The organism is Nonomuraea sp. NPDC023979 (genome assembly GCF_040639085.1).
In the GTDB taxonomy this organism is placed as follows: Bacteria; Actinomycetota; Actinomycetes; order Streptosporangiales; family Streptosporangiaceae; genus Nonomuraea; species Nonomuraea ceibae.
The window spans coordinates 1-56770 of sequence record NZ_JBEZZG010000034.1; the positions used below are offsets into that span (position 1 = coordinate 1).

Annotated in this window: 51 protein-coding genes (1 of these 51 cut by a window edge); 29 read left to right on the plus strand and 22 right to left on the minus strand. The window is 71.0% G+C overall.

From position 1 onward, the window contains the following. Window positions 1-87: 87 nt before the first annotated feature. A complete protein-coding gene (locus tag AB0G11_RS39180) occupies window positions 88-228 on the minus strand; it encodes a hypothetical protein (RefSeq protein WP_219498993.1) in 141 nt (46 codons plus the stop codon). A gap of 316 nt (window positions 229-544) precedes the next feature. Between AB0G11_RS39180 and rho the strand changes: the two genes are divergently transcribed. From rho to AB0G11_RS39195, 3 genes are all read left to right on the plus strand, one after another. Then, window positions 545-1609 carry a transcription termination factor Rho gene (rho, locus tag AB0G11_RS39185; RefSeq protein ID WP_357591708.1) on the plus strand — a complete coding sequence of 355 codons (1065 nt, stop codon included), beginning with the start codon at window positions 545-547 and terminating at the stop codon, window positions 1607-1609. Then, entirely contained in the window at window positions 1609-2574 is a 966-nt protein-coding gene (locus tag AB0G11_RS39190; protein ID WP_357591710.1) for a putative RNA methyltransferase, read from the plus strand. The genes rho and AB0G11_RS39190 overlap by 1 nt, the downstream gene beginning before the upstream one ends. Before the next feature lie 144 nt (window positions 2575-2718). Next, window positions 2719-4485, plus strand: coding sequence for a prolyl oligopeptidase family serine peptidase (locus AB0G11_RS39195; protein WP_357591712.1), 1767 nt, complete (start codon window positions 2719-2721; stop codon window positions 4483-4485). A 204-nt stretch (window positions 4486-4689) separates the two neighbouring features. On the opposite strand, the gene AB0G11_RS39200 is transcribed toward AB0G11_RS39195, so the two are convergent. Beyond that, window positions 4690-6234, minus strand: coding sequence for a GAF domain-containing SpoIIE family protein phosphatase (locus AB0G11_RS39200; protein WP_246643607.1), 1545 nt, complete (start codon window positions 6232-6234; stop codon window positions 4690-4692). Window positions 6235-6354: 120 nt separating this feature from the next. Here AB0G11_RS39200 and AB0G11_RS39205 point away from each other — a divergent pair, with 120 nt between their 5' ends. After that, window positions 6355-10530 (plus strand): HAMP domain-containing protein, encoded by a 4176-nt coding sequence (locus tag AB0G11_RS39205; protein WP_219498985.1) that lies wholly within the window; start codon window positions 6355-6357, stop codon window positions 10528-10530. A 3-nt stretch (window positions 10531-10533) separates the two neighbouring features. Then, window positions 10534-11160 (plus strand): response regulator, encoded by a 627-nt coding sequence (locus AB0G11_RS39210; protein WP_219498983.1) that lies wholly within the window; start codon window positions 10534-10536, stop codon window positions 11158-11160. A 408-nt stretch (window positions 11161-11568) separates the two neighbouring features. Here the strand turns inward: AB0G11_RS39210 and AB0G11_RS39215 are convergent, their stop codons facing one another. Beyond that, on the minus strand, window positions 11569-11931 hold the full coding sequence (locus tag AB0G11_RS39215) for a hypothetical protein (RefSeq protein ID WP_357591714.1): 363 nt from the start codon (window positions 11929-11931) through the stop codon (window positions 11569-11571). A gap of 168 nt (window positions 11932-12099) precedes the next feature. Here AB0G11_RS39215 and AB0G11_RS39220 point away from each other — a divergent pair, with 168 nt between their 5' ends. After that, the gene (locus AB0G11_RS39220; protein WP_357591716.1) at window positions 12100-13215 is read left to right on the plus strand and encodes a helix-turn-helix domain-containing protein; all 1116 of its coding nucleotides are present in this window, start codon (window positions 12100-12102) and stop codon (window positions 13213-13215) included. 12 nt (window positions 13216-13227) lie between these two features. Beyond that, window positions 13228-13815: an HD domain-containing protein gene (locus tag AB0G11_RS39225; RefSeq protein ID WP_357591718.1), complete on the plus strand. Its 588-nt coding sequence runs from the start codon at window positions 13228-13230 to the stop codon at window positions 13813-13815. Window positions 13816-13899: 84 nt separating this feature from the next. Here AB0G11_RS39225 and AB0G11_RS39230 read toward each other — a convergent pair whose 3' ends face one another. Beyond that, on the minus strand, window positions 13900-15141 hold the full coding sequence (locus AB0G11_RS39230) for an NYN domain-containing protein (RefSeq protein ID WP_357591807.1): 1242 nt from the start codon (window positions 15139-15141) through the stop codon (window positions 13900-13902). Between the two features lie 184 nt (window positions 15142-15325). Continuing rightward, complete coding sequence (locus tag AB0G11_RS39235; protein WP_357591720.1) at window positions 15326-17674, minus strand: sigma-70 family RNA polymerase sigma factor; 2349 nt, start codon at window positions 17672-17674, stop codon at window positions 15326-15328. A 121-nt stretch (window positions 17675-17795) separates the two neighbouring features. On the opposite strand from AB0G11_RS39235, the gene pyrE reads away from it, so the two are divergent. Beyond that, on the plus strand, window positions 17796-18329 hold the full coding sequence (gene pyrE / locus AB0G11_RS39240) for an orotate phosphoribosyltransferase (RefSeq protein ID WP_219498976.1): 534 nt from the start codon (window positions 17796-17798) through the stop codon (window positions 18327-18329). 1 nt (window position 18330) lies between these two features. Here pyrE and AB0G11_RS39245 read toward each other — a convergent pair whose 3' ends face one another. Then, window positions 18331-18753 (minus strand): hypothetical protein, encoded by a 423-nt coding sequence (locus tag AB0G11_RS39245; protein ID WP_219498974.1) that lies wholly within the window; start codon window positions 18751-18753, stop codon window positions 18331-18333. A gap of 135 nt (window positions 18754-18888) precedes the next feature. On the opposite strand from AB0G11_RS39245, the gene fbaA reads away from it, so the two are divergent. The 3 genes from fbaA (at window position 18889) to AB0G11_RS39260 (ending at window position 21738) form a co-directional block, all read left to right on the plus strand. Next, complete coding sequence (fbaA, locus tag AB0G11_RS39250) at window positions 18889-19911, plus strand: class II fructose-bisphosphate aldolase (protein ID WP_219498972.1); 1023 nt, start codon at window positions 18889-18891, stop codon at window positions 19909-19911. 34 nt (window positions 19912-19945) lie between these two features. Next, window positions 19946-20356, plus strand: a complete 411-nt coding sequence (locus AB0G11_RS39255) for a DUF3151 domain-containing protein (protein WP_219498970.1) — start codon at window positions 19946-19948, stop codon at window positions 20354-20356. A gap of 98 nt (window positions 20357-20454) precedes the next feature. After that, entirely contained in the window at window positions 20455-21738 is a 1284-nt protein-coding gene (locus tag AB0G11_RS39260; RefSeq protein ID WP_219498968.1) for an adenylosuccinate synthase, read from the plus strand. Here the strand turns inward: AB0G11_RS39260 and AB0G11_RS39265 are convergent. Beyond that, on the minus strand, window positions 21719-22375 hold the full coding sequence (locus AB0G11_RS39265) for a GNAT family N-acetyltransferase (protein WP_357591722.1): 657 nt from the start codon (window positions 22373-22375) through the stop codon (window positions 21719-21721). The genes AB0G11_RS39260 and AB0G11_RS39265 overlap by 20 nt on opposite strands. Window positions 22376-22461: 86 nt before the next feature. On the opposite strand from AB0G11_RS39265, the gene AB0G11_RS39270 reads away from it, so the two are divergent. Continuing rightward, entirely contained in the window at window positions 22462-22881 is a 420-nt protein-coding gene (locus AB0G11_RS39270; RefSeq protein WP_219498966.1) for a GNAT family N-acetyltransferase, read from the plus strand. Window positions 22882-22945: 64 nt separating this feature from the next. Further along, the gene (locus AB0G11_RS39275) at window positions 22946-23851 is read left to right on the plus strand and encodes a glycerophosphodiester phosphodiesterase family protein (RefSeq protein ID WP_219498964.1); all 906 of its coding nucleotides are present in this window, start codon (window positions 22946-22948) and stop codon (window positions 23849-23851) included. On the opposite strand, the gene corA is transcribed toward AB0G11_RS39275, so the two are convergent. Further along, entirely contained in the window at window positions 23852-24871 is a 1020-nt protein-coding gene (gene corA, locus AB0G11_RS39280) for a magnesium/cobalt transporter CorA (protein WP_308125565.1), read from the minus strand. Window positions 24872-25288: 417 nt separating this feature from the next. Here corA and purD point away from each other — a divergent pair, with 417 nt between their 5' ends. The 4 genes from purD to AB0G11_RS39300 all read left to right on the plus strand — a co-directional run bounded on the left by purD (window position 25289) and on the right by AB0G11_RS39300 (window position 30174). Further along, a complete protein-coding gene (purD, locus tag AB0G11_RS39285; RefSeq protein ID WP_219498961.1) occupies window positions 25289-26506 on the plus strand; it encodes a phosphoribosylamine--glycine ligase in 1218 nt (405 codons plus the stop codon). Further along, window positions 26503-27339, plus strand: a complete 837-nt coding sequence (locus AB0G11_RS39290) for a phosphoribosylaminoimidazolesuccinocarboxamide synthase (RefSeq protein WP_219498959.1) — start codon at window positions 26503-26505, stop codon at window positions 27337-27339. Before purD ends, AB0G11_RS39290 begins: the two co-directional genes overlap by 4 nt. A gap of 78 nt (window positions 27340-27417) precedes the next feature. Beyond that, a complete protein-coding gene (gene murA, locus AB0G11_RS39295; protein ID WP_219498957.1) occupies window positions 27418-28683 on the plus strand; it encodes a UDP-N-acetylglucosamine 1-carboxyvinyltransferase in 1266 nt (421 codons plus the stop codon). Window positions 28684-28884: 201 nt separating this feature from the next. Continuing rightward, window positions 28885-30174: a GTP cyclohydrolase IIa gene (locus tag AB0G11_RS39300; RefSeq protein WP_219498955.1), complete on the plus strand. Its 1290-nt coding sequence runs from the start codon at window positions 28885-28887 to the stop codon at window positions 30172-30174. A 310-nt stretch (window positions 30175-30484) separates the two neighbouring features. Here the strand turns inward: AB0G11_RS39300 and AB0G11_RS39305 are convergent, their stop codons facing one another. Next, window positions 30485-30853, minus strand: a complete 369-nt coding sequence (locus AB0G11_RS39305; protein ID WP_357591724.1) for a rhodanese-like domain-containing protein — start codon at window positions 30851-30853, stop codon at window positions 30485-30487. Between the two features lie 163 nt (window positions 30854-31016). On the opposite strand from AB0G11_RS39305, the gene AB0G11_RS39310 reads away from it, so the two are divergent. Next, complete coding sequence (locus AB0G11_RS39310; protein ID WP_219498949.1) at window positions 31017-31955, plus strand: EamA family transporter; 939 nt, start codon at window positions 31017-31019, stop codon at window positions 31953-31955. A gap of 16 nt (window positions 31956-31971) precedes the next feature. Here AB0G11_RS39310 and hisC read toward each other — a convergent pair whose 3' ends face one another. The 6 genes from hisC to AB0G11_RS39340 form a co-directional block, all read right to left on the minus strand. After that, window positions 31972-33033, minus strand: coding sequence for a histidinol-phosphate transaminase (gene hisC / locus AB0G11_RS39315; protein ID WP_357591726.1), 1062 nt, complete (start codon window positions 33031-33033; stop codon window positions 31972-31974). 38 nt (window positions 33034-33071) lie between these two features. Then, complete coding sequence (locus AB0G11_RS39320; protein WP_219498941.1) at window positions 33072-33737, minus strand: NUDIX domain-containing protein; 666 nt, start codon at window positions 33735-33737, stop codon at window positions 33072-33074. Between the two features lie 30 nt (window positions 33738-33767). Continuing rightward, complete coding sequence (locus AB0G11_RS39325) at window positions 33768-35558, minus strand: DUF4434 domain-containing protein (RefSeq protein WP_357591728.1); 1791 nt, start codon at window positions 35556-35558, stop codon at window positions 33768-33770. Window positions 35559-35601: 43 nt separating this feature from the next. Next, on the minus strand, window positions 35602-36690 hold the full coding sequence (locus tag AB0G11_RS39330) for a glycosyltransferase (protein ID WP_219498936.1): 1089 nt from the start codon (window positions 36688-36690) through the stop codon (window positions 35602-35604). A 19-nt stretch (window positions 36691-36709) separates the two neighbouring features. Continuing rightward, window positions 36710-37957 (minus strand): nucleotide sugar dehydrogenase, encoded by a 1248-nt coding sequence (locus tag AB0G11_RS39335; RefSeq protein ID WP_281426673.1) that lies wholly within the window; start codon window positions 37955-37957, stop codon window positions 36710-36712. A gap of 133 nt (window positions 37958-38090) precedes the next feature. Beyond that, entirely contained in the window at window positions 38091-39656 is a 1566-nt protein-coding gene (locus tag AB0G11_RS39340) for a glycosyltransferase (RefSeq protein ID WP_357591730.1), read from the minus strand. A 173-nt stretch (window positions 39657-39829) separates the two neighbouring features. Between AB0G11_RS39340 and wecB the strand changes: the two genes are divergently transcribed. The 3 genes from wecB (at window position 39830) to AB0G11_RS39355 (ending at window position 43676) form a co-directional block, all read left to right on the plus strand. Then, complete coding sequence (gene wecB / locus AB0G11_RS39345) at window positions 39830-40960, plus strand: UDP-N-acetylglucosamine 2-epimerase (non-hydrolyzing) (RefSeq protein WP_357591732.1); 1131 nt, start codon at window positions 39830-39832, stop codon at window positions 40958-40960. A 66-nt stretch (window positions 40961-41026) separates the two neighbouring features. Further along, a complete protein-coding gene (locus tag AB0G11_RS39350; protein WP_219498922.1) occupies window positions 41027-43063 on the plus strand; it encodes a glycosyltransferase in 2037 nt (678 codons plus the stop codon). A gap of 43 nt (window positions 43064-43106) precedes the next feature. Then, window positions 43107-43676, plus strand: coding sequence for a TOPRIM nucleotidyl transferase/hydrolase domain-containing protein (locus AB0G11_RS39355; RefSeq protein WP_219498919.1), 570 nt, complete (start codon window positions 43107-43109; stop codon window positions 43674-43676). A gap of 26 nt (window positions 43677-43702) precedes the next feature. Here the strand turns inward: AB0G11_RS39355 and AB0G11_RS39360 are convergent, their stop codons facing one another. Beyond that, window positions 43703-44110, minus strand: coding sequence for a RidA family protein (locus AB0G11_RS39360; protein WP_219498917.1), 408 nt, complete (start codon window positions 44108-44110; stop codon window positions 43703-43705). A 62-nt stretch (window positions 44111-44172) separates the two neighbouring features. Between AB0G11_RS39360 and AB0G11_RS39365 the strand changes: the two genes are divergently transcribed. Further along, window positions 44173-44778 carry a TetR/AcrR family transcriptional regulator gene (locus AB0G11_RS39365; RefSeq protein WP_357591734.1) on the plus strand — a complete coding sequence of 202 codons (606 nt, stop codon included), beginning with the start codon at window positions 44173-44175 and terminating at the stop codon, window positions 44776-44778. A gap of 81 nt (window positions 44779-44859) precedes the next feature. Here AB0G11_RS39365 and AB0G11_RS39370 read toward each other — a convergent pair whose 3' ends face one another. Further along, window positions 44860-45516: a hypothetical protein gene (locus AB0G11_RS39370; protein ID WP_357591736.1), complete on the minus strand. Its 657-nt coding sequence runs from the start codon at window positions 45514-45516 to the stop codon at window positions 44860-44862. 255 nt (window positions 45517-45771) lie between these two features. Here AB0G11_RS39370 and AB0G11_RS39375 point away from each other — a divergent pair, with 255 nt between their 5' ends. From AB0G11_RS39375 to AB0G11_RS39395, 5 genes are all read left to right on the plus strand, one after another. Continuing rightward, on the plus strand, window positions 45772-47457 hold the full coding sequence (locus tag AB0G11_RS39375) for an FAD-dependent oxidoreductase (RefSeq protein WP_357591738.1): 1686 nt from the start codon (window positions 45772-45774) through the stop codon (window positions 47455-47457). A gap of 189 nt (window positions 47458-47646) precedes the next feature. Then, complete coding sequence (locus tag AB0G11_RS39380) at window positions 47647-49716, plus strand: ATP-binding protein (protein ID WP_357591740.1); 2070 nt, start codon at window positions 47647-47649, stop codon at window positions 49714-49716. Further along, complete coding sequence (locus AB0G11_RS39385; protein ID WP_049557807.1) at window positions 49713-50117, plus strand: roadblock/LC7 domain-containing protein; 405 nt, start codon at window positions 49713-49715, stop codon at window positions 50115-50117. The genes AB0G11_RS39380 and AB0G11_RS39385 overlap by 4 nt, the downstream gene beginning before the upstream one ends. Beyond that, window positions 50114-50476 carry a DUF742 domain-containing protein gene (locus AB0G11_RS39390; protein ID WP_219498903.1) on the plus strand — a complete coding sequence of 121 codons (363 nt, stop codon included), beginning with the start codon at window positions 50114-50116 and terminating at the stop codon, window positions 50474-50476. The genes AB0G11_RS39385 and AB0G11_RS39390 overlap by 4 nt, the downstream gene beginning before the upstream one ends. Continuing rightward, on the plus strand, window positions 50457-51029 hold the full coding sequence (locus AB0G11_RS39395; protein WP_219498900.1) for an ATP/GTP-binding protein: 573 nt from the start codon (window positions 50457-50459) through the stop codon (window positions 51027-51029). Before AB0G11_RS39390 ends, AB0G11_RS39395 begins: the two co-directional genes overlap by 20 nt. On the opposite strand, the gene AB0G11_RS39400 is transcribed toward AB0G11_RS39395, so the two are convergent. From AB0G11_RS39400 to AB0G11_RS39415, 4 genes are all read right to left on the minus strand, one after another. Further along, window positions 51026-51397 carry a DUF742 domain-containing protein gene (locus AB0G11_RS39400; RefSeq protein ID WP_219498896.1) on the minus strand — a complete coding sequence of 124 codons (372 nt, stop codon included), beginning with the start codon at window positions 51395-51397 and terminating at the stop codon, window positions 51026-51028. The genes AB0G11_RS39395 and AB0G11_RS39400 overlap by 4 nt on opposite strands. A gap of 2 nt (window positions 51398-51399) precedes the next feature. Continuing rightward, window positions 51400-53589, minus strand: coding sequence for a nitrate- and nitrite sensing domain-containing protein (locus AB0G11_RS39405; protein ID WP_357591742.1), 2190 nt, complete (start codon window positions 53587-53589; stop codon window positions 51400-51402). A 56-nt stretch (window positions 53590-53645) separates the two neighbouring features. After that, a complete protein-coding gene (locus AB0G11_RS39410) occupies window positions 53646-54311 on the minus strand; it encodes a DUF998 domain-containing protein (RefSeq protein WP_357591744.1) in 666 nt (221 codons plus the stop codon). A gap of 71 nt (window positions 54312-54382) precedes the next feature. After that, window positions 54383-55084: a TetR/AcrR family transcriptional regulator gene (locus AB0G11_RS39415; RefSeq protein WP_357591746.1), complete on the minus strand. Its 702-nt coding sequence runs from the start codon at window positions 55082-55084 to the stop codon at window positions 54383-54385. An 81-nt stretch (window positions 55085-55165) separates the two neighbouring features. Between AB0G11_RS39415 and AB0G11_RS39420 the strand changes: the two genes are divergently transcribed. Further along, a complete protein-coding gene (locus tag AB0G11_RS39420) occupies window positions 55166-56395 on the plus strand; it encodes a saccharopine dehydrogenase C-terminal domain-containing protein (protein WP_219498883.1) in 1230 nt (409 codons plus the stop codon). On the opposite strand, the gene AB0G11_RS39425 is transcribed toward AB0G11_RS39420, so the two are convergent. Then, complete coding sequence (locus tag AB0G11_RS39425; RefSeq protein ID WP_219498867.1) at window positions 56384-56572, minus strand: hypothetical protein; 189 nt, start codon at window positions 56570-56572, stop codon at window positions 56384-56386. The two genes, AB0G11_RS39420 and AB0G11_RS39425, sit on opposite strands and share 12 nt — an antisense overlap. Before the next feature lie 126 nt (window positions 56573-56698). On the opposite strand from AB0G11_RS39425, the gene AB0G11_RS39430 reads away from it, so the two are divergent. Then, window positions 56699-56770 carry the 5' end (the start) of a VOC family protein gene (locus AB0G11_RS39430; RefSeq protein ID WP_219498864.1) on the plus strand. The gene runs 438 nt beyond the window's last position, so the window shows 72 of its 510 coding nt (coding positions 1-72); its start codon is at window positions 56699-56701; its stop codon lies beyond the right edge, outside the window.

Consider the following 56770-nt stretch of genomic DNA (forward strand, 5'->3'; position numbering starts at 1 on the left):
CAGTTCTGTCGTCACAAACGGATCTTGAACGCCCTCGCTTCATGTCCGCAGCCGAACAGCTGATCTCCACCCCTTGGAATCAATCATCTAGGCGGCCACGGGCTCGCGCGGCACGTACTCGTTCTCCAGGTCGGCCGCGTAGACGGCGCGGCAGCAGGTCGCGCACCGGTACATGATCGGGCCCTCGTCGAGCTCGCTGTGGCAGCGCGGGCAGCGGGTGCTGTTCATCTCATCCCCCTAGGGTTCTCTTCTCCATGGAACCTTCGGCGCATTGCAAAGGTCCTGCAGCTCGCTTGCTCGGACGCAGAGGGAGCGGAGAAGAACATTGTTACGTTCCGCTGCCCCGAACGCGCGCCGGGACACGAGGAATCCCCCGGGAATAGCCCAACAGGACTAGGCGTTGCATGGACAGCGACGTGTGATACGTTGCCCCCAGCGTTGAGCTTCAAGCTCCGCTGATCTCACCGCCCCCTCTTCGCGGGGCCGGTCTTCTCATTTCCCGCCGGCGTTCTCCTTCGTTCGGCGCACCCTCAAGGGGTTCACCATGTCTGTTCACAAGGGCCTTCTCGACGTACGGGAAAAGGCCGCCCACATCCGCATCGACCACCTGCCCGGCCCCGGCGACCTGCGCCTGAGCCCGGCCCAGATCCAGCAGTACGGCCTGCGTCCCGGCGACCACGTCGTCGCCGAGGCGTCGGGCGGCAAGCTCGTCAGCGTCGAGACCGTCAACGGCCACGCCGACTGGCGGAACCGGCCGCGTTTCGCCGAGCTGACCCCCGTACACCCGCAGGAGCGTCTCCACCTGGAGACCGAATCGCTCAGCACCCGGGTCATCGACCTGTTCGCGCCCATCGGCAAGGGCCAGCGCGGGCTCATCGTCGCCCCGCCCAAGGCCGGCAAGACGATGGTCCTCCAGGCGCTCGCCGACGCGGTCACGCGCAACCACCCCGAGGTCCACCTCATGACGCTGCTCGTCGGTGAGCGGCCCGAGGAGGTCACCGACATGCGCGCCACGGTGCGCGGCGAGATCTTCTCCTCCACCTTCGACCACCCCGACCGCGACCACACCGCGATCGCCGAGCTCGCCATCGAACGCGCCAAGCGCCTGGTCGAGGCCGGTCAGGACGTCGTGCTGCTGCTCGACTCGCTGACCCGGCTGGCCCGCGCCTACAACAACCTGGCGCCCGGTGGCGGCAAGACCCTCACCGGCGGCCTCGACGCCGCCGCGCTCTACCCGCCCAAGCGCTTCTTCGGCGCCGCCCGCAACGTCGAGGGCGGCGGCTCGCTGACCATCCTCGCCACCACGCTCGTCGAGACCGGCTCGCGGATGGACGACAGCCTGTACGAGGAGTTCAAGGGCACCGGCAACATGGAGCTGCACCTGGCCCGCGACCTGGCCGAGCGGCGCCTCTACCCGGCCGTCAACCTGGACGCCTCCGGCACCCGCCGCGAGGAGATCCTGCTGCCCGACCGCGAGCGGCAGATCGTATGGCGGCTGCGCCGCAGCCTGAGCGGCCTGGACCGGCAGCAGGCGATGGAGATGCTCGTCGGCAAGCTGCGCGACACCCCCTCCAACGCGGCGTTCCTGACCTCGGCCACAATGGCCTGATGCTGGCTGACATCGTCGGACACCTGGCCTGCCCGGTCTGCCGGGAGCCGGTGCGGCTCGACGCCGACGCGCTGCGGTGCGCACGGGGACACTCCTTCGACGTGGCCAAGCAGGGCTACGTGAGCCTGCTGGTCGGCTCCCGCCCGCCGGGGACCGCCGACAGCGCGGAGATGGTCGCGGCGCGTTCGAGCTTCCTCGAAGCGGGGCATTACGCGCCGCTCGCCAGGGCGCTCGGTGGGAGCGTTCTCAGTCATACCGAATCGTTCTCACACTTGCCTGACGGAGAGGCCGCGAAGGCGTACGGTAGTGCCGAAATGGGTTCCGGCCCGGCACCGCAAGCGCTTGCGGACCGGCCGGTGATCGTTGACGCCGGTGCGGGGACCGGCTATTACCTTTCGGCGGTGCTCACGGCTGCGGGGCGTGGCGTTGGGATGGCCTTCGATGTGTCCAAACATGCTGTACGGCGAGCCGCGCGGGCGCATCCCCGGGCGGGGGCGTTCGTGGCGGACGTCTGGCGCACGCTGCCCATCCGCGACGGAGCCGCCGATGTGGTGATCAACGTGTTCGCGCCGCGCAACGGGCCGGAGTTCCGCCGGATCCTGCGGCCGGGCGGGGCGGTCGTGGTCGTGACGCCGACGGGCGGCCACCTGAGCCCGCTGGTCGAGGAGCTGGGGCTGCTCTCCGTCGACGCCGACAAGGAGCGGCGGGTGGCCCGGAGCCTGGAGGGGTTCACCGAGACCGCGCGGCAGGAGGTCGCGTTCGAGATGGAGCTGGGGCCGGCCGACGTGCTCCAGGTCGTGGGGATGGGGCCGAGCGCGTGGCACACGGGGACGGCGGAGCTGGAGGAGAGAATTTCGAGCTATTTCTCCCCCAGAGTCACGAAAAAGCGGGGAAAAGTAGTCGTGAACGCGGCGTTTTCTCTATCTACCTTCGAAGTGACACCTTACGCAAGACCCGTTCCTTGACGGATGAGTGGGACAGGTGTTACTGATGGGGCATTTAGTCCGAAATTCCCCCATATTCCCGGAGTATTTCCGCGACACAGGCGTAATACTGGACGGCAACCCGCGCCGGGACGGCACGGGCCACAGAGGGAGGGGGCTCGCCGGATGAAGGCGGAGGAACGCTGGCAGGCCAGGTTCCGCGCGTCGCGCATGTCGCTGCCCACCTGGGCCCGACGAGCGCCGAGCCGCTCCATCTACCGCTCCAACGTCACCGGCACCTGGGAGGTCTACGCCTGGGACCGGGCGACCGGCGCCACCCGCCAGGTCACCGAACGCCCCGGCGGCACCTCCTACGCCGCCATCGACCCCAACGGCCAATGGGTCTACTGGTTCGCCGACACCGACGGCGACGAATTCGGCCGATGGTTCCGCCAGCCGTTCTCCGGCGGCCCCGCCGAGCCCGTCGCCCCCGACCTGCCGCCCGGCCAGCCCGGCGGCATCGCGCTGTCCACCACCGGTCTCGTCGCGCTCACCCTCGCCAGCGAAGGCGCCTTCCGCATCCACCTGGCCCGCGCCGGCGAGCCCAGCCGCCTGCTGTACGAGCACCCCGACGCCGCCTGGGTGACCGACATGTCGCTCGACGGCGAACTCATCGCCATCAACCACGGCGAATACGGCGGCTTCCGCCACCCCGCGCTCCGCGTCATCCGCCAGAACGGCGCCACCGTGAGCGAGCTCTACGACGGCCCCGGCAAAGGCATCCACGGCCTCACCTTCGCCCCCGTGCCCGGCGACCGCCGCCTGCTCGCCCTCCACGAACGCCGCAACCGCCACGAACCCCTCGTCTGGGACCCCGTCACCGGCGAACAGCGCGAGATCTGGCTGAAGGACTCCGGCGACCTCACCGCCGACTGGTACCACGACGGCCGCGGCCTGCTCATCCTGCGCGGCGACCGCGCCCGCAGCCACCTGCACCGCTACGACCTCGCCGGCGGCGGCCTCACCCTCATCGACACACCCCACGGCGTCATCGACGACGCCATCCCCCGCCCCGGCGGGCACGTCGAATACTCCTGGTCCAGCGCCTCCCGGCCGCCCGTCATCCGCTCCAGCACCGGCCAGGTCGTGATGAACGCCGGCGGCCCCGCCGCCCCGCCCAGCGTCCCCGTCGAAGACCTCGACGTCGACGGCCCCGGCGGACGCATCCACGCCCTCGTCAACCGGCCCGAGACCGGCTCCGCGCCGTTCCCCGCCGTCTTCATGCTCCACGGCGGGCCCGCCGAACACGACCAGGACTCCTTCTCCCCCGAGGTCGCCGCCTGGGTCGACGCCGGCTTCGCCGTCATCCGCGTCAACTACCGCGGCTCCACCGGCTACGGCTCCGCCTGGCGCGACGCCCTCCGCCTCGACGTCGGCCACATCGAACTCGCCGACGTCGCCGCCGTCCGCCAGTACGTCGCCGCCCGCGGCATCGCCGACCCCGACCGCATCCTCCTGTCGGGCACCGGCTGGGGCGGCTACCTCACGCTCCTCGGCCTCGGCACCCAGCCCGGCCTCTGGGCCGCCGGCATCGCCGCCCTGCCCATCGCCTGCCACCAGACGGCCTACGAGGACGAGGGCGAGAGCCTGCGCGCCTACCACCGCGCGCTGCTCGGCGGCTCCCCCGACGAACAGCCGGAGCGCTACGCCGCCAGCTCGCCCATCACGTACGTCGACCAGGTCAAGAGCCCGGTGCTCATCCTCGCCTGCGAGGACGACATGCGCAGCCCGCTCCGGCAGGTGCGCATGTACGTCGACCAGCTCGCCGAACGCGGCTGCGAGCACGAGCTGTACACGTACAGCTCCGTCCGCGGCACCCTCGTCGTCGCCGAGCGCATCACCCAGATGGCCCTGCAGCTCGACTTCGCCCGCAAACACCTCCACGTCCCCTGACGGAAGCGGGCGCCCTCTTGGGAAGGGAGCTCCCTGGGGCGCCTTCGGGACAGAGCGCCCCCAGGCCGAATGCCCCTGAGGCGGGACATCCCGTCTGTCCGCTTCCCAGGAGCGTCCCCTCGGGTGGGTGGGGAGCCAACACGGTGGGAGCGGCCCTCCCCTTAAGGGTGGGGCGCTCCGGAGTGGGGCTCCCTGGAAGGTGCGTCAGCGGGCGCGGAGGACGAGGATGGCGAGGTCGTCCGCGCTGGGCCCGGCGGCGAAGTCGGCGGCGCCGCGGCGGATGCGTTCGGCGACGGCGCGGGCCGACAGGCCGGCGCATTCGGCGAGCATCTTGGCCAGGCCGCCGTCGTCGTCGAGGAGCCGCCCGCCGGAGCGTCGTTCGGTGACGCCGTCGGTGACGGCGAGCAGGACGTCGCCCGGGTCGAGGTGGATGGTGTCGGCCTCGAAGACGACCTCGGGGAAGACGCCGAGCAGCGACTGTGGCGTGGTCACGCCCTCGACGACGCCGTTGGGCTTGAGGCGCAGCGCCTCGGGGTGCCCGGCGGAGACCAGCCGCACCTCCAGCCCCTTGTCGGCGGGCGAGATGTCGCCGTGCAGCAGCGTCAGGAACCGGGCCCGTTCGCCCTCTTCGAGGATGGCCTGGTTGAGCCGCCCGAGCACGGCGGCGACGCCGTAGCCTTCGCGGGCCAGCAGCCGGAGGGTGTGGCGGGCCAGGCCGGTGACGGCGGCGGCCTCGGGCCCGGTGCCGCAGACGTCGCCGATCGCGAACCGCCAGGAGTCGTCGCCGGCCTTGAACAGGTCGTAGAAGTCGCCGCCGACCTCGTTGACCTCGCCGGCGGGCTCGTACACGACGCCGTAGTCGAGGCCGGGCACCTCGGGCTCGTTGGGCGGGAGGAGGCTGCGCTGCAGGGCGCGGTTGGCGGCGGCCTGCTGGGCGTAGACGCGCGCGTTGTCCATGGCGAGCGCGGCCCGCCTGCCGATGTCCTCGGCGAGCTGGATGACCTCGTCGGGGAAGCGGTCGGCGCGGCCGAGGCACATGACGCCGAGGCTGCGCCCGCGGGCGGTCAGCGGGACGGCGAGCACGTTGGCGTCGGGCAGGTGGAAGGTGGAGGTGGCGCGGGAGCCGACGGCGGTGACGTCCATCTCGTCGAGCTGTTCGCGCAGGGCGTCGATGCGGGCCTCGTCGGCGTGCCACAGGTAGACCAGGCGCTGCGGCCCGGCCTCGCTCTCGGCGGTGTAGACGCCGCACCAGCTGCTCAGGCGCGGCACCACGATCTGGGCGATGATGGCGGGCACCATGTCGGGGTCGAGGGTGCCGGCGAGCAGGTCGCTCGCGTCGGCGAGGAAGCCGAGCCAGTGGGGGCCGCGGGAGGTCTGCTCCAGCCATTCGGAGGACTCTGCGCCCTTTGCGCCGGGTAGCGTGAGCCTAGCCCAATGGACACGGGAATCGCCCGCGAAGGTGATCCCCCACTCTTCGACGGTGACGGAGGGAGCTTTCGGATCGCCCGATGATGTGCTTCGCTGCTTCAACTCGACCTGGACAGCGCCGCCCAGGTGCTTCCAGATAACCTCGAACGGTTCGTCGACCACCTGCTCGGCGAGATCGCCCGCGACCTGCTCGGCGATGTGGAGCATGCCTCCGGTGGCCCACGCGGTCATCACCTCGCGCGTGAACCTCATCGCGTCCGTCACGGCCGTCTCGCCTGGTGCGAAGGTCGCGGCGAGCACCGCATGGGGAGAAGCAGTCATCCGTACGTGCCTACCACACTTCCCGCTGACTTGGGGTAAATCCAAGGACAGGACTACGAGCTACTCATCGTGACAGACTTGAATCACTCGCCGGAGTCACCGGTGGGTGAAGGAGGCCCCATGACAACGGCCAAGGCCGCGCCAAGTCCTGAGGAGAGGACCTATACCGAGTCGGATCTCGTGCCGATCCTGGAGACGTTGTTCTCCTGGCGTGACGGCGACTTCCGGCGGCGGGTCCCGTACGCGCCCCCGGGGATCCTCAGCGAGGTGCGGTTGCTGCTCAACGAGGTCGCGGACCGTCGCGAGCACCTCGCCAACGAGCTGGTCCGGGTGCGCAAGGAAGTTGTCAAGGAGGGCCGGTTCGGCGAGCGGCTGACGCCCGGGCCGGGCGTGGGGGCCTGGGCGGAGAGCGTCGAGTCGGTCAACATGCTGATCGACGCGCTGGTGAGCCCGGTGAGCGGGGCGGCCGACGTCATCGACGCGGTGGCCAAGGGTGACCTGTCGCGCCGGATCGATCTCGACCGGTCGGCCCGGGGCGAGGTGCGCCGCCTGGGCAAGGCGATCAACGGCATGGTCGACCAGCTCGCGTTGTTCAACTCCGAGGTGACGAGGGTCGCGCGGGAGGCCGGCACCGAGGGCCGGCTGGGCGGCAGCGCCAATCTGCGCGGCATGTCCGGGAGCTGGCGTGACCTCACCGAGGCGGTCAACACGATGTCGTCCCGCGTGGCCGCGCAGGTGCGTGACATCGCGGTGGTGACGACGGCGGTGGCCAAGGGCGACCTGAGCCGCAAGGTCACGGTCGACGCCGTGGGCGAGATGTTCGAGTTGAAGAACACCGTCAACACGATGGTCGACCAGCTTTCGGGCTTCGCCGAGGAGGTGACCCGGGTGGCCCGCGAGGTGGGCACCGAGGGGCAGCTAGGCGGTCAGGCGCAGGTGACGGGCGTGTCCGGGGTCTGGAAGGACCTGACGGAGAACGTCAACTCGATGGCCAACAACCTCACCTACCAGGTGCGCAGCATCGCGACCGTGGCGACGGCGGTGGCGCAGGGCAACCTGTCGAAGAAGATCACCGTTGACGCGCAGGGCGAGATCCTGCAGCTCAAGGACACCCTCAACACGATGGTCGACCAGCTCTCGTCGTTCGCCGACGAGGTGACCCGGGTGGCCCGCGAGGTGGGCACCGAGGGCAAGCTGGGCGGGCGCGCCGAGGTGAAGGGCGTGTCGGGCGTCTGGAAGGACCTCACCGACAACGTCAACTCGATGGCCAACAACCTCACCTACCAGGTGCGTAACATCGCCCAGGTGACGACGGCCGTGGCCAACGGCGACCTCACCCGCAAGATCGACGTCGACGCCCAGGGCGAGATCCTGGAGCTCAAGTCGACCATGAACACGATGGTCGACCAGCTGTCCTCGTTCGCCTCCGAGGTGACCCGCGTGGCGCGCGAGGTCGGCACGGAGGGCCAGCTCGGCGGCCAGGCGCAGGTGCGCGGCGTGTCGGGCGTGTGGAAGGACCTCACCGACAACGTCAACTCGATGGCCAACAACCTGACCTCTCAGGTGCGGCAGATCGCGGCGGTGTCGTCGGCGGTGGCGCAGGGCAACCTGTCGAAGAAGATCACCGTCGATGCGCAGGGCGAGATCCTGCAGCTCAAGGACACCCTCAACACGATGGTCGACCAGCTCTCGTCGTTCGCCGACGAGGTGACCCGGGTGGCCCGCGAGGTCGGCACCCAGGGACAGCTCGGCGGCCAGGCGCGGGTGGGCGGCGTGTCGGGCGTCTGGAAGGACCTCACCGACAACGTCAACTTCATGGCCAACAACCTGACCTCGCAGGTGCGTAACATCGCCGAGGTCACCACCGCGGTCGCCAACGGCGACCTCACCCGCAAGATCGACGTCGACGCCCAGGGCGAGATCCTGGCCCTGAAGACCACCATCAACCGGATGGTCGACCAGCTCTCGTCGTTCGCCTCCGAGGTGACCCGGGTGGCCCGCGAGGTGGGCTCGGAGGGGCAGCTCGGCGGCCAGGCCCGGGTCGAGGGCGTCGAGGGCACCTGGAAGCGGCTCACCGAGAGCGTCAACGAGCTGGCGGGCAACCTCACCACGCAGGTGCGCGCCATCGCCACCGTCACCAGCGCCGTGGCGCGCGGCGACCTGACCCGGTCGATCGCCGTCGAGGCGCAGGGCGAGCTGGCGGAGCTGAAGGACAACATCAACTCGATGGTGGCCAACCTCCGCGAGACCACCCAGGCCAACCAGGAGCAGGACTGGCTCAAGTCCAACCTGGCCCGCATCTCCCGGCTCATGCAGGGCCACCGTGACCTGTTCGAGGTGGCCAAGCTGACGATGAGCGAGCTGACGCCGCTGGTGTCGGCCCGCTACGGCGCCTTCTACGGCGTCGACCCCGAGGGCGAGCACGAGCTGCTGCTGATCGGCGGCTACGGGGTGCGGCCGGATCGTGGTCCGCGCCAGCGGTTCGCGTTCGGCGAGGGCATCGTCGGGCAGGCCGCCGCCGAAGGGCGCCACATCATCCTCGACGACGTGCCGCCGAAGTTCATCACGATCGACAGCGGGCTCAGTCAGTCGACGCCGGCGCAGATCGTGGTGCTGCCGGTCCTGTTCGAGAGCCGCGTGCTCGGTGTGCTGGAGCTGGCCTCGTTCACGCCGTTCGGCGAGGTGCACCTCGACTTCCTGACGCAGCTCGTGGAGACGATCGGCGTCACGATGAACACCATCATCGCCAACTCGCGCACCGAGGACCTGCTGACCGAGTCGCAGCGGCTGACGCGCGAGCTGCAGGAACGCTCCGACGAGCTGCAGCGCCAGCAGGAGGAGCTGCGCCGGTCCAACGCCGAGCTGGAGGACAAGGCGGCGCTGCTGGCCAAGCAGAACCGCGCCATCGAGATCCAGAACTTCCAGATCGAGCAGGCCCGCCGCACCCTGGAGGAGCGCGCCGAGCAGCTCGCGGTGTCCTCGCGCTACAAGAACGAGTTCCTCGCCAACATGTCGCACGAGCTGCGCACGCCGCTCAACAGCCTGCTCGTGCTGGCCAAGCTGCTGACGGAGAACGCCGAGGGCAACCTGACGTCGCAGCAGGTCGAGTTCGCCCGGACGATCCACGGCGCCGGGTCGGCGCTGCTCCAGCTCATCAACGACATGCTCGACCTGTCCAAGGTCGAGGCGGGCCGGATGGACATCCACCCGATACAGGTGTCGCTGCCGAAGATGGTCGACCTGCTGGAGGCCGCGTTCGCGCCGCTGGCGGCCGACAAGGGGCTGGCGTTCGCCGTCGACGTCGACCCGGACGTGCCGCAGGAGCTGCGCGCCGACGAGCAGCGCCTGCAGCAGGTGCTGCGCAACCTGCTGTCCAACGCGGTCAAGTTCACCCCGAAGGGCGAGGTCAAGCTGCGGGTGGCGCCCGCGCCGACCGACGTCGACTTCGACGACGAGACCCTGCACGCCGCGCCCGACCTGCTCGCCTTCCAGGTGATCGACACCGGCATCGGCATCGCGCCCGACAAGCGCGAGGTCATCTTCGAGGCGTTCCGGCAGGCCGACGGCACCACCAGCCGCAAGTACGGCGGCACCGGCCTGGGCCTGGCCATCTGCCGCGACATCGCCCGCCTGCTGGGCGGCGAGATCCACGTCGACAGCGAGCTCGGCAAGGGCAGCACGTTCACCCTCTACCTGCCGGCCTCCTACACGGGCCCGCTGGCCGCGACCGACGGCGGCGCCCCGCGCAGGCAGCTCATGACCGCCTCGATCGAGGAGCCCGAGTCGACCTCGCCAGAGCCGCCGCTGCCGCTCGACCTGCCGCTGCCCGAGCTGGTGGAGGCCCCGGTCGAGACCAGCCAGTGGCAGGGCGAGGACCCGCTGAACGGCGCCAAGATCCTCATCGTCGACGACGACATCCGCAACGTGTTCGCGCTGACCAGCGTGCTCGAACGGCACGGCTCCACGGTCGTCTACGCTGAAAACGGTCGTGAGGGGATCGAGCAGCTCGAACGGAACGAGGACGTCGCACTCGTGCTGATGGACATCATGATGCCGGAAATGGACGGGTGGGCCACCACCTCGGCCATCCGGCGCATGCCGCAGTTCGCCGACCTGCCGATCATCGCGCTCACGGCCAAGGTCATGCGCGGCGACCGGGAGAAGAGCATCGCCTCCGGCGCCTCCGACTACGTGCCCAAGCCGGTCGACGTCGACCGCCTGCTCGAACGGCTGCGCGGCTGGCTGAGCCGCGGCCGCGCCGCCGCACCCGAATCCTCCTCCCCGGAAGGGTCGTGATCCATGGCGGATCGGGCCAAGATCCTGCTGGTCGACGACCGCGAGGAGAACCTCATCGCGCTCGAGGCCATCCTCAGCTCGCTCGACCTGGTGCCGGTACGCGCCAGGTCGGGTGAGGAGGCGCTCAAGGCGCTGCTCAACACCGAGTTCGCGCTCATCCTGCTCGACGTGCGGATGCCCGGCATGGACGGGTTCGAGACCGCCGCGCACATCAAGCGGCGGGAGCGCACCCGTAACATCCCGATCATCTTCCTGACGGTGGTCGACAGCGCGCCCGATTACGCCTTCCGCAGCTACGCGGCGGGCGCGGTCGACTATCTGACCAAGCCGTTCGACCCGTGGGTGCTGCGGGCCAAGGTGTCGGTGTTCGCCGAGCTGTACAACATGCACAAGCGACTGGCCGAGCAGGCGTCGATGCTGCGTGAGCGGCTGGCCGGCGAGCTGCCGCCGGACACCCCCGACGGGAGCGTCCTGCCGGAGCTCTCCCGCCGCCTGACGGCCGTCGAGGACGAGCTGGCCCGGGTGCGGGAGCTGGCCCGCAAGGCCCAGGACCCCACGCTGGCCGGGCCGCTGAGCGACCTCGCCGAGCGCGTCCTCCACCTGCGCGCCGGCTTCGACGCCCTGTCCTGACCCACCCGACCTGCCCGTCGCGGCCCGTACGCCTGCCCGATCGGGCCGTACGGGCCGGACGGCGGCGTGCTGGTCGTCAGCTTCCCCTGGACGCCGCAGACGTGAGACCTCCACGCCCGTCCTACCGGGCTCTTCCCGACAGCAACGCCGCCCAGATCACCCGAGCTTCGTTGGCCGGCCAGCGCGGAGTCTCGTGGATCTCCGGTGTGCCATCGAGTTGCACGGTCCTCCGGATGAACGCCTGTCCCCCGCCCGGGCACAGCTCGTAGACCGTGGCCCGGCACACGCACGTCCAAGCCATCGGTCGTATCCGTTCCAGCGTCCGGTACGGCGTCCGCCAGTCGAGTCGGATGTGGCCCCGCTGGGCCATGGCCACGTGCGGGCTGAGGCACTCACCCTCCAGCGCGATCACGAAGGGCTCTCCACGACCGGCTGCACCAGCCGGCGGGTTTCCTGGAGTTCGGTGCAGCGCAGTGCGACGGCCCGCGCCACTGTGTCCGGGTTGCCGGTGCCGTAGACCCGGTAGAGGCGCCGACCGGTCTTCTCCGAGTTCTGCCCGGTCCACCACCGATACCAGTGGCCATCAGTCCATACGATGAGGTCCGCCCACACCGACACCAGTGCGATGCCCTCCCCATCGTGGACATCGCCGGCGACGCCGAGATCACGCAGGGCCGACGCCAACCGCTCAGCAGAAGCCGTCCAGGGCGGAAGACAGACGGAGCCGTCGACCGCGCCTCTGACGATCGGTGTTCCGGGTGGCGATTCCATTGCTCCCACCTGATCAGTCGGCCTCCCCAAGCCCCTGCGGGATAGCCTGGATGGGCTTGTCCGTGCTGGTAGCAACGCTAGGAACCATGCGGATGCCGCAGAACTGACCGGAAGTACGAGTACCGACGGCGGTGACCACCTGTGATGACCTCTCGTGGAGCGACAACCATGACCGGGGGTCGGGGTAATGGCGACCATGCCCGCGAAGGCCGCATCTCCGGCTACGCACTCAAGATCATTCGCGAGTCGGCAGGACTCACTCAGGAGCGGTTCGCCGAGCGTATGGCCGTCGACATCACGACGATTCAGGGGTGGGAGTCCGGACGCCGCCCGCTGATGGCGATCTCCACAGGTGCTTACCTGTCGCTACGGCATGCACTGTTGCGGCTCGGCGCACAATTCCGGTTGCTGATGCAACTCGACATGGCCCTTGAGGCGGACCGGTTCGTCGGTTACGTGCTCAGCGCCAAGGCCGACAAGCCCTCAGCCGTAGACCATCCGCTCGCATCATGGGTGATCACGCGTCCGTTCACCGATCTCGTGGCATGGCCGTTCACGGCAACCGTCCCATCCGGCCTGGCCGGAGCGGCACGAATGACCGGCCGCCGCGGGCCGGTCGCCACAGCCCCCTCTCTGCTGCCGGATGAGCGTGCGCACTTCTTCACGCATCTGCGAGCCGCAACCGAGAATGCCGACGCCGACAGGGTGGACGGCATGCTGCTCCGCCGCCAGGCGCATTACGTGGCCGGGTTCGACGACGGCGATGACACCCCTGACTGGCTCGCGACCATGCAGCGCGCCGAGGAACGCCGGACGCGCCGAGCTGACCAGTGGACGCCGTCATGGGCGGTCCTACGGTCCGGAGCCCATTCCCTGGCACGCTTCGGCGACCGCGAAGCCTTGCAGCACTTCATCCGGACGCGCCTGGCCGAGGAGGTCTGTGAGATCGCCAATCTCAACTACTGGGCCTACTGGCTCGGCGAGGTCAGCGAGCCGCAGTCAGCGGACACCTTCATGGTCGAGCTGGACCCGCACGCCTGGCGCGGGACCGAGCTGCTGCGGCACCTGGTCGGCAAGCTGTACTCCACCAACCCTTACGTCGACGTGGTCGCGCACACGCTGTGGGCGCTGGTCATGTTGCGCCCGTCGACACTGGACCCGCACACCGCCGACGATCTCAGGCAGGCCGCTACGCGCACGCTGGAGGAGGACACCGTGTCGGTGCAGTCGCAGCGGGAACTTGAGGCGATCATCTACGCTCTGCGCATGATCCACCGAGGATGAGAAGGGACTTCCATGGCGGAGGAACTGGCCAGGGTGACCGGTCTGCTGTACGAGATCGGCCTGCTCAAGCGGTACAAGCGCACCGGATGGCTGGTCGCGGGTGTCCAGGCCCCCGAGAGCATCGCCGACCACTCCTTCCGTACCGCGATCATCGCTGCCGTGATCACTGCCATGGAGGGCGGCAACCCTGAACGCGCGGCGTTCATGAGCCTGTTCCACGACACCCAGGAGACGCGCGTCACCGACATCCCCTACATCGGCAAGCGCTACCTGAAGGCCGTCTCGAACGAGCAGGTCACCTCCGACCAGATGCGCGGTGTCCCCGAGGCCGTGGCCCGGGTGGTCAGCGGCGCGGTCGGCGAGTATGAGGACAGGACCAGCCTGGAGGCCATCTGCGCCCGGGACGCCGACAAGCTGGAGTGCCTGATCCAGGCGATCGAGTATCGCGAGCAGGGGCATCAGAACGTACAACCGTGGATCGACAGCTCCCTTGCCGCCCTCACGACCGCATCCGCCAAGTGCCTGGCCGACGAGGCTCTCCGCACCGGCTCCCTGGAATGGATGGTGCGCGTCCTCGGCGAGGACCAAGACGCCCGATAACTCCTGGGGCATCGCAGGCCCGGGAGTCGGTCGGCTTTGATGCCCCCGCCAGAACTTCCGACGTGGGCAGGCTGGGGTTGTGGGTCAGTGGCGGGCGCGTTCGAGGGCGTCCCAGAAGCCGCGGCGCAGGGCGTGGCGGACCTCGTCGTGCAGGAGGAAGTCGATGGGCAGCGACGAGCCCTGCAGCAGCCGGGCCTCCAGGTCGGAGGGCATACGCGGTTTGCGGGCGAGGACGGCTTCGAGCCAGAGGGCCGGGGCGTCGCGGGCGACCGACTCGCCGAAGTCGTGGCCCTCGCGGTGGGCGGACTTGACCGCGTCGGCGAGCGTCGTGGCTCCGGCCGTGGCGGCCGACGGGGGTGACACCGGGGCGGCCTGGGGGCCGGTGTAGGAGGTGCCGAGCTGCGACGGGTAGGTGCCGGCGCTGGACGGCGAGGAGAACTGGCCGGTCGTCGGCGACTGCTGCTGCGGTTGCTGTTGCTGCTGGGGGACGGGGCCGGTGGCCGGGGCGGGTGACGGCGACGCCGGGGCCGGGTCGGCCTGGAAGGTGTAGGTGGGCAGCGCGGGCGGCGGCTGGGCGCGGCCCGGCGACGACCCCGAGGACGGCTGGGGCGACGGCTGGGCGGGCGGTGGGGTGCTCGGGCCGGGCTGCGGGACGGCGTGGCTGCCGGTGCTGGTGGGGGCCGACGGCAGCGACGGCGGCAGCGCGGCGGCCGGGAGCGAGTGGGCGCCCTGGCCGTTGCCGAGCGGCTGGTGGTGGTGGCCGTTGGACGCCTCGGTCGCGCCGGTGACGAGCGTGACGTACGGGCGCAGGTGGGCGCCGCCGAGCTCGATGAGGTCGTCGCTCTCCTGCCGGAGCGTGCGCGAGACGGCCCAGCTCGCGGAGCTGGCCTCGGCGGCGATGTTGACGACGGTGACGCGGATGCCGAGGTCCTGGGCGTCGCACACGACCTGGGTCAGGTCCTCGTCGCCGCTGACCACGACCGCGTCGCAGATGGCGTTGTTGCGGGCCAGGGTCATCAGGTCGCGGTGCACCTGGGCGTCGACGCCCTCGCGGCGGCCCGGCCGGATGCGCGACAGTCTGAGCTTGAGGCCGGGGATGTCGGCGAGCGCGTCGTGCTCGGGGGTGTGCCGGCCCTCGACCGTCGCCTCGTACCAGTAGCAGCGCAGCAGCGGCAGGCCGGTGCGTTCGCGCGACAGGCTCGACATGAGCTGCAACAGCCCCGGATAGTCCCAGGAGACGGCTTCGCGATGGCGAGTCCCATGCACGGCCATCGCCCCGTCAGCCAGCAGATAGCCGGCGTCCACGAACAGCGCGCAGCGATCCACTGACACGGCCCCTTTCCTGGTGGTCCGACTTGCTGGCTCCGCACCGTGAGAGCCGGACTCGGCGGCCCTGTCCCAGGGTAATGAAAGCAAGTGATCGCGCGAGGGTTAATCCCGACGATTCGCCCCGCCGCCGACGTTATGCCTGACCAACAAGCCGCACGGTACCATTTTGTCCCGTTATTGGTCACGGCTCTGCGCGCACGCTCACGGCCGCGACCCCGAACATCACCGCGTCCCGCTCCGAGGCGATCGACACCCACGGCCGCGACCCGAGCCGCCCGGTGATCGTGTCCACGTCGACCCCGAACGTCATCCCGCCGGCCCCGCCGGACGAGCCGTCGAAGACGTTGTCCCGGTCGCGGTCGCCGCCCGACGGCGTGAGCGGACCCGTGCCGAGCGACACCTTGTCCCCCTTCAGGTCGGCGTCGCCCTCCCAGACGACGACCTGCGCCCTGGCGTCGGCGGCCCCGCGTCCCAGCCCGCCGAGCGGCATCCGTACGAGATCGTGCTCGCCGCCGACCACGGCGGCGCTGTCGAGGACGACGGCCCTGCTGTACGGGACGTCCGGGGCGGAGACGACGACCACCAGGCTCCAGCCGGCATGCCCGGGCAGGTCCGCGCGCGGGGCGGCGGCCCACCACGTGCCGGACCTGTTGACGGCGTTGACGAGGCTGGTGACCTCGGCGAACGCCTGGTAGGCGGGGCCTGACGGCAGCTCCGCCCAGTCGACGTGGGTCGGCCGGATCTCCACGTAACGCTTGCGGCCCGGGGCCCTGAGCCTGACGGGCGCGACCTCCTGGGGTTCGCCGGCCTCCGGGGCGCCCGCCGACCAGTAGAGGCCCGCCCAGACGGCGCGGGCGCCCTTGGGCAGGGCGAGCCGGGCCGCGCTGGAGACGGGCGTGTCAGGCTCGTCGTCCTGGTCCTGCGGGCGCATCGGCCACAGGTCGTTGTCGCGCTGGTCGCCGTGGCGTCGCCGGGCCATCGCGCAGTCGTCGTGGCCGTCCGGGCAGTCGACGAACGAGTTGCCCGTGGCCCGTACGGCGACCTTGCCGTCCGCGGCGAACCTGGCGGGGGCCCCGGAGGCGCGTACGCCCGCAGCCGACTCGGCGCGCGCTCGGAGCGGGCCCGCCTCGACCCTGAGCGTGGGCCCCTCGCCGCCGGGGGCGGCGGAGGCGACCTGGACGCGCAGGAACACCGCCGTGGCCTCGCCCGCCCCGAGGGGTCGCCTGGCGCACCGGACGCCGCGCCCAGCCAGCCGGCAGGACCAGCCGTCGACCGCGCCGACGGGGGCGGCCCGGCCGTGCGTGGCGGGGGACGTGCGCGTCGAGGAGGTGACGCCGGAGGGCCGGGCGCCCGGGGGCACGGGGGTGACGCCCGGCGGGAGGTCGATGGCGGCGTAGACCGGGGCGGTCGCCTTCTTGCCGGTGTTGCGCAGGCGCATGGCGACGATGCCGGGGCGGTCGCGGACCAGGGCGCCCATGGCGCTGATCGTGGCCGTCAGGCGGGCCTTGGCGGGGGTTCCGGCAGGCGGGCCGGCGGATTCGCGGGCGGGGACGCGCGACGGCGGGGCCGGGACGCGCGACGGCGGGGCGGGGCGCGGCCGGGACGACGGCGGCTCGGCGTGCGACGGCTCGATGGGCAGCGGCTGGGAGACCGGCGCGGTATCGGGCCGGTCGGCGGAGACGAGGGCGAAGGCGGCGGCGACGGCCATGACGGTGAGCGCCCCGGTGGCGACCACGACGTGCTGGCGGCCGGGCAGGGCGCGGACCCAGGCGAGGGTGCGGCGGACGCGGAGCCTGACGGGCGAGGACATGGCGGCGACGTAGCCGCCGGCGGCGGGGCCGAGCAGGAGCGGCGCGACGACGGTGCGCAGGGCGCGGCGCACGTCGGTCAGCTCGGCGAGGACGGTCCGGCAGGCGTCGCAGCCGCGTACGTGCTCGTCGACGGGCTTGGACTCGCGCCTGGTCAGCCCGCCCTTGACGTACGCGCCGAGCTTTCCTAGCACCGGGCGGCACTCCAGGGGCGGCGAGGCGGTGAGCCGGGTCTGCAGGTAGGCCTGGCGCAGGCCCTCGCGGGCGCGGTAGGCGAGCGCGGCCGCGCCGTTGGCCGACAGCCCGAGCAGCGGCGCGACCTCGGCGGGCCGGGCGCCCTCGACCTCGACGTGCCACAGGACGGCCCGCCAGCGCTCGGGCAGCGACTGGTAGGCGACGGCGGCCGGGGCGCGCACGGGCTCGTCGTCCGCCGTCTCGGGGCCGGTGGACAGGCGGGTGCGGTGGTCGGCGGTGCGCCGGACGACGGTGAGGAGGTGGGTGCGGAAGGCGGCCTCGGGGCCGTCGCCTCGGCCCATCACGTCGAGAACGCGGGTGAACGCCTCGGCCACCACGTCCTCGGCCTCGTCGTCGGGCACCAGCCGGCGGGCCAGGACGCGGGCGGCGGCGACGTGGCGTTCGTAGAGCCGGCCGTATGCGGTGGCGTCGCCTCCTCGGACGGCTTGGATGAGTTCTGCGTCGCTCTGGGATGTTTCGGCACTCATAGTGACCTCACGGTTACGAACCGTTGCCCTGGGAGTCATTCCGCACCCACCCCCGTGGTTAAACCGATCGCGTGTCTTTGCCTGCGTCAGGCTCCCGGAGCGGTGGTCCTAAGCTGGGGACATGAGTGACCGCGACAGCCTGCTGGCCGAGATCAAGAAGAAGGCCGTCGTGCACGGCCGGGTGGTGCTCTCCTCCGGGCGGGAGGCCGACTTCTACCTCGACCTGCGCCGCATCACGCTCGACGGGGTCGCCGCGCCGCTGGTCGGCAGGGTGATGCTGGAGCTGACGGCCGACCTGGAGTTCGACGCCGTGGGCGGGCTGACGCTGGGCGCCGACCCGGTGGCGACCGCCATGCTGCACGCGGCGGCGGCGCAGGGGCGCTCACTCGACGCGTTCGTGGTGCGCAAGGCGCAGAAGGCCCACGGCATGCAGCGCCGGATCGAGGGCCCGGAGGTCAAGGGCCGCCGGGTGCTGGCGGTGGAGGACACCTCGACGACGGGCTCGTCGCCGCTGACCGCCGTGGAGGCGCTGCGCGAGGCGGGCGCCGAGGTGGTGGCCGTGGCGACGATCGTCGACCGGGGCGCCGCCGCGCGGATGGCCGAGGAGGGCCTCGACTACCGCACCGCCTTCACGCTCGCCGACCTGGGGCTCTGACTCACTCGCCGGGGCCGGTGACGGTGAACTCCTCCTGCTCGCCCGCGTCGCCGCGGGGCCTGGTGCTGCCGTTCTCGGTGACCCGTACGGTGCCGGCGTCGGTCAGCACCACGTCGAGCTCCGGCTCGTAGTAGCTGACCTCCTCGCCGCGGGTCATGTCGCGGTGCTGGAGCACGTCGCCGCCGGGAACCCGGACGGTGACCATCGGGCAGGTGTCGGCCAGGCATTCGATGCGCACGGTGGGCACCCGGCCGCCGCTCGACGGCGTGCCCGAGGTGTGGGCGCGGCCGGGCGGCGCCGTGGTGTCGAGCGAGCTGAGCAGTGCCCGCACGCCGATGACCAGCAGCGCCACCACGGCGATGACCGCCAGCACGGCGAGTGCCATGCGGGCGAGGCCCATCGGATCCGACCTGTGGCGTCCCACAGTGGGGAGAGTACCCGGTGGTAACGCTCCGTTCCGGATGGTCGCGAAAGATCGCGCGGGCGTTGTCTCTACCACGGCGGGTAACAGACCGGGATACTGGCTGCGCGAAGCCGTTACTTCTCAGGGAGATGACTCATGCCTATCGCGACTCCAGAGGTCTACGCCGAGATGCTCGACCGTGCCAAGGCCGGCGGGTTCGCCTATCCGGCGATCAACGTGACCTCGTCCCAGACCCTTAACGCGGCGCTGCGCGGCTTCGCGGAGGCGGAGAGCGACGGCATCGTCCAGGTGTCCACCGGTGGCGCCGAGTTCCTGTCCGGGGCCACGGTCAAGGACATGGTGACGGGCGCGACCGCGCTGGCCGAGTACGCCAGGGTGGTGGCCGCCAAGTATCCGGTCACGGTGGCGCTGCACACCGACCACTGCCCCAAGGACAAGCTCGACGGCTTCATGCGGCCGCTGATCGACATCTCGCTGGAGCGGGTGTCGAAGGGCCTCGACCCGCTGTTCCAGTCCCACATGTGGGACGGCTCGGCCGTGGAGCTGGAGGAGAACCTGGAGATCGCCAAGGAGCTCCTCGACAAGTGCGCCCGCGCCAACATCATCATGGAGATGGAGATCGGCGTCGTCGGCGGCGAGGAGGACGGCGTCGTCGGCGAGATGAACGAGAAGCTCTACACGACCGCCGGTGACGCGCTGGCCACGGCCGAGGCCGTCGGCCTGGGCGAGAAGGGCCGCTACATGCTGGCGGCCACGTTCGGCAACGTGCACGGCGTCTACAAGCCGGGCCACGTCAAGCTGCGGCCGAGCGTGCTGAAGGAGATCCAGGACGCGGTGGGCGCCAAGTACGGCAAGGACAAGCCGTTCGACCTGGTCTTCCACGGCGGCTCCGGCTCGCTGCTGGAGGAGATCCACGAGGCGATCTCGTACGGCGTCGTCAAGATGAACGTCGACACCGACACGCAGTACGCGTTCACCCGGCCGGTGGCCGACCACATGTTCCGCAACTACGACGGCGTGCTCAAGGTCGACGGCGACGTGGGCAACAAGAAGGCGTACGACCCGCGCTCCTACGGCAAGGCGGCCGAGGCGGGCATGGCGGCCCGGGTGGCCGAGGCGTGCGAGCACCTGAAGTCCAGTGGGACGAAGATCTCCTAGCCACGTACGCGGCCCGGCGGGTATGACTTGTCCTATGGATAACCTTCTCGCCGGGCCACCCCCGACTCACCTGCCGGACCTGCCCGAGGCTCGGGAGGCCCTGGAATCCGGCGCCAAGGCCTCGGACGTGGCCGCCCGCTTCCCCGCTTTCCCGGCGGCCTGGGCCGCGCTCGCAGAGGAATACTTCGCGCAGGGTCACGCCGTCACCTCTTACGCGTTCGCCCGCACCGGCTATCACCGGGGCCTCGACCAGTTGCGCCGCAGCGGCTGGAAGGGACACGGGCCGATCCCGTGGGAGCACGAGCCGAACCGGGGGTTCCTGCGCTGCCTGTACGCGCTGTCGCGGGCGGCTCAGGCGATCGGCGAGAAGGACGAGGCCGAGCGGTGCGCGCAGTTCCTCAGGGACAGCACCCAGACGGGTTACGACGCGCTGACCAAGGGCTAGCCCTTGGGACGAATGCGCACGTTCGGGTAGTCTCTCTACGCAAGAGCCCCTGTCGCGCTTGCGCCAGGGGTTTCGTTTTGTGCTCGGGAGACTGAACAATGCCGGCTGCCGTTCTCGTGGGCGCCCAGTGGGGCGATGAGGGCAAGGGCAAGGCCACCGATCTGCTCGGTGGCGACGTCGACTACGTCGTCCGTTACCAGGGTGGCAACAACGCGGGTCACACCGTGGTCATCGGTGACCAGAAATACGCGCTTCACCTGCTGCCTACGGGCATCCTGTCGCCGGAGGTGGTCCCGGTGATCGGCAACGGCGTCGTCATCGACCCCGGCGTGCTGCTGGGGGAGATCGACGGCCTGGCCGAGCGGGGCATCTCCGCGGAGCGGCTGCTCATCTCCGCCAACGCGCACCTGATCATGCCGCACCACAAGGCGCTGGACAAGGTCACGGAGCGCTATCTGGGCAAGGCCAAGATCGGCACCACCGGCCGGGGCATCGGCCCTGCCTACGGCGACAAGATCTACCGCGTGGGCATCCGGGTCCAGGACCTGCTCGACCCGGGCATCCTGGCCAAGAAGATCGAGGTCGCGCTGGGCGAGAAGAACCAGGTGCTGACCAAGCTCTACAACCGGCGGGGCCTGGAGCCCGAGGCCGTCCTGGAGGAGTACCTCGGCTACGCCGAGCGGCTCAAGCCGCACATCGCCGACACCTCGCTGGTGCTGAGCAAGGCGCTGGACGAGGGCAAGTTCGTGCTGCTGGAGGGCGGGCAGGGCACGCTGCTCGACATCGACCACGGCACCTACCCGTTCGTCACGTCGTCCTCGCCCACCTCGGGCGGAGCCTGCGCCGGCTCGGGCATCCCGCCGACGCGGCTGACGCGGGTGATCGGCATCCTCAAGGCCTACACGACCCGCGTCGGCTCCGGCCCGTTCCCCACGGAGCTGGAGGACGAGATGGGCGAGTGGCTGCGCCAGACGGGCGGCGAGTACGGCGTCACGACCGGCCGCAACCGCCGCTGCGGCTGGTTCGACGCGGTCATCGCCCGGTACGCGACCCGCATCAACGGCGTCACGGACTTCTTCCTCACCAAGCTCGACGTGCTGTCGGGCCTGGAGCGCATCCCGGTGTGCGTCGCGTACGACGTGGACGGCACGCGGCATGACGAGATCCCGATGACGCAGACGGACTTCCACCACGCCAAGCCGATCTACGAGGAGTTCCCCGGCTGGCAGGAGGACATCACGGGCGCCAAGACGTTCGAGGACCTGCCGCCGAACGCCCAGGCGTACGTGCGCACGCTGGAGGAGATGAGCGGCGCGCCGATCTCGGCGATCGGCGTCGGCCCGGGCCGTGACCAGACGCTGGTCATCCGCTCGCTGATCTGAGCACGGCCGCCGTCATCGGCGAGTGCAGCCGCCAGCCGAGGCGTTCGTAGAGCGCCCGGCCCTCGGGGGTGGCCACCAGCACGCCGCCGGTGGCGCCCGCCGCGTGGGCGGCGGCTGTCAGCGTGCGCATGACGACGCTGCCGAGGCCGCGCCGCCGGTGGCCGGGGGCGGTCTCGACCCGGTCGACGACGGCGGTGCGGCCGGCGACGGCCAGTTGGCCGCGTGCGGCCATCTCGCCCGCCGTCGTGAGGAGGCGGGCGACGGTGACGCCGGAGCGGGTGGTGACGGCCGTCGTGTAGCCGGCGGGCGCCTTGACGGGCTCGGGGCGCAGCGCGGCGGTCATCATGAACTCGGGCGGCTCGATGTCCCAGCCGGCGGGCAGCCAGGGCGCGATCAGGTCGGCCGGGGCGCAGAGCTTGAGCCAGGTGCCGGGGGCGGTGATCGTACCGGTCAGGTGCTGGATGAGGGCCGGTGTCGGGGCGGGCAGGACGTGGCGGACGAGGTGGCCGGGCAGGCCGACGTCCACGCGGTAGCCCCAGGGTTCGGGCACGGGGGGCGGGGTGTCGCGGGAGATCACCCACCCGTCGACCCATGCCCTGACCGTGTCTATTTGGGTAGTTTTGAGAGCCCCCGTCATGGTTGTGCATCTTATTGCAAGACTGTTGCATTTATCGCGTTAAATTCGGGTGCGATCATCGGGATGAGCTGCCTACTCTCCCCCTCATGGACATCCGACGCGTCACCCGCTCCGAGGCCGTCGAGGCGGCCGGCCGGCTCTTCGACGCGGCGCCCGAGCGCGAGGCCACCGAGAGGTTCCTCGCCGACGACAGGCACCACCTGCTCGTCGCCTACGTGGACGACGTCCCCGCGGGCATGGTCACCGGGGTCGAGATGACCCACCCCGACAAGGGCACCGAGATGTTCCTGTACGAGCTCGGCGTCGACGAGGCGTACCGCGGCCAGGGCATCGCCAGGGCGCTGGTGCTGGCGCTCGGCAGGCTGGCGCGCGAGCGGGGCTGCTACGGGCTGTGGACGGCCACCGGCGAGGACAACGAACCGGCCCAGGCCACGTACGAAAGCGCGGGCGGTTCGCCGGAATGGGACCAGGTCGTCTACTCATGGACCTACGAACAAAGCCCGTAACCGTACAAAATGGGCACGGCGTGGCGGCGCGTGAAGGCACGCCGGGCCAGGTAGGGTCCCCGGTGTGCGCGTTGAGATACATGGTCATCGGGGTGCGAGAGGCCTCTGGCCCGAAAACACGCTGCCCGGCATGAGCCGCACGATGGAGCTCGGCGTCCACGCGCTGGAGCTCGACGTGGCGCTCACCGCCGACCGGCGCCTCGTGCTGACGCACGACCTCACGGTCTCGGCCGTGACCAGCACCGACACCCGCCCGGTCACGCCCGGCGACCCCGCCTTCCCGTACGTCGGCAAGCCGATCAACGCGCTGACGCTCGCGCAACTGCGCACGCTCGACGTGGGCGTGCGCCTGCCGCGCCACCCCGACGACCCGTTCGCGCTCACCCAGGTCGCGATGCCCGAGACCCGGATGCCCACGCTCGGCGCCGTGCTCGGCCTGGTCAACGCCTACGCGGCCGAGAGCGTACGGGTGCACGTCGAGCTCAAGTCCGACCCCACCAGGCCCGCGCTCACGCCCGACCCCGAGCTCTACACCGAGATGGTGGTCGACGAGCTCGACCGACACAACAGGCTGCGCAACGCCGCGATTCTCAGCTTCGACTGGCGCATCATCGGCTACGCCGCCAAGCTCGCGCCCGACACGCGCCGCTTCGCGCTCGTCGAACGCGCCACGCTCGGCTGGAACGGCCCGCTCGGCGACGACATCCCCGCCGCCGCCCGCGACGCCGGGGCGACCACGCTCTCCCCCGAGCACGTGATGGTCGACGAGAAGCTGATGGCGCAGGCGTCGCGCGCCGGGCTCGACGTGGCCGTGTGGACCGTCAACGACGCCGCGCTCGCCGCCCGCATGCTCGACCTCGGCGCGGCCGGGATCGTCACCGACTATCCCGACCGCATGCGCGCCGTGTGGGCCGAACGGGGCCTGGAGCTGCCCGACCCCGTCGAGCCGCTCAAGCCCGTCGGCGTCTAGTCAGAGCCAGCCGTTGCGGCGGAAACCGCGGTGCAGCAGCACACAGGCGGTGATCATCACCGCGAGGACCGCCGGATAGCCCCACACCTGCTTGGTCTCCGGCATGAAGTCGAAGTTCATGCCGTAGATGCCGGCGATCATCGTCGGTACCGCCAGAATCGCCACCCACGACGAGATCTTGCGCATGTCCTCGTTGGCCAGCGCGTTCGAGCGGGCCAGCGCCGCCTGGAGGATCGAGCTGCACAGCTCGTTCGACGAGTCGACCTGCTCGCACACCCTCGACAGGTGGTCGCCCACGTCACGGAAGTATTCGCGCATCTCCGACGGGATCACCCGCCGCTGGGGCAGCGCCGCCAGCGGCGCCTGGAGCGGCGTCACCGCCCGCTTGAGCTCCAGCATCTCCCGCTTGAGCTGGTAGATCCGGTTGATGTCGCGGGAGCTCACGTCGGCGAACACCGTCGCCTCGACCTCCTCCAGCTCCAGCTGCATCAGGTCGGCCACCTGGAGGTAGCGGTCGACCACGTGGTCGGAGATCGCGTGCAGCACGCCCGCCGGGCCGCGCTCCAGCAGCTCCGGCTTGGTCTCGATCCGCTCGCGCACCTCAGCCAGCGGGCAGTGCTCGCCGTGACGCACCGTCACCACGAAGTCGACGCCGAGGAACACCATGATCTCGCCCGCGCCGATGATCTCGCTCGTGGCGGTCAGCTCGTCGTGGTCCAGGTACGCGATCGTCTTGAGGACCATGAACAGCGAGTCGCCGTAGCGCTCGACCTTGGGGCGCTGGTGGGCCTTGACCGCGTCCTCCACGGCCAGCGGGTGCAGGCCGAACACCTCGGCGAGCCACTCGACCTCGGGCGCGGCTGGCTCGTGCAGCCCGACCCAGACGAACGCCCGGGGCCCGGCCGAGGCCACGCGGTTGTGGGCGCGGACCAGCTCGACGGACTCGGCTATGCCGGTGGCGGGAGCCTTCTTGCCGTCGATGTACGCGCCGTACTCGACGATGGAGTCAACAGGGGGCACGCAGGCTTCACGCACCGGCTGCGGGCGCTGACGCGGGGCGTGCGGCTGCACAGGGTGACGGTTGATGCGACGGAAAAGCGTGGACGAGCGCATGGCAGTCCCTTTCCGCCCGACCTGGCACGCTCCACGCGCGACGAAAAGTCACCTCAATCAACACGCATGCGTGGAGGCACGATCAGGCTGCCGGATTGGAGTGGTCGGGGGTATTCGGGGAGTACGTGGGTGAGCACGTACTGCTGGGATCACCAGGATTCATCCCGGACCACCTCCAATCGCGTGGGGACGCCAGAAAGCCGCCCTAACTTACCACAGGAGCGCCAGTCAAGCGCCGCGTACACGCCGACGAGCTCCGCACCGGTTCCGGCGGCTTCCCGGGGGCGGGGCCGGTTCGGGGCGGTGGGCTGCGAGAATGGGCGGGTGCGCGTTCTAGTCATTGGATCCGGTGGGCGTGAGCACGCCCTGTGCCGTTCGCTCCGCCTCGACCCGCAGGTCGGCGAGCTTCATTGTGCCCCCGGCAACCCGGGGATCGGGGAGGTCGCGACCCTGCACCGCGTCGATCCGCTCGACCCGCAGGAGGTCGCGGGGCTGGCCGGGCGGCTGGGGGTGGATCTGGTCGTCGTCGGGCCGGAGGCGCCGCTGGTGGCCGGCGTGGCCGACGCGGTCCGCGAGGCGGGCATCGCGTGCTTCGGGCCGTCCCGGGAGGCGGCGATGATCGAGGGCTCCAAGGCGTTCGCCAAGGAGATCATGCGCGCGGCCGACGTGCCGACGGCGCGGTCCCGGGTGTGCGTGACGCCGGAGGAGGCCGCGGCGGCGCTCGACGAGTTCGGCACCCCGTACGTGGTCAAGGACGACGGGCTGGCGGCGGGCAAGGGCGTCGTGGTGACCGGCGACCGCGACGCGGCGCTGGAGCACGCGCGGGCGTGCGGCCGGGTGGTGATCGAGGAGTTCCTCGACGGGCCCGAGGTGTCGCTGTTCGCGCTGTGCGACGGCAGCACGGCGGTGGCCCTGCAGCCGGCGCAGGACTTCAAGCGGGCCCACGACGGCGACGCCGGGCCCAACACCGGCGGGATGGGCGCCTACACGCCGCTGCCGTGGGCTCCCGAGGGCCTGACCGACCAGGTGATGCGCGAGGTCGTGCACCCGACGATCGGGGAGCTGAGCCGGCGCGGGCTGCCTTTCCAGGGCGTGCTGTACGTGGGGCTGGCCCTGACGTCGAAGGGCCCGAAGGTGATCGAGTTCAACGCTCGTTTCGGCGACCCGGAGACGCAGGTGGTGCTCGACCGGCTGGAGACGCCGCTGGGCGGGCTGCTGATGGCGTGCGCGACCGGTGAGCTGGGGCCCGACCCGGTGTTCCGCGACGGCGCGGCGGTAGCGGTGGTGATCGCGTCGGAGGGCTACCCGGAGGCGCCGGTCAAGGGTGACGTGATCGGCGGGCTGGAGCCGACGCCCGGCGCGTACGTGCTCCACGCGGGCACGGCGAGCGACGGCGACGGCGGGATCGTGTCGGCCGGCGGGCGGGTGCTGACCGTCGTGGGCACCGGTCCCGACCAGGACAGCGCCCGGCGCAACGCCTACGAGCTGGTCTCGCGCGTCGAGCTGCGCGGCTCCCACTACCGGACGGACATCGCCCGATGAAGCACCTGCATTCCGGCAAGGTTCGCGATCTCTACCAGACGGACGACGGGCTGCTGCTGATGGTGGCCTCCGACCGGATCTCGGCGTTCGACTACGTGCTGGAGCCCGACATCCCCGACAAGGGGGCGATCCTCACGCAGATGTCGCTGTGGTGGTTCGAGCAGTTGCGTGACGTGGTGCCCAACCACGTGGTGGCGCGGGGGGCCGAGCCGCGTGGTGTGCTGGTGCGCCCGCTGGAGATGGTCCAGGTGGAGTGCGTGGCCCGGGGCTATCTGACGGGCGGCGGGCTGGCCGAATACCGGGAGACCGGCACGGTGTCGGGAGTGGCGCTGCCGGCCGGGCTGGAGGACGGCTCGCGGCTGCCTGAGCCGATCTTCACGCCGTCGACGAAGGCGCCGATGGGGCAGCACGACGAGCCGATCGCCTTCGAGCGGGTGGTGGCCGAGGTCGGCGCGGAGACGGCCGAGGAGCTGCGCCGGATCACGCTGGCCGTCTACGCGCGGGGCGCCGAGATCGCCCGCGAGCGCGGCATCATCGTGGCCGACACGAAGATCGAGCTCGGCTGGGACTCCGACGGGGTGCTGACGCTGGGGGACGAGGTGCTCACGCCCGACTCCTCGCGCTTCTGGCCGGCCGACGAGTGGCAGCCGGGGCGTTCTCAGCCGTCATTCGACAAGCAGTATGTCCGGGATTGGCTAACGTCGCCCGAATCCGGATGGGACAAAAACTCCGGAAACCCCCCACCGCGCCTTCCTGACCACGTGGTCGAGCGCACCCGGCAGCGCTATCTCGACGCCTACGAGCGCCTTACGGGCACTTCCTTTACCGGATGATTCGGCCGGGTCACGTGGTGATAGCGGCTACTGTTGGCCGGATCTAGCCCCACCGATAATTTGCAAGGAGCCGCAGGAATGGTCCGTTACCGCGTGCGCGGTGGCAACGCACTGCGTGGAACCGCCTTCATCCAGGGCGCGAAGAACGCCGTGCTGCCGATGATCGGCGCGGCCCTGCTGGCCGCCAAGGGCCGCACCGTCCTGCGCAACGTGCCGATCATCGAGGACGTGCGCCGCGCCGTCGAGCTGGCCGAGTGCGTCGGCGCCTACGTCGAGCTGCACGAGTCCGAGCGCACGCTGGTGATCGACGCCTCCCGCCTGAACAGGCCGGTGCTGCCCGCCGAGATCGCCCGGCGCTTCCGCGGCTCCGTGCTGTTCACGCCCGCCCTGCTGCACCGGCTGGGCGAGGCCATCGTCGAGGGCGTCGGCGGCTGCAACCTCGGCAGCCGCAACCTCGACTTCCACTACCTGGGCTACAAGCGGCTGGGCGCCGTGGTGGACGAGGGCGAGACCGTCATCCACGTCAAGGCGTCCGGCCTGACCGGCGCCACGCTCTACCTCGACACCCCGTCCCACACCGGCACCGAGAACCTGATCATGGCCGCCGCCTTGGCCAAGGGCACCACCGTGATCGAGAACGCGGCGCTGGAGCCCGAGGTGCTCGACGTCATCGACATGCTCACCAAGATGGGCGCCCGGATCAGCGGCGGCGGCACCGGCTTCATCACCGTCGAGGGCGTCGAGGAGCTGCACGCCGTCGAGCACACGGTGATGCCCGACCGGCTCGACGCCGGGGTGTTCGCGATGGCCGCGGCCATCACGCAGGGCGAGCTCAGCCTCGTCGGCACCGGCCTCGACCTGGGCGTCGTCCGCTACAAGCTGGAGCAGATGGGCGTCGACTTCGCCCGCCAGGGCGCGGTGCTGCACGTGCGCTGCGACCGGCCGCTGCGGCCGATCAACATCATCACCGACACCTACCCGGGCTTCGCCACCGACCTGCAGTCGCCGATGATGACGGTGGCCGCGCTGGCCGACGGCACCAGCTACATCCACGAGCGGATCTTCGACGGGCGTTTCGCCCTGGCCGGCGAGCTGAACAAGATGGGCGCCAACGTGGAGGTCGACGGCAGCCGGGCGATCGTGCGCGGCGCCACGCCTCTCGCCGGCGCCCGAGTAACCGCCCATGATCTGCGCTCCGGTATTGCCCTGGTTCTCGCCGGACTGGCGGCCAAAGGCGAGACCGTCATCGACTCGGGTTACCTGATCGATCGCGGCCACGCAGATCTCGCCGTGCGAATGCGGGCACTCGGCGCGGACATTACACGAGAGATTTCCGAAGACTGAAAAGAGCCTGGAAAACCTCGTTGAGCTGCTAAAACACCTTGACGGACGGTCAACCAGAACGTCTTTCCGGAAAAGTCGGGCGTGACATTACGGCCCCCGCGAGCGATCGTTCCAAAAGAGAGCACTGCATCGGATCGCAGGATGGGACGAACATTGGTCGAGAGGGCCGAAGAAACACCCCGAGTGTCACGCCCGGGCGCCATGACACCGGACCTCACTATTGGCGTGGTCGGGCCCCATGATCTGGTCGAGCGGGTCATGCTCATGGGGCACGCGGCGGCACCGCTGCCGTGCCGTCTCGTGGCGGCCGCCTACCGTGACGAGCAGGAGGCGCCCGACAAGGTGACCCGGCTCGGCCCGGGCGTCGACGCGTGTCTGTTCGCCAGCCCGGTCCCGTACGACCTGGCGAGGCGTTCCGGCGTGCTGACGATGCCCGCCACGTACGTCCAGCTGGGCGGGGCGGCACTGGTGGCGGCACTGGCCAAGGCGGCGCTGGATCCGCGCGTCGACCCGCAACGGGTCAGCGTGGACGTGGTCAGCCGGGCCGACGTCGAGGAGGCGTATACCGATCTCGGGATTCCGGCGGCGGACGTGCACAGCCGTGACGAGCCCGGCGCGACCGGGACGATCGCCGCCTTCCACGAGCGGCTGTCGCGCCAGGGCGCCACGACGGGGGCGCTGACGTGCCTGCCGGCGGTGGCGGAGCGGTTGCAGGCGGCGGGCGTGCCGGTCATCCGGGTGCGGCCGACGTCGGCGGCGGTGCGCACCGCGCTGCACACGGCCGCGCTGCTGGGCGCGCATCACCGGCTTGAGGAGTCACAGCTCACGGTCGTGCTGGTGGAGGTGCCGACGCTGCGCGAGCCGGTACGGCGCGCGGCTCCCCGCTACTGGCGGGACGAGCTGCGGCTGTCGCTGCACCGGCTGCTCGTCCAGGAGGCCAACCGGATCAACGCCACGGTGTGGCCGATCGACGACCACAGCTACCTGGTCACCGCGACCCGGGGCTCGATCGCCTCGGCCACCGACGGGTTCCGGGTGCTGCCGTTCGCGGCCAGGATCCGCGACGAGCTGGGGCTGGCGGTCGAGGTGGGCGTGGGCATGGGCCGCACGACGCACGACGCCGAGTCGCACGCACGGGCCGCGCTGGCGCGCACGCAGGCGGGCAAGCAGGCCCAGGGGTTCGCGGTGGACCGGGAGGGGCGGGCGCTCATCCCCGCGCCCCGGATGCCGCCGACGGGGTCCACGGCGCTCAAGCCGAAGGGGGTCGAGGTGCTGGCCCGGCTGGCCGCCAAGCTGGAGGGCGGCGACACCGTGGTGGACGCCGAGGGCGCCGGGAAGATGCTGGGGGTGACGCCGCGTACGGCTCGGCGGTTGCTGCGCACGCTGGTTGACGAGGGACTCGCGTGGCCGCTGCCGCCGAACCGCACGCCGCAGCCCGGGCGCCCGCGCCAGCTCTACCGGCTCATCGTGGAGAAGCTCGGCCCGCGCTGACGCTTCTCCTCCAGGTACGGGCCCGCCGTCATCCCTTCCCCCTCTGACGGCGGCGGGCCTCTTCACCGGGTGCGGGGTGTACGGCAGCGGACCTCTTCACCGAGTGAGGGGTGGGTCGTCTTCACTCTGGGTGAGATTCAGGGGTTGGCCGCGCCGGAACACGGGTATGAATGGCGACGCCCCCGATCGACAGGATTCGGACGGGGGCACCAAAAGCCTCCGCCGCTCCCCGTCAGCAGGCGCACGTGAGCGGGTCCACCGGGCGACCGGCGGGCCCGTCGATCGAGTCGACGGCCAGCCCCTCACGGGCCTAGTATTCGAAGCCGCCGATCATCTCCTTGACCTTGTAGCCCAGCTTGGCGAACTCCAGCGCGGCCCGGGTGGAGCCGTTGCAGCCGGGCCCCCAGCAGTAGGTCACGACGGTGGCGTCCGGCGGCACGAGGCCGGGGGCGCGGGCGGCGATCTCGGCGGTGGGCAGGTGGAGCGCGCCGGGGATGTGGCCCTGGTCCCAGCTCCTCTCGTCGCGCGAGTCGACGACGACCAGGCCCGTGACCCCGGCGGCCAGGTCGGCGGCCACGTCGGAGACGTCGGTCTCGAAGGCCAGGCGGGCGGCGAAGTGGGCGAGCGCGGCCGGGGTGTCGGCGGCGGGCACGGCGGTCACGACGGACGCAACGGGCATGGTTTCTCTCGTTTCCTCGCAGGTCGGGGACGGGTTCGATGCTGTCAGCCCGCGCGCCGGCGGAGAAGTGGCACGAATGCCGACTATCGATAAGATCTCGCCAGATTTCCTCGTCCGGTACCCGCCGGGAAGCTGTCGGAGCCGGGGTCTATTGTCATGAGTCATGACACGTGACACCACTGACCGGCGATCCTCGCTCCTCGTGTGGGGAGCGCTGGCCATCGTCTACGTGGTCTGGGGCTCCACCTACCTCGGCATCGCCATCGTCATCGAGACGATGCCGCCCATGCTCAGCGGGGCGCTGCGCTTCATCACCGCCTCGGTGCTGCTCGGCGGGATCCTGCTGGTGCGCAAGGGCACGGCGGCGTTCCGGATGACGCGCCGGCAGTTCGGCGGCGCCGCGCTCGTCGGCCTGCTGCTGCTGACCGGCGGCAACGGCATGGTCGCGGTGGCCGAGCAGCACATATCCAGCGGCCTGGCCGCCCTGCTCGTCGCCTCGGTGCCGCTGTGGCTGGTGGTCTTCCGCATCGCGGCCAGGGACCGGCCCGGCGTGCTCACCCTCGCCGGGGTGCTCGTCGGCTTCGCCGGGGTCGCCGCGGTGTCGCTGAGCGGCGGCGCGACCGGCGACACGGCCGGCGTCGTGGTGATCCTGGTGGCGTCCGCGTCCTGGTCGATCGGCTCGTTCCTGTCGGGCCGCATCCAGATGCCCGCCAACCCGTTCGCCGCCAGCACGATCGAGATGGTGGTCGGCGGCGCCGGCATGATCGCCGTGGGCCTGACGGCCGGCGAGCGGCTCGACCTCGCCGCGGTCTCCGGCCGTTCGTGGGCGGCGCTGGCCTACCTGGTGCTCGTGGGCTCGCTGATCGGCTTCACCGCCTACAGCTGGCTGCTCGGCAACGCGCCCATCTCGCTCGTGTCGACGTACGCCTACGTCAACCCGGTCGTGGCGGTGCTCCTCGGCATGCTCGTGCTCGACGAGCAGGTGACCGGTCAGATCGTACTGGGCGGTCTGGTCATCCTGGTGGGCGTCGCCCTCGTGGTGTCCACCGAGCGACGCTCCAGAGCGTCCAGGAAGGCCGAAGGGGAGGCGGTGAAGGTCTGACCCCTCGGGACAGGCCCTAGCCCTTCAGGAACGCGCCCGCGGCCTTCAGGAAGGCGTCGTTGGCCTCCGGGTCGCCGATCGAGACCCGGGCGCCCTCGCCCTCGAACGGCCGCACCGCCACGCCCTCCACCGCGCAGGCGGCGGCGAAGTCCATCGTGCGCTCGCCGGTGCGCAGCCAGACGAAGTTCGCCTCCGTGGGCGGCACCGCCCAGCCCTGGGCGATGAGCGTCTCGCGCACCCGGGTGCGCTCCTTGACCACCGCGTCGACCCGTTCGAGCAGCTCGTCCTCGGCCTTCAGCGAGGCGATCGCGGCGATCTGCGCCAGGTGGTTGACCGCGAACGGGATGATCGTCTTGCGCACCGCCGTCGCCACCGGCTCGTGCCCGACCAGATAGCCGACCCGCAGCCCCGCCAGCCCGTACGCCTTGGAGAACGTGCGCAGCACGCACACGTTGGGCCGGTCGCGGTAGAGGGTCAGGCCGTCGGGCACCGACTCGTCGCGCACGTACTCCCGGTAGGCCTCGTCCAGCACCACCAGCACGTCCTGCGGCACCCGGTCGAGGAACGCCACCAGCTCGCGCTCGCGGACCGCCGTGCCGGTCGGGTTGTTCGGGTTGCACACGAACACCATGCGGGTCTCGGGCGTGATCGCCTCCGCCATGGCGTCGAGGTCGTGCTGCTCGTCGGACAGCGGCACCCGTACGGACGTGGTGCCGGACAGGTCGGCCAGCAGCGGGTACGCCTCGAACGACCGCCACGCGTAGACGACCTCCGCGCCCGGCTCGCCCACGGTCTCGAACAGCTGCTGCGCCACCGTCACGGACCCGGCGCCCAGCGCGATGTGCTCGAACGGCACCCCGAACCGCTCCGCGATCGCCTCGGTCAGCTTGATCGCGCCGGGGTCGGGATAGCGGTTGACCTGCCGTGCCCCCTCGGCGATCGCCTCCACCACCGAAGGCAGCGGGTCGTAGGGCGACTCGTTGGAGGACAGCTTGTACGACCGGCCGTCGGGGGTGGTGACGGCCTTGCCCGGCTTGTAGGCGGGCATCGTGTCCAGAATCGTGCGGAAACGAGGCATGGCCTTACCTTATGGCAGCCGGTCGGGGGCCTTCCCGGTCACTCCTTGAGGGAGCGCAGCATCGGGGGATGCAGCAGCTCGGCGGGGCCGCGGCGGTAGAGCTTGGCCGGGCGGCCGCCGTCGCGGGTGGTGGTGGCGCCGGTCTCGACGAGGAAGCCCTCGGCCTTGGTGACCTTGCGGTGGAAGTTGCGCGGGTCGAGCGTCCGGCCCCAGACGATCTCGTACACGCGGCGCAGGTCGGCGACCGTGAACTCCGGCGGGCAGAAGGCGGCGCCGAGCGCGGTGTATTCGAGCTTGCTGCGGGCCCGCTCGACGCCGTCGAGCATGATGCGGCGGTGGTCGAAGGCCATGACGGTCAGCGTGTCGACCGGCTGCCAGCTCATGTGGGCCTTCTCCGAGGCGGGCAGGTCGGGGGCCAGGCCGAGGTAGGCGACGCTGAGGACGCGCTGGCGGGGGTCGCGGTCGGGGTAGCCGTAGGTCTGGAGCTGCTCCAGGTGGACGGGGGCGCCCGGGAGGCCGGCGCGCTCGGCGAGGATGCGGTGGGCCGCGGCCGGCAGGTCCTCGTCGAGCTGGATGAACCCGCCCGAAAGCGACCAGCGGCGCAGGAACGGCGGGTTGTCGCGCCGCCACACGAGCGCGCTCAACGCCTGGTGTCGCACGGTGAGCACGACCAGGTCGACGCTGACCGGGATGCTCGGAACCATGCCAGGCACGTTACACGGCCCCGGCGCCGGTCAGGCCGCGATGCGGACGTGCAGCGGCTCGGTGGTCTCCTGGCCCGCCGCGGTCCTGACGCGGATCCTGACCCATTCCCCGGCCGGGACCAGCGTCCAGTCGAACGGCACCCAGGCCGTGACCATGTGCTCGGGCAGCTCCTCCAGCGGGTCGAGGTCCAGCCAGCCGGCCTCGGCGACGACGATCTCCCTGGAGCCGCCGGACCATTCGATGCTGACGGTGCCGTCCTTGAGGTTGTAGCCGCGCACCTCGACGCCGTCCTGGGGGGCGCGGGCGCGCCTGATGGCGTCGACGGCGATGGGCCGCTGCCAGTCCTTCTTGAGCTCGCTCTCCAGCGACGGCGTGCCGCAGGTCATGTAGTCGCTCCACATGTACGAGACGATCTTCTGCACGTAGCGGCCGGCCATGGTGACGGCCTGGTCGAGGCGCTTCTTGTCGGTCTTGCCCCGGGTGCCCTGGGGGGCGCACGGCTTGTCGCCGGACGGCTCGAACGCCTCCACGTTCGCCCAGAGCTGCACGTTGAAGCCGGCCTCCAGCATCTCCTCGCGGGCGGTCGCCATCTCGCGGTAGTAGTCGCGGGTGGAGCCGTGGTAGGCGATGCCGTACGTGGTCTCGCCGACGATGGAGCGCAGCCGCTCGTCCACCTCCTCGTCGCGCTGGTCGGGCCAGAACAGGCCCACCTTGCCGGTGCCGCGGCTGTCCTGCGGGGCGATGATGCCGACCCCGGTCCTGGTCAGCGCCTTGAACGCGGCGGCGACCTGGGCGGGCGTCTGGCCGAAGGCGACCCGCTTGCGCGCGTCGAGGTAGGGGCTGATCAGGATGGGCTTCTCCGGCAGCTCCTGCTGGACGATCTTGTGCTGGTCGGCGTACACCTGGAGGGTCGGGTGCTCGTCGGTCAGCGACTCGCTCATCTGCACCTCGAACGGCTGGTAGACGCCGCCGAGCGACCCGCGGTCGGCGAAGCGCGCGCCGTAGTCCTGGAGGATGCGCCGGGTGAGCGTGGTCAGCGTGCCCAGATGCTCCGGGTTGGCCCTGATCTGCACCTTCGGGTCGCGCGGCGCCAGCGGCAACGCCGGGAACACCCGCACGCCGAACCGGTCACCCAGGTCGAGCAGCTCGGTCAGGCTGTCCTCGGGCGCGCCCGCGATCAGGATCAGGTCGTACGTCCTGGCCCGGCTGAAGTCGCAGGTCGGGTCGTCGGAGCCGTCCATCGGGGCCAGGACGCGGAAGTAGAGGTGCTTGCCGCCCCGGATCGTGCGCTCCATCGGCGCGCACCTGAACAGGCCGGGGCCGAACGACTCGTCGGTGCGGTAGACGTACGTGCGCCCGATGCGGTTGTCCGGGTTGGCCGCCTCCAGGTCGCGCACGGCGGCGGCGTGGCAGGACAGGCCGTCCTCGACGCAGTCCTCGTAGCGGGCGTCGACGGTGCCGTCCTTGGCCTGGACGAAGCCGTCGTCGTCGACCGTGCGGTACTGCAGGCCGTAGCCGATCCTGATGACGGTGTCGCCGCCGACCTGGTGGATCTCCTGGAACTGGCGGCGCCAGGTGCACGGGTTGGACCGGGGGGTCACCCAGTAGCCGGTGACGGCGTACGGGGCCTTCTCGCCGGTGTCGAACGTTCCGCACGGGTCGGTGAAGCCGGGGACCGACGGGGTCCGCTCGGTCTCGCTCGGCGTCGGGCGCGCGGTGCGGGTGGCGGTCCTGACGGGTTCGTCGTCGGGCAGCACCACGATCACGGCCCCCACCGCGGCCAGGATCGCTGCCCCCAGGAGTACGAAGAGCCAGCGCACGTTCAGGAACCTACCGCCCTCATGATCTGCCCGGGATAAACGCTTATCGCTTGACGCCGGCCCAGGCTTCGAGCTGCGAGACGAACCGCTTGGCGGAGTTGGGCCAGTGGTGGTTCGCGCGTGCCGCCGCGTAGCCGCGCGCGCCCTGCGCCCGGCGCTCGCGCACGTCGTCCCTCAAGGTCAGCACCGCCTGGGCCACGGCCTTCGGGTCCTCCCAGGGCACCACGACGCCGCTCTCGTAGCGCTCCACGAGCTCGACCGCGCGCGGGGACGGCGTGGTGATCACCGGGATGCCGTGCGCCATGTACTCCACGATCTTCGTGGGCATCGAGTGGCGGTAGTTCGGCTCGTCGTGCAGCAGCGACAGGCCGGCCAGCGCGCCGTCGAGCCGCTTGAGCGCCTCGTCGTTCGGCATGAAGTCGCGCCACTCCAGCAGCCCGTCGGCGACCGCCTGGTTGAGCAGCGGCCGGCTCTGCGGGTCGGCGTAGCCGATCAGCTCGACCGTCACCCGGTACGGCTGGAGCAGCTTGGCGACCTCGATCGACTCCATCACCCCGCGCGCCCTGGACAGCCAGCCGAGGTAGACCACCCGGTCGTCGCCCGGCGGCGTCACCGAGTCGGGCACCCACGTCTCGTTCGGCACGATCAGGTGGGCGTGCTTGAACCGCCCCGCGTAGGCCGTCTCGGCCAGCAGCAGGTGCAGGTTGCTCTCGGCGGCGCCCTCCAGCATGCGGGCCAGGAAGCGCGCCGGCGGGCGCAGCGGCGCGGGCAGCCACGGCTTGAGCGACAGCGTCGCCGGGGTGTCCTCGTGCACGTCCCACACGACCGGCGGCCTGTTGCGCACGCCCCAGACGGCGAACAGCAGCTCAGGGTCGTGGATCAGCACCAGGTCGACCTTGCCGCGCATCCGCTTGAACAGCCTGCGGGCCTGCCAGGTGGCCGACAGCCTCTTGCGCTGGACGGCCCTCGGGAGGTCGGCGCCGTTCACCCACGGCCTCGGCACCACGCCGTGGGCGGTGAAGGGGGCGGCGTACGTGACCTCATGACCGGCATCCACGAGTGCGCGGATCTGCCTATGCAGAATTCTCGCGTCCTCGGGGTTATGCACCACCGTCATGACGAGCACGTGCACTGCGCGCAGCCTTCCGTCGCTACAGCCGCTCGACGCGTTCACCCTCGGTGAGAACACCGCGGGTGTCGAGCACGAGCCGGGCCTTAGCCTCGACCATGCCGAGGTCGAACGCGGCGTGCTGCTGCAACAGCAGCGTCACGTCGGCGTCGGCCACGGCCTGGGCCAGATCTTCCTCACGCCCGACGGGCGTGCCGTCTACCGACCACTCCTTGACGTACGGGTCCGCGAACGTGAGCTCGGCCCCCAGCTCCAGCAGCGCACGCGCCACGGGCAGGGCCGGGGTTTCACGCTCGTCGGCGATGTCCGGCTTGTAGGTTACGCCGAGCAGGACCACCCTGGCGCCGTTGACTGCCTTCTTGTGCCTGTTGAGCAGGCGCTGCACGCGGGCCACCACGTACGACGGCATCCGCTCGTTGATCTCCTGGGCCAGCTCGACGAACCGGAACGGGTAGCCGAGCTTGCGGACCGTGTAGGACAGGTAGGACGGGTCGACGGGGATGCAGTGCCCGCCGACGCCCGGCCCCGGCAGGAACTTGTGGAACCCGAACGGCTTGGTCGCCGCCGCCTCGATCGCTTCCCACAGGTCGACGCCGAGCTCGTCGCAGAAGATCGCCATCTCGTTGACGAGCGCGATGTTGACGTGCCGGTAGGTGTTCTCCAGCAGCTTGGCCATCTCGGCCTCGCGGGTGCCGCTGACCGGGACGACCTGCTCGATGAACTGGCCGTAGAAGGCCGTGGCCCGGTCGCGGCAGGTCAGCGTGTAGCCGCCGACGACCTTGGGGGTGTTGCGCAGGCCGTACTTGGGGTTGCCCGGGTCGATGCGCTCGGGCGAGAAGGCCAGGTGGAAGTCCTCGCCGGCGACGAGGCCGGAGGCTTCGAGCAGCGGGCGGGCCACCTCGTCGGTGGTGCCGGGCCAGGTGGTGGACTCCAGGACGACGAGCGTGTCCTTGGTGAGGTTGCGCGCGACGGTCTGGGTGGCGCCCTCGACCGCGGACAGGTCGGGGCGGTGGTCCTCATCCAGCGGCGTCGGCACGCAGATGACGATCGTGTTGCTCCGGGCCAGTACGGACTCGTCGAGCGTGGCGCGGAAACCGTTGGCCAGCATGTGCTCGAGGTCGGCGTCGGTCAGGTCATCGATGTAGGACTGCCCGGCGTTGAGCGCGTCGATCTTCCGGGGGTCGACGTCCACGCCGACGACCCGCAGCCCGGCGGCCACAGCCTCTTTGGCGAGAGGCATGCCGACGTAGCCCAGACCGATGACAGCCAAGTCGATTTCTGTCACAGCAGTGCCTTGGAGAGCCGGAAACAACACTTCATGGTCGCAAAGGTTATCTCAAGTCCACCTAGCTCACGCCTAATGCGACCGAACCCGTCACAACAGACAGCCAATCCGTAGGTCATCATTCGGCAAGCGATCGGTAGAGAGCCTGATATGTCTCGGCAACGCGGCTCCACGTGCGCTTCGCCGCGACTTCCGCCCGTCCGGCCTCGCCCATCTCGGCGCGCTTGGCCGGGTCCTGGGCGAGCCCCGCCAGCGCCTTGGCCAGCGCCTCCGGGTCGCCGGGCGCCACCAGCATGCCCGCCCCGTCGGAGCCGACGAGCTCGGACAGCGCCGGCAGGTCGCTGAGCACCACGGGCTTGCCCAGCGCCATCGCCTCGACCGGCTTGAGCGGCGTGACGAGCCGGGTGACCCGCAGGTCCTCGCGGGGGCAGACGAAGATGTCGATGGCGTCCTGGGCCTGCAGCGCCTCGTCGGGGCCGACCCGGCCGGGCAGGATCGCCGTGGTCAGGCCCAGCTCCTCGACGAGCTCCAGCAGGTTGGCCCGCTCGGTGCCGTCGCCGACGAGCAGCACCCGCACCGGGGCGCCCTCGTCGCGCAGCAGCGCCGCCGCGCGCAGCAGTGTGGCGAATCCCTCGTAGGCGACGATGCTGGACACCGAGCCGACGACGATCTCCTTGTCGCCGATGCCCATCTCGCGGCGGAACGACGCCCCGTCGTAGTGGGCGGTCAGCAGCGCGTCGTCGACCGCGTTGGGGGCCAGGTGGATGCGCTCGCGGGGCACGCCCCGCTCGACGATCTCCGCCGCCATCGTCTCGGCCAGCGTGACGACCGCGTCGGCCTCGTTCATCAGGAACGCCTCGCGCTCGCGCTGGAGCACGTGGCGCTGGCTGCCGATGCGGACCGGGTCACGCGAGGCCCAGGTCTCCTCCAGGAACCCGCGCACCTCGTACACGAACGGCGTGCCGGTGCGCTCGCGCACCGCGTGGGCCACCGAGCCGTTGCGGTGGTCGGTGGCGGCGTGCAGCACCTGCGGCCGGAGCTGGGCGACCAGCGTGGTGACGGAGTCGGCGCCCCTCACCATGCGGCCGTGCATCTCGAACGGCACCTCGCCGTGCCCGTCGGGCATGTGGCGGTAGTAGGGGATGCCGTCGATCTCCTCGTACGGGGAGGCGTCGGCGTGGCCCTGGAGCATGGGCCAGCCCCAGCTCGTCACCACGTGCGGGTCGAGGCCCGCGGCCTTCTGCGCGGTGACGATGCGGTGGGTGCGAACCGTGTAGCCGGCCTGCGTGTAGGGCAGCGCGTTGGTGACCAGGTGGACCACCCGCCCGGCCACCCGCTCCAGGATCGCCACCTTGGGGCCCGGCGGGATCGGGTCGGGACTGATCGCCGCCAGCTCGCCCCGGTAGTACTGGTAGCGGCGCTTGACGAACGGGTACTTGACGAACGGCTCCAGCACGTCACCGGCCTGGCTGACGCGGCCGGTGTTCCAGTGCTCCTTGGCCTCGTCCCAGGGCGCGCGGACCATGCGCATGCCGAGCTTGCGGGCGATGTGCCGGGCCTTGCGCGCGGCGGGCCAGGCGACGCTGCCCACGACCGGACGCAGGCGCGGCGGCATGGCGTCTGCCGCCGCCTGGGCGGCCCTGACCGGATCGGCCCGCACCTTCGTCACGACGACGCGGGTCACGATGATCGGATGCTGGATGAAGCCCTTCAGAAGTCCACCGACGCCGGCACGGGCAGACTTCGCGGAAACCCCAGCGGAAACTTTTGAGGAGTCTTGACGACTGGCGTCGGATGCCACGCGGTGACCGTACCATAGGCAGCGTTTTTTCCCTTCCGCTATGAAAGGCGAGGTCAATGAGGGAGAACCCCCTGGTCCTGCACGTTCTGGGCGCTCGTCCCAATTTCGTGAAAGCGGCCCCGGTGGTGCGAGCACTCGGCGAGCTCGGCGTGCGGCAGGGCATCATCCACACCGGTCAGCACTACGACGCCCTGATGTCGGACGTGTTCTTCGCCGACCTGGGCCTGCCCGAGCCGGTGGCCAACCTGGGCGTCGGCTCCGGCAGCCACGCCAAGCAGACCGCCGCGCTGCTCGTCGGCCTGGAGGAGACGTTCGAGCAACAGCAGCCCGACCTGGTGGTCGTCTACGGCGACGTGAACTCGACGCTGGCCGCCATCCTCGTCTGCGCCAAGCTCGGCATCCGCACCGCGCACGTCGAGGCGGGGCTGCGCTCGTTCGACCGCGGCATGCCGGAAGAGGTCAACAGGATCGTCACCGACTCCCTGTCCGACCTGCTGTTCGCCACCTCCCCTGACGCGCTGTCGCACCTCGCGGCCGAGGGCGTGCCCGCTTCCAAGGTGCACCTGGTCGGCAACCCGATGATCGACAGCCTGTTCTCGGCGCTGCCGTCGCTGGACCCGGCTCCGGTCGTCGAGCGGCTGGGCCTGACCGGCCGCTACGCCGTGGCGACGCTGCACCGCCCGGCCAACGTCGACACCCCCGAGGCGGCCCGTGAGCTGGTCTCGGCCGTGCTGGAGGTGTCGCGGCAGATCCAGATCGTGGTGCCGATCCACCCGCGCGGCCGCACCCGGCTGGCCGAGGCGGGGCTCGTGGACGGCCCGTCGATCAAGGTGGTCGACCCGCTGGGCTATGTGGACTTTCTCTCACTCGTACGGGGCGCCGCGCTGGTCGTCACCGACTCCGGCGGCGTGCAGGAGGAGACGACCATGCTGGGCGTGCCCTGCCTGACCGTGCGGCCCAACACCGAGCGCCCGGTCACGATCACGCACGGCACCAACCGGCTGGTCACCCCGGCCCTGCTGCCGGCCGCCGCCGAGAAGGCGCTGGCCGACGGGGCGGTCACGCCCTCGGGCGAGCTGCCGCCGCTGTGGGACGGCGCCGCCGGGCCGCGCATCGCCCGGGTGATCTCGGCCTGGCTGAAGGGGGACAACCTCTCGCCCGCCGCCCAGGGGACCCGATCCGAGTAAAACCCCCATTTCGTACGGTGTCCGCCGTACTATGACAATCCTCCGCAGAGCGATAGGCGATACCTCATGGCCGAAACCCCAGAAGAGCCCGCGTTCCAGCGGCTCGGTCCCGTCAACTGGCTGCCTGAGGAGCGCAAGGTCGTCGAGCGCTACGAGGCGGAGGTCGTGGAGCTGCGCAGGCGGCTGGAGATCGCCGAGGCCAAGGCCGCCTACGCCACCTGGAAGCTGGAGGCCACCCAGGCCAAGCGGACGTTCAAGCTCGGCGAGGCGATCGGGTCCAAGAGCCCCGGCAGGGTGCTCGACGCCGTCCGCTCCCGCGAGCGCGCCCCCAAGCCGCCCGTCCCGGTCACCGAGGTCGTCGAGGCCGCCGGGAAGCGGCCGCCCCGGGTCGAGATCCCGCCGGTCAAGTGGCCGCTCGGCCCGGTCAACCGGCCGGACCTGAAGGTGGCCGTGATCCTGGACGACTTCTCCAGGATGGCGTTCCGCTACGAATGGGACCAGATCGAGTTCGGGCTCAAGGACTGGCCGGAGATCTTCGCCGAGCGGCGGCCCGACCTGCTGTTCTGCGAGTCGGCCTGGCACGGCAACCAGGGGCGCTGGCGCTACCAGATGACCGGGACCAACGCGCCCAAGGAGCCGTTGCGGGAGCTGGTCGCCTGGTGCAAGGCGGAGGGCATTCCCACGGTCTTCTGGAACAAGGAAGATCCGCCCAACTTCGACTTCTTCATCGACACGGCCAAGCTGTTCGACTACGTGTTCACGTGCGACGGCGACATGGTGCCGAAATATCGCGAAATATTGGGACATGATCGGGTTGATGTGTTGCAGTTCGCGGCGCAGCCGCGCGTGCACAACCCGATCCAGCAGAAGCAGGGCCGCCTGCACGACGTCGTCTTCGGCGGCATGTACTTCCGCGACAAGCACCCCGAGCGCCGCGAGCAGATGGAGATCGTCCTCGACCCCGTCCGCGAGCTCGGCCTGCACATCTTCGCCCGCAACGGCGAGGTGGACGAGAAGTACGCCTGGCCGGAGAAGTACCGCCCGCACATCGTCGGCGAGCTCCCCTACGACCAGATGCTCGCCGCGTACCGGATGTACAAGGTCTTCCTCAACGTCAACTCGGTGCTGGACTCGCCCACCATGTGCGCGCGGCGCGTCTTCGAGCTGTCGGCCTGCGCCACCCCGGTCGTCTCCGGCTGGTCCCGGGCCATCGAGGAGACGTTCGGCGACCTCGTCCCCATCGCCCGCGAGCCGATCGAGTCGTACAACCAGGTCCTGCACCTGATCAACAGCCCCGAGCTGCGCGCCCGGATGGGGCACCTGGCGATGCGCGAGGTGTTCGACAAGCACCTGTTCTCGCACCGGGTGGACCAGATCCTCCAGCTTCTCGGCCGCCCCGTCACGCCGCGCACCCGGTCGATCTCCGTCGTGCTGCCCACCAACCGCGCCTCGCAGATCGAGCACGCGATCTCCTCGGTGGCCAAGCAGATCCACCGGCCGCTCCAGCTCGTCATGGTGCTGCACGGCCTCGACATCGACCCCGTCGTGGTGGCCGACAAGGCCCGCATGGCCGGCATCACCGACGTCGTCGTCCTGCCCGCCGCCCCCGAGCTTTCGCTCGGCGCCTGCATGAACCTGGGCATCGACGCCGCCGAGGGCGAGCTGATCGCCAAGATGGACGACGACAACCTGTACGGCGAGCACTACCTGTCGGACCTGGCCCGCTCCTTCGACTACACCGACGCCGAGCTGACCGGCAAGGGCGCCCACTACTCCTACTTCGAGGGCACCAACACCACGATGCTCCGCCTGCCCGGCCTGGAGCACCGCTACTCGTTCCTGGTGCAGGGCGGCTCGTTCCTCGGCAAGGCCGACATGTTCCGCTCCTACCAGTTCCCCGACCTGACGCGGGGCGAGGACACCCACCTGGTCCGCCGCCTCAAGGAGGACGGGGTCAAGATCTACTCGGCCGACCGGTTCAACTTCGTCTACTGGCGCAGCGCCGACGCCTCCATGCACACCTGGCAGGCGGACCACATCAAGCTGACCCGCAACGCCCAGTTCTCCTTCGTCGGGCGGCCGGACGACCACGTGCTCATCTGATAAAGGGGATGAATCCCTCCGGGTCCGGTGCGAGGCTGGGCCCGTGAGCAACACGCGTACCGTGATCCTTCTTGAGGGCGAGAGCGACAGGGCGGCGGTCGAGGCGCTGGCCCGGCGCCACGGCCTCGACCTGGCCGCCGAGGGCGTCTCCCCGGTGGCGATGGGCGGCGCCACGAACATCGGCGCCTACGTCGGCAAGTACGGCCCCGCCGGGCTCGGCCTCCGCCTGGCCGGTCTGTGCGACGCCGGGGAGGAAGGCGACTTCCGCAAGGCCCTGGAGCGCGCCGGGCTCGGCGCCGACCTCGGCCGCGACGGCCTGGAGGCGCTCGGGTTCTTCGTCTGCGTCGCCGACCTGGAGGACGAGCTCATCCGCGCGCTCGGGACCGACGCCGTCGAGCGGGTCATCGACGCCGAGGGCGACCTCGGCTCGTTCCGCACGCTCCAGCGGCAGCCCGCCTGGCGCGCGGGCAACACACACGACCAGCTCCGCCGGTTCATGGGGTCGGGCAGCGGCCGCAAGATCCGCTACTCCAGCCTGCTCGTCGACGCCCTGGACCTCGACCGCGTGCCGCGCCCCCTGGCCCTGCTCCTGGCCCACATCCGGCAGTCCTAGCACGTCCTGGTACGCCTGTTTACGTCCTAGTCGAGGACGGCGGTGGCCTCCACCTCCACCAGCAGGTCGGGCTCGCCCAGCGCCGCCACGCCCAGCAGCGTGATCGGCTTGACCGGGTCGACGCCCAGCCTGGCCGCCGCCCTGGCGACGCCCTCACCCAGCAGCGGCATCTTGTCGGGAGTCCAGTCGACGACGTAGACGGTCAGCTTGGCCACGTCGTCGAAGGACCCGCCGATCGCGGCCATCGCCGTGCCGATGTTGAGGTACGCCTGCTCGACCTGGGCCGCCAGGTCCCCCGCGCCCACCGGCGTCCCGTCGGCGTCACGCGCCACCTGCCCGGCCAGGAACACCAGCCTCGACCCGCTGGCGATCGACAACTGGCGGTAGACCTCCGGCTTCGGCAACCCGTCCGGGTTGACCAGCGTCACGCTCATCCCTGCTCCTTCGCTCGTCGGGCATCCGCTCATAACATAGCAGCGCTATGTATTGTGGGGACATGGCGCGAACGAAGGACCCGGCGATCCGCTCCCTGCTCATCGACCGGGCGGCCCAGATGCTCGCCGCCCGGGAGCCCGTCACGCTCCGCTCCCTGGTCGCCGGCACCGGCGTGTCGACCATGGCCGTCTACACGTACTTCGACGGCATGGACGGCCTGTGGACCGCGATGCGCCAGGAAGGCTTCACCCGGCTCGCCGCCCGCCTCGCCGCCGTCACCCCCACGGACGACCCCGTACGCGACCTCGCGGCACTCGGCGCGGCCTACCTCTCGAACGCCCTGGCCTGCCCCGACCTGTATCGCGTGATGTTCGACGCCCGCTTCGAGCTGGCGGACGCAGCCGCCGCGGACGACACCCTGCACTGCCTCGTCACCGGCGTCGACCGCGCCCGGGCGGCCGGCCGCTTCCGCGCCGGCGTCGACCCGCTGGAGCTGGCCACGCAGAGCTGGATGATCGGACACGGCCTGGTGTCACTGGTCGCCACCGGCCCCCTGCCGCCGCAGACCCTTGCGCACGGCGTCCCCCTGCTGACCGCCCTCTTCGTCAGCGCCGGCGACACCCCCGACCGCTGCCGCCGATCGGTCGAACAGGGCTGGCACCCCTGACCCGCCCGGCCCTCACCCTCCGATCGGACCTCACCCCACCCGGTCCTCACCCCGCCCGGCCCTCACCCCGTTCGGGTCTGGTCAGGCGGTGGCGCGGGAGAGGTTGTGGTCGGCGAGGCGGCCGAGCTCCATGAGGCCGGCGCGCTTGACCTTCTGGCCGACGACCATGAGGCTCATCACGACGTTGCCCCGGCGGATGACGACCGAGCCGATCTGGGCGTTGCGGTCGCCGCCGGTGGCGGTGGTCAGGTAGGCGCGCGACTCGTCGCCCTGGCGCGGCATGGCGAGGTGCTGGGTGCGGTAGGTGACCTTGGTGCCCTGCACGTCGGCGTGGTAGGCGGTGCACTGCTTGGGGAGGGCGACCGGGAAGGCGCCGCGCGGGAGCTCGACGACGGCCTGGGTGATGGAGCCGCGCGGCGAGGCGAAGGCGATGACGGCGGCCGGGGCGCCGGCGATCTCGGGCTTGGCCGGGTCGAGCTGGGTGGCGCCGGCGCATTCGGGGCGGTCGAGCTTGGTCTGGCGGACGGCGGCCAGGCCCTCCTTGACGGACTTCAGGCTGCCGAAGGTGCCGATCTCGGGCCCGTACGCGACGCGCATGCCCTTGGGGGCGGGGAGCAGGGCGGTGCGGAGCTTGCCTGCCTGGGGCGCGGTGGAGGCGGCGGGCGGGGCGGCCTCGGGCTTGCTCTGGGCGGGGGGCTCGTCGGCGGAACAGCCGGTCATGGCGGTCATGGCGGTCATGGTGAGACATATTGCGGAAAGGGCCCTGAGCATGGTCGCTCCATTCGTCGGCACGGCATTGGATAAACGCTAAGGGAAGTCCGAGTGCCGGAGCCGGGCAACGCGAAATTGTGAGGCTTTGTCGCGTAAGCCCTGGTCAGTGAGCCCTTTGCGGCGCGGCAAAGGGGAATTTCCGGTACCAGGTCCTGCAAAATGTTGCCCGGCCTTCTGCGCGGCATGACGCGGCATTCGTACCGGAGTTTCGATGATCGCGGGATGAGTGACTTCACCGGACCGTCCATTTCGCGCCGCGACTTCTTCGACGGCGTCGCCGTGACGGCGGGCGCCGCGATGCTGGCGTCACCGGACGCGGCCCTCGCCGCCGGCGGCCCGGCGGACCTGACCGGACCGGCCGGGCTCACCGGGCTCACCGGGCCGGCCGGCGGCCTGCGGGGCGACACCGCGCAGGCGCTCAGCGTGCCGCACGCGCTGCGTGACGGCCGGTTCTGGCAGTACGCGGACCCCGGCGCCCCCACCGGCGAGGAGTACGACCTGGTGGTGGTCGGCGGCGGCGTCAGCGGCGTCAGCGCGGCCTACGCGTGGCTGCGCCGCGAGCCCGGGGCGCGGGTGCTCGTGCTGGACAACCACGACGAGCTCGGCGGCCACACGCGCGGCGAGGAGCTGCGGCCGGGCGGCTGGCCCGGGGCCGTGATCCGCACGCCCGAGGCCAGGGCGCTCGTCGAGGAGCTCGGCGTCCCCGCCGAGTCCACCGGGACGACGGTCAGGACGCGGGCGTACGACAGCGTGATGTGCGACCGGGAGAGCTTCGGGTCCGACGTGCTGGTCGGGCAGGACGGCGACGTCGAGGCGTGGGCCGGGCGGCTGCCGATCGCCGGGCAGGCCAGGCGGGACCTGGTGCGGCTGCACCGGGACCCGCCGGACTGGTTCCCCGGGCTGTCGCAGGAGGAGAAGGAGGAGCGGCTGGCGGGCCTGACGTACTCGGCGTTCCTGCTGGAGGTGTGCCGGGCGCATCCGGACGTGGAGCGGTTCTGCCGGACGATGTCCAGCGCGGCCTGGGGCTACGGGACGCGGGCCTTCGGCGCGATCGACGCCTGGGCGAGCGCGTACCCGGGGTTCGGCGGGCTCGGACTGGACCGGGGCAAGCCGTCGCGGTTCAACTCGCCCACGGTCAAGCAGGAGTGGGAGCGGCCCGCGTACCGGCTGACCGGGGGTGTGCGGTCGCTGGTGGCGCGGATGGCCGGGCGCATGCCGGGGGCGCGGTTCCGGCTGTCGAGCCCGGTGGTGTCGGTGCGCGACGACGGGGCCGGGGTGGTCGTGGGCTACTTCGACGGGCACGCCGTCAGGACCGTGCGCGCCGGGGCGGCGATCCTGGCCTGCTGGCACATGGTCATCCCGTACCTGGTGCCGGACCTGCCGGACGATCAGCGCGCGGCGTTGCGGCAGGCGGTCAAGATGCCGCTGGTGGAGGCCGTGGTACGGCTGCGCCGCCCGCAGGAGTGGCGGGGCCGGGCCCGCTGGACGGGGGCGTACTGGACGGCGACGGAGGTGGACGGCACGCGGGCGCACCTGGTGGCGGCGCCGTGCCGCTCGGAGCTCGGCCCGGCGGAGGGGGCCGCGGCGGGGCGGCGGGAGCTCTTCAGGACGTCCTACGCGGCGCTGGAGCAGGGCGTGCGCGACCAGCTCGGGCGGCTGCTCGGGAGCGGGTTCGACCCGGCGGGGGACGTCGAGGCGATCACCGTCTACCGGTGGGGGCACGGGTTCGCGCCGGAGTACTGCCGGCCGTGGCACCCGTTCCATCCGGACGGGCCGTCGCCGGCGGAGGCCGCGCGGCGGCGGTTCGGCCGGATCGCGATCGCCGGATCCGACGCCGTGCCGGGCGCGCGGGCCGACGCGGCCATCAGCGCGGCACACCGCGCCGTGACGGAACTCCTCGCCGGGTAATCGCGTTGAACATCCCCTTGCTCCCCCTGCGCCAGACGCATAATCGGTGCTAGTCTCCTGTGCGATCTTCCGGAGGTGTATTTACACGAAGGTGTGAAATGCCCTCGACTCCGAGGTTGGGACATGGGCTCGCAAAACCGGTCAATTCGGTTCAAGATCTTTTTATTGTTACTGCTACCCCTCCTGTCCTTGAGCGCGCTCTGGGGTTTCGTGCTCAACCTCACCGTGAGCGACGGCCAGGCCCTCCTCCGCGGCGACACCCTCTACCAGACGATCGGCATCGCCTCCACCGACCTGGGGCTTCAGCTTCAGGCCGAACGGGAGCGGTCCATGGTCGCGGTCACCACCCGTAAGCTCACCGAGGACCTCGGCGCCCAGCGCGCCCAGACCGACCAGGCGCTCGGCGAGTTCCGCCAGGCCGTCACCGAGGCCGGCGGCGCGGTCAGCGCCGAGCTGCGCGGCCAGATCGACGCCCTCGACGCCGAGCTGCGCCGGCTGGGCCCCATCCGCGACGGCATCGACGACGGCTACAGCTCGCGGCTGACCGGGCTCACCGAGTACAACCGGGTGCTCGACGCGGTGTTCCGGTTCTACGACCACCTGACCCCGGTCCCCGACCTGACGATCTACCAGCAGGCCTCCGCCCTGCAGACGATGGGCAACGCCCGCGAGTTCCTGTCCAGGGAGCGGGCGCTGATCAAGGCGGCCCTCCTCGACCGGCAGCTCACCGAGCCGGAGGCGGCGGCCTTCACCGAGTACGTGTCCTCGCGCAAGTTCCTGCACGCGCGCGGCCAGGCCGGGCTCGACGTCCAGTTCCGCGCCCCGTACGAGGAGCTGTTCAAGAGCCAGACGTTCCAGTCGTTCGCCACGATGGAGGCGCGGATCATCCGCACCGGCGCGCCGCCCCCCGACGCGCCGTCCTGGGCGGCGGCGGCCGACAGGCTGATGGCCGAGCTGGACCGGATCGGCTCGGAGTCGGCGCTCACGCTGGCCTCGCGGGCGGCCTCCGGGGCGACCACTACCAAGATCGAGATCGGCGTGGCCGGCGGCGTCGGACTGCTCGCGGTGCTCGCCTCCATCATCATCTCCGTGCGCTTCGGCCGGCGGCTCGGCGCCGAGCTGGCCGGGCTGCGCTCGGCGGCCGTCGAGCTGTCGGAGCGGCGCCTGCCCGGCCTGGTCGAGCGGCTGCGCACCGGCGAGGAGGTCAACGTCAAGAAGGAGGCCAAGCCGATCAAGGTCAGCGGCTCGGCCGAGATCACCGACGTGGCCAGGGCGTTCGGCTCGGTGCAGCGCACGGCCGTGCACGCCGCCGTCGGCCAGGCGGCGCTGCGGCGCGGCGTCGGCCAGGTCTTCCTCAACCTCGCCCGGCGCAAGCAGGGGCTGCTGCACCGCCAGCTCTCGCTGCTCGACAGCATGCAGCGCCGCACCCACGACCCGGACCGGCTGGAGGAGCTCTTCCGCCTGGACCACCTGACCACCCGCATGCGGCGGCACGCCGAGAGCCTGATCATCCTGTCCGGGGCCGCGCCCGGCCGGGCCTGGCGCAAGCCGGTGCCGGTGGTCGACATCGTGCGCGCCGCCGTCGCCGAGGTCGAGGACTACACCCGCGTCACGGTCGCCACCATGCCCCCGGGCGCGATCGACGGCGCGGCCGCCGCCGACCTCACCCACCTGGTCGCCGAGCTGGTCGAGAACGCCACCATCTACTCCCCGCCCGACACCGCCGTCGAAGTCCGCGGCGACCGGGTGAGCAACGGCTACTCGATCGAGGTCGAGGACCGCGGGCTGGGGCTGTCGGCCGACGAGTACGCCGCGTACAACGCGTTGCTGGTCGACCCACCCGAGTTCGACCTGGCCGACAGCGACAGGCTCGGCCTGTTCGTGGTCGCCAGGCTCGCGGAGCGGCACGGCATCAAGGTTGTGCTGCGCCGCTCCCCCTTCGGCGGCACCACCGCCATCCTGCTGGTGCCGCGCCCGCTCGTCACCGACCAGGAGGAGCTGACCGCCTCCGGTGACGAACTGCCCGCCCTGCCCAGCCGTACCCGGAAGAAGGCCCTCGCCGTCGTGAGCGGCGGCACGCACGCGGGGTTGCCAAGGCGGGTCAGGCAGGCCAACCTTTCATCCCGGCTCCAGCGGTCCGAGCCGGGACCTGAGCGGAAGAACGAACGCTCTCCCGACGAGGTACGCGACCTGTTCTCCGCGTTCCAGCGGGGAACCCAACGTGCCCGAGAAGATGTGAACGAGGAGGGGGAGGCATGAGTGTGCCGACGACCAACACCGGTGAGCTGAACTGGCTGCTTGACGACCTGACGACCAGGGTGGGCGCGGTCAGGCAGGCCGTCATCCTGTCGACCGACGGCCTGGCCGTCGGCCATTCCAAGGGCCTGAGCCGGGAGGACGCCGAACACCTGTCAGCCGTGGCGGCCGGTTTCCAGAGCCTGGCGCGCGGCACCGGGCGGCATTTCGGCGGCGGCGACGTGCGCCAGACCATCGTGGAGATGGAGTCGGCGTTCCTGTTCGTGACGGCGGCCGGGCAGGGCACCTGCCTGGCGGTGCTGGCCGACGCCAACGTGGACGTCGGGCACATCGCCTACGAGATGGCGATGCTGGTCAAGCGGGTGGGCCAGCACATCACCACCAATCCGCGAGCAACACCGTGAGCGAGACCCCGCGGTGGCTGGACGAGGACGCGGGGCCGGTCGTCCGGCCCTACGCCCTCATCCGCGGCCGCACGAGGTCCTCGGGGGACAATCTCGATCTCATCGCCACCGTGAGCGCCGTCGGGGAACCTCCCGCAGACCTCGGCCCCGAACAGGCGCTCATCCTGCGTGTCGCACGTCATCCGATCTCGGTGGCCGACGTGGCCGTCGAGCTCGACCTGCCTGTCGGCGTCGTCCGGGTGATGCTCGGCGACCTGCGTGACCACGGCCTCATCTCTGTGTCGGCCCCCGCAGCGGCTGGGTCGCGCCCGAATGAGGGCATTCTCAAGGAAGTGATCAATGGACTCCGTGCTCTCTGAGGACCCCGTCGCGTTGAAGATCCTCATCGCCGGGGGGTTCGGCGTGGGCAAGACCACGCTGGTCGGCTCGATCAGCGAGATCAAACCGCTGCGCACGGAGGAGGTGCTCTCCGACCGCGGGATCGGCGTGGACGATCTCGACGGCGTGGAGGCCAAGACCACCACGACCGTCGCGATGGACTTCGGCCGCATCACGATCCGCGAGGGGCTGGTCGTCTACCTGTTCGGCACGCCCGGCCAGGAGCGGTTCTGGTTCATGTGGGACGAGCTGTCCTACGGGGCGCTGGGCGCCGTCGTCATCGCCGACACCCGGCGGCTGACCGACTGCTTCCCGTCGGTCGACTACTTCGAGCAGCGCGGGACCCCGTTCGTGGTGGCGGTCAACTGCTTCGACGGCGCCGACCAGCACAGCGTCGACGACGTGCGGATCGCGCTCGACCTCGACGACGGGGTGCCCGTGATGCTGTGCGACGTGCGGCGGCGCGCCTCGGCCAAGGAAGTCATGATCACCCTGGTCGAGCACTCGCTGCGGACGCTGACCGCCGCCGGCTAGAGCGCCCGCAGGCCGTTGATCACCTCTCTGAGGAGGCTCTCCGTCGGGGAGGACCCCTTGGAGATCGGCGCGCGCACCGCCACCAGGCCGTAGCCGAGCAGGTCGCCGAGGAGCACCCGGGCGACCTGCACGGGCAGGTTGAGCTCGGAGGCCACCTCCGCGACCGGCCGCGCCTGGGCGGCCACGCAGGCGAGCAGCCGCCGGTGCTGCGTGCCGAGATCGGCGTGCGCGGGCGCCTGCTGCCCCGTCGGGGCCACGGTCGCCAGCAGGTCGAGCGATGCGGTGGCCTTGGTGCGCCCCCGCGCCACCGCGTACGGCCGGACCACGGGCCCGGCCTCGTCGTCAACCCACTCGTGCTCGCGGCTCACGATCACGCTCCCCCATCCTGGTCGGTATCCTGACGCCCGCGCTGCCAGCCCGACTGGAGCGAGGAGAGCAGGGCCCTGGCCTCCTCTGGTGAGCGCTCCTCGACGGGCTCGGCGGGTTCCTGCGGTTGCCTGAGCTGCTGCGGCAGGTTGGCCTGCCGGACGCGCCTGGGCAGCCCCGCCTCCTGCCGCGGCTCGATGCTCCGCCTGTTGGTACGGACGCGGCGGGGCAGCTCTCCCGGCCCGGTGTCGTTGCTCACGACCGAGACCGAGACGGATTCGAGCTGCTGCATCGGCTGGGGCGACGGCATCGGCTGCACCAGGGAGCCCGGCACGAGCACGATGGCCGTGGTGCCCCCGTACGGGGAGGGCTTGAGCGTCACGCTGATGCCGTGGCGGGCGGCGAGCATGCCGACGACGGCGAAGCCGAGTCGTTCGGTCTGCGCCGGGTCGAAGTCGGGCGGGCTGGACAGGCGGCGGTTGACGGCGTCGCGGTCGGCGTCCGACATGCCGAGCCCGCGGTCCTCCACCTCGACGGCGAACCCCTTGCCGACCAGCTCGCCGCGGACGGACACCTCGTTGCCCGGGGAGGAGAACGTGGCGGCGTTCTCGATCAGCTCGGCGAACAGGTGCATGAGGTCGGCCACGGCCGCGCCGGCGATGCCGCACTCGGGCATCGGGTAGACGCGGACCCGGGTGTAGTCCTCGACCTGGCCGGCTGCGCCGCTGAGCACGTCCTCGACCGGGATGACGCCGCGCCACCTGCGCCCGGCGCTGCCGCCGGAGAGCAGCACCAGGCCCTCGGCGTGGCGGCGCATGCGGGTGGTCAGGTGGTCGAGCTTGAACAGCCGCTCCAGCGCCTCGGGCTCCTCGGTCTGGCGCTGCATCTCGTCGAGCAGCTTGAGCTGCCTCTGCACCAGCGACTGGCTGCGCCGGGCCAGGTTGCGCAGCGCCTCGGCGACGCCCTCGCGGAGCCTGGCCTGCTCGACGGCGGCGTCCACGGCGGTGTGCTGGACGCTGTCGAAGGCGGTGGCCAGGTCGGCGACCTCGCTGGTCGCGCCCTCGGCCACGGTGAGGGGCGGCGCCTCGGCGGCGATGTCCACCTGCTCGCCGGAGCGCAGCTTGGCGACGACCTCGGGCAGCCGGATCTCGGCGAGGTCGAGCGCGGTGTGGCGGAGCTCGGCCAGCTCGCGGGAGACGCGCCGGCCGACGCGGATCGAGACGAACACGGAGAAGACGACGGCGATGAGGCCGAGCGCGCCGGCCACGGCGGCCCGCACGATGACGACCATGCCGGCGGGCTCCATCCGGCTCAGCAGGATGCCGCCGGCGGCGTTGACGGCCTCGGTGTAGTCCTTCAGCACGGGGTCGACGGTGCCGCGCCAGAGCTGGAGGTCGACCTTGTCGCCGGCGACGTAGGTCTGCAGCGCCCGTTCCATCGTGGCGTGGCGGGGGGAGGCGGCGACCCGCTCCAGCGGGGCGCGCATCTCGGCGTCGAGGTTGGCCAGGGCCTTGGGGAACAGGTAGGTCCTGGCCCCGTCGAGGCCGGCCAGCATGTGCACCTCGGCCATCGTCCACTTGGTCGGCTCGTCGTCGCCGCCGTTGCCCGCGACGATGAGCGCGTGCTCACGGCTGAGCAGTTCGCGCACCTGCTGGACGGCGATGAGGCCCTGGGACTGGCGTGACAGCTCGACGTCGGTGCTGACGGTGAAGGCCGCGTAGAGGCGGTCGATGGCGTCGGGGATGGCGGCGTACCGGTTGACCAGGTCGTGCGGGGACAGCGCCCGCTCGTCGACCTGGCGGCGGATCTCCGACAGCCCGTCGACGGCCTTGAGTGCGGCCTGGAGCTGGACCTTCATGTCCTCGGTGAGCGACTCCTGGGTGTCCTCGGCCAGTGCGCTGTCCTTGAGCCGCTTCCTGACCTCGTCGGACGTGGCCCGGATGTCGGCCAGCTTGCGGGTGTCGGTGGTGACGCCGGACATCAGCTCGGCGGAGGCCAGGCGTTCGGCCTGGAGCTGGACGATCAGGGTGTCGGCGTGGTTGATGATCCCGTTCCAGAAGGTCTCGACCTTGAGGAGGTTGAGCGCCTCTCTCGACGTGGTGCTCGCGGCGAAGCCCCAGAGTGCCACCAGGGAGATCAACGGGATGACGAGCAGCGTCGAGATCTTGAATCTGATGGATCTGCCCGATGCCATGACACCCGCTCCCGGATAGAAGATCGCGGGAGACAATATCACCGAAAGACACGGTTTTAAGATCGACTAGCGATAAATCTGTGATATGTCGGGAAATTTACCGTCTTCCCCATCCACACCACTCGTACCAGCCAGGCGGCCAGCACCGCAAGCAGGGCCACCTCCGCCCCCAGCAGCACCCGCTCGACCAGCCCGATCATCACCCGCTCCCCCGGCAGGGCCACGTACGTGATCGCCAGCAGCCCCAGCCCGCCCGCCAGCGCCAGCCACTCCACCGTCCTGGCCACCGGCTTCCACACCGGGTCGGCGGCCAGCCTCGGCACCAGCAGCGCCCCCGCCGCTGGCAGCGCCACGAAGGCCGCCACCGACACGTACCGGTGAACCTGCGCGGCCACGTCCAGGTCCGCGCCGAGCGGCGTGGTCGGGATGACGGCCGCGACGAACAGCGCCCCCGACCACACCAGCATCAGCCGCTCCGGCATCCCCCTGACCGGCGCCCCCGCCGCCCGCAGCCCCGCCAGCAGCGCCAGCGACCCCAGGGCCATGACCGCCATCGCGACCTCCGTGACGCCCCCGCGGTCGGCCACGGCGTACTCGCTGACGGTCACGTTCAGCGGGTCCAGGTACGGGTCGGGGCCGAACTGCCCCACGACCACCCCGGACACCGCGAACACGATCGCGGCGCACGCGATGAGCGGATAGGCCTTCTTGACTGCGGACATGGGGCAATCCTTCAGCCGGAAGGCCCCTCGGCGCATCCGGGCCTCCCCCCTACCCGTCCCTGAGGCGCCCCCTAGAGGGCGGCCAGTTGCGCGGTCGCACTGGCCAGGAGCAGGTCCAGCGCGGCCGGGTAGGCGCTGTCGTTCATGTTGGCCACCAGCAGGTGGGCCGTGGCGGCGATGTGCGGGTGCGTGGCGGCGGGCAGGCGGGCGTAGGTGGCCTGCCAGACCTGCTCGTCGGCCGCCCGCGTGGCCGGGGGCAGGGCGAGCGTGGCCGCGTCCAGCACGGCGAAGCCGAGCGCCTGGTCGATGAAGGCGTGGTAGATCCGGACCGCGTCGGGGTCGGGGAAGCCCGCCGTGCGCAGGATCGCCAGGATCGTCTCGTCCACCGCCACCTCGTGCGGCCGGCCCGCCACCCGGCTGGCCGTCAGCACCGCCGCCTGCGGGTGGGCCAGGTAGGCGTCGTAGATGCTGAGGCCGAGACTGCGCAGGTCGGCGCGCCAGTCGCCGGTGGCCCGCCAGCCGGTCAGGGCGTGCGCGAACAGTTCGTCGGCGATGGCCAGCGTGAGGTCGTCCATGCCGCGGAAGTAGCGGTAGATCGTGCTCGCGTCGGCGCCCAAGGCCAGGCCGAGCCGCCGGGCGGTGAGCCCGGCGGCGCCGTGCTCGCGCAGCATGCGCAGGGCGGTCTCCACGATGAGGTCGTGGGTGAGCACCTGGCCTTCCTTGGTGCGGCGGCGCCGCTGGCGTGCCGCGTCGGGAACCACTCGCTTGGCCATGTCACCCCTTATGCCAACACCATTGACGTTGACGAGCCTACTGGCCTTTCCTGGGAGAACACCGATTTGGGGAGAGTTGTCATGCGTGTTCTGCTCATGGGCGCCGGCGGTGTGGGCACCGCCGTCACCCGCATCGCCACCCGCCGCTCGTTCTTCGACCATATGGTGGTCGCTGACTACGACCTGTCCCGTGCCGAGGCGGCCGTTGCGCCGCTGGACCCGCGCCGCTTCACCGCCGTGCGCGCCGACGCATCCGACCAGGCCGCGGTCACCGACCTGCTCCGCGAGCACCGTTGCGACGTGCTGCTCAACGCCACCGACCCGCGCTTCGTGATGCCGCTGTTCGAGGCGGCGCTCGCGGCCGGGGCCGACTATCTGGACATGGCGATGTCCATGTCCAGGCCGCACCCCGAGCGGCCGTACGAGAAGGCCGGGGTCAAGCTCGGCGACGAGCAGTTCGCCCGCGCCGGCGCGTGGACGGACGCCGGGCGGCTCGCGCTCGTCGGGATGGGCGTCGAGCCGGGCCTCGCCGACGTCTTCGCCCGCTACGCCGCCGACGAGCTCTTCGACGAGATCGAGGAGATCGGCATCCGCGACGGCGCCAACCTGACCGTGGACGGCTACGAGTTCGCGCCGTCGTTCTCCATCTGGACGACGATCGAGGAGTGCCTCAACCCGCCGCTCATCTACGAGCAGGACCGCGGCTGGTACACCACCGAGCCGTTCAGCGAGCCGGAGGTCTTCGACTTCCCCGAGGGCATCGGCCCGGTGGAGTGCGTGAACGTCGAGCACGAGGAGGTGCTGCTGGTGCCCCGCTGGGTCGACGCCGGCCGGGTCACCTTCAAGTACGGGCTCGGCGAGGACTTCATCGCCAAGCTCAAGACCCTGCGCGCGCTCGGCCTCGACCGCACCGACCCGGTGACCGTGCCGACCGAGGAGGGCCCGGCCCGCGTCTCGCCGCGCGACCTGCTGGCCGCCGTGCTGCCCGACCCCGCCGGGCTGGGCGCCAGGATGCGCGGCAAGACCTGCGCCGGCACCTGGGTGAAGGGCGTCAGCGGCGGGTCACCGCGCGAGGTCTACCTCTATCACGTGGTCGACAACCAGTGGTCGATGAGCGAGTACGGCTCCCAGGCGGTCGTGTGGCAGACCGCCGTCAACCCGGTCGTCGCGCTGGAGCTGCTGGCCACCGGCGCGTGGAAGGGCACCGGCGTGCTCGGCCCCGAGGCGTTTCCGGCCCGCCCGTTCCTGGACCTGCTGGAGGAGTACGGGTCGCCGTGGCGGATGCGGGAGCAGGTGCCGTCAGAGGCCTGACGGGTCGCGGCCGACGCTGATCTCCTCGGCGATGCGCCGGATCTCCGCCAGGTTGATGCCGGGGGCCGGAGGGAGCTGCCGGGCCAGCGCGTCCATCACCACGGGCACGGGCTGGCCGGCCAGCCGCCCCGCGATCGAGTGGACCACCCTGAACAGCGCCTCTTCCGTCTCACGCATCCCGTCTCCTCACTCGGCTACCGCCGTAGACCTTACGGGGTGCCGGCGACAGTTTTCGCGCTCCGGCTCTCGCGTCGGCTTAGTTGACGCCTCATTTAAATTTGAACAAAACGAAAGGGGCCCGTCATGCCTGTCCAGCGACTCAACCACGCCGTCCTGTACGTCCGGGACGTCGAGCGCAGCGTCGCCTTCTACCGC

Coding starts and splice junctions, on each gene's coding strand:
- AB0G11_RS39385 (WP_049557807.1), top strand. CDS start 49,713: ATGAGTGTGCCGACGACCAACACCGGTGAGCTGAACTGGCTGCTTGAC.
- murA (WP_219498957.1), top strand. CDS start 27,418: ATGGTCCGTTACCGCGTGCGCGGTGGCAACGCACTGCGTGGAACCGCC.
- rho (WP_357591708.1), top strand. CDS start 545: ATGTCTGTTCACAAGGGCCTTCTCGACGTACGGGAAAAGGCCGCCCAC.
- AB0G11_RS39190 (WP_357591710.1), top strand. CDS start 1,609: ATGCTGGCTGACATCGTCGGACACCTGGCCTGCCCGGTCTGCCGGGAG.
- AB0G11_RS39415 (WP_357591746.1), bottom strand. CDS start 55,084: ATGGCCAAGCGAGTGGTTCCCGACGCGGCACGCCAGCGGCGCCGCCGC.
- AB0G11_RS39200 (WP_246643607.1), bottom strand. CDS start 6,234: ATGACTGCTTCTCCCCATGCGGTGCTCGCCGCGACCTTCGCACCAGGC.
- AB0G11_RS39255 (WP_219498970.1), top strand. CDS start 19,946: ATGGATAACCTTCTCGCCGGGCCACCCCCGACTCACCTGCCGGACCTG.
- AB0G11_RS39410 (WP_357591744.1), bottom strand. CDS start 54,311: ATGTCCGCAGTCAAGAAGGCCTATCCGCTCATCGCGTGCGCCGCGATC.
- AB0G11_RS39425 (WP_219498867.1), bottom strand. CDS start 56,572: ATGCGTGAGACGGAAGAGGCGCTGTTCAGGGTGGTCCACTCGATCGCG.
- hisC (WP_357591726.1), bottom strand. CDS start 33,033: ATGCCTCGTTTCCGCACGATTCTGGACACGATGCCCGCCTACAAGCCG.
- pyrE (WP_219498976.1), top strand. CDS start 17,796: ATGAGTGACCGCGACAGCCTGCTGGCCGAGATCAAGAAGAAGGCCGTC.
- AB0G11_RS39365 (WP_357591734.1), top strand. CDS start 44,173: ATGGCGCGAACGAAGGACCCGGCGATCCGCTCCCTGCTCATCGACCGG.
- AB0G11_RS39370 (WP_357591736.1), bottom strand. CDS start 45,516: ATGACCGCCATGACCGCCATGACCGGCTGTTCCGCCGACGAGCCCCCC.
- AB0G11_RS39270 (WP_219498966.1), top strand. CDS start 22,462: ATGGACATCCGACGCGTCACCCGCTCCGAGGCCGTCGAGGCGGCCGGC.
- AB0G11_RS39305 (WP_357591724.1), bottom strand. CDS start 30,853: ATGCCCGTTGCGTCCGTCGTGACCGCCGTGCCCGCCGCCGACACCCCG.
- AB0G11_RS39220 (WP_357591716.1), top strand. CDS start 12,100: ATGACCGGGGGTCGGGGTAATGGCGACCATGCCCGCGAAGGCCGCATC.
- AB0G11_RS39180 (WP_219498993.1), bottom strand. CDS start 228: ATGAACAGCACCCGCTGCCCGCGCTGCCACAGCGAGCTCGACGAGGGC.
- AB0G11_RS39290 (WP_219498959.1), top strand. CDS start 26,503: ATGAAGCACCTGCATTCCGGCAAGGTTCGCGATCTCTACCAGACGGAC.
- AB0G11_RS39350 (WP_219498922.1), top strand. CDS start 41,027: ATGGCCGAAACCCCAGAAGAGCCCGCGTTCCAGCGGCTCGGTCCCGTC.
- AB0G11_RS39300 (WP_219498955.1), top strand. CDS start 28,885: ATGACACCGGACCTCACTATTGGCGTGGTCGGGCCCCATGATCTGGTC.
- AB0G11_RS39265 (WP_357591722.1), bottom strand. CDS start 22,375: ATGACGGGGGCTCTCAAAACTACCCAAATAGACACGGTCAGGGCATGG.
- AB0G11_RS39360 (WP_219498917.1), bottom strand. CDS start 44,110: ATGAGCGTGACGCTGGTCAACCCGGACGGGTTGCCGAAGCCGGAGGTC.
- wecB (WP_357591732.1), top strand. CDS start 39,830: ATGAGGGAGAACCCCCTGGTCCTGCACGTTCTGGGCGCTCGTCCCAAT.
- AB0G11_RS39420 (WP_219498883.1), top strand. CDS start 55,166: ATGCGTGTTCTGCTCATGGGCGCCGGCGGTGTGGGCACCGCCGTCACC.
- AB0G11_RS39215 (WP_357591714.1), bottom strand. CDS start 11,931: ATGGAATCGCCACCCGGAACACCGATCGTCAGAGGCGCGGTCGACGGC.
- fbaA (WP_219498972.1), top strand. CDS start 18,889: ATGCCTATCGCGACTCCAGAGGTCTACGCCGAGATGCTCGACCGTGCC.
- AB0G11_RS39235 (WP_357591720.1), bottom strand. CDS start 17,674: ATGAGTGCCGAAACATCCCAGAGCGACGCAGAACTCATCCAAGCCGTC.
- AB0G11_RS39205 (WP_219498985.1), top strand. CDS start 6,355: ATGACAACGGCCAAGGCCGCGCCAAGTCCTGAGGAGAGGACCTATACC.
- AB0G11_RS39375 (WP_357591738.1), top strand. CDS start 45,772: ATGAGTGACTTCACCGGACCGTCCATTTCGCGCCGCGACTTCTTCGAC.
- AB0G11_RS39320 (WP_219498941.1), bottom strand. CDS start 33,737: ATGGTTCCGAGCATCCCGGTCAGCGTCGACCTGGTCGTGCTCACCGTG.
- AB0G11_RS39225 (WP_357591718.1), top strand. CDS start 13,228: ATGGCGGAGGAACTGGCCAGGGTGACCGGTCTGCTGTACGAGATCGGC.
- AB0G11_RS39310 (WP_219498949.1), top strand. CDS start 31,017: ATGACACGTGACACCACTGACCGGCGATCCTCGCTCCTCGTGTGGGGA.
- AB0G11_RS39195 (WP_357591712.1), top strand. CDS start 2,719: ATGAAGGCGGAGGAACGCTGGCAGGCCAGGTTCCGCGCGTCGCGCATG.
- AB0G11_RS39210 (WP_219498983.1), top strand. CDS start 10,534: ATGGCGGATCGGGCCAAGATCCTGCTGGTCGACGACCGCGAGGAGAAC.
- AB0G11_RS39260 (WP_219498968.1), top strand. CDS start 20,455: ATGCCGGCTGCCGTTCTCGTGGGCGCCCAGTGGGGCGATGAGGGCAAG.
- AB0G11_RS39405 (WP_357591742.1), bottom strand. CDS start 53,589: ATGGCATCGGGCAGATCCATCAGATTCAAGATCTCGACGCTGCTCGTC.
- AB0G11_RS39395 (WP_219498900.1), top strand. CDS start 50,457: ATGGACTCCGTGCTCTCTGAGGACCCCGTCGCGTTGAAGATCCTCATC.